This is a genomic window from Dethiosulfovibrio peptidovorans (assembly GCA_002748665.1).
Classification (GTDB): Bacteria; Synergistota; Synergistia; order Synergistales; family Dethiosulfovibrionaceae; genus Dethiosulfovibrio; species Dethiosulfovibrio peptidovorans_A.
In genome coordinates, this window is the sequence record PDTB01000028.1 from 1 (window position 1) to 53,008 (window position 53,008).

The following is a 53,008-nucleotide window of genomic DNA, read 5'->3' on the forward strand; positions in this document are numbered from 1 at the left end:
ACCCGGACCAACCCATGCCATAACCGGGGAGAAATCATTCACGCCTTGTCTCTTCAAAAAATTCGCCGCTGAGGCCACCACGTTCAAGGTAGTCCCCGCAAATCCCGAATGAAGAGAGAGACGCCAAGGACAAGGGCTGTCACAGGAGAGAAAAACAGGGTAGCAATCTGCAAACTGAAGGGTCGATATCACGCCCTCCCGTTGAAGAAAGACACCGTCACCTTCGATGTCCCCCTCCGCGATGGTCTCCTCATCGAGGATCCGATCCCCATGAACCTGTTTCAGAGAGAGGGTCGGCCCCAAAGACCTCAGCATGGAGATAACCTGGTCCTGAGGGCAGGGATCGTCAAAACGGAGGGTGAGGGCAGCTAGAGGTACAGCCCCGTCCATGAACTCCAGGATCGGTATCCCTCGCCACAGGCCCTTACGAAAGAACGGAGGCACTATTCCTGCATATGGGCCAATATCCAGCCCACCAGGTACAGGCTGCCGCAACAGAGCACGACGTCGCCCCGACGAAGAGCCAACTCCAGGGCACAATCGGGATGGGAGACGGCTATCGGGGGACCGGTCCACGGCAGAGACGCCGCTATCCAGTAAAGGACCTCGGCGGAGGCGCATCGGTCATTACCCGGAACCTGAGTACAGATCAACCGACAGGCGATGGATCGAGAGAGGATCTCCAGGGTCTTTCGGTAATCCTTATCGGCCATGGAGGCGTACACCACGACCAAACGTTCACGCCCGAATAAACGCGGCAGATTCTCAGCCAGAGCCTCCATGCCATGTGGATTATGAGCACCATCCACCAGAATTGGCGGTCGTTGACTCACAACCTGGAGCCTTCCGGGCCATTGGGTCGCCTTAAAACCGTGGAGTATAGCCTCCTCCTCCAAAAGGGGGAACCGATCCTTCAGAGTCAAACACGCCTCGTATGCCAGGGCGGCGTTTCGCCCCTGGTGAGCTCCAATGAGCCCCAGTGAAACAGGTGTATCACGATCTCCCCGACGAAGGACACAGCTCGTACCGGAGAGCCCCACGGTGAGATTCTCTACGGACACGTCCTGATCGACCACGATCCCCTGCGCTCCACGAGCACGGCATACGTCAACGAACAGGCGGGAGAGTGGACCGCCTCCGTCCCCAGCGTAGACAGCAGCTGTCTTGTCTCTGACCACAGCGAACTTTTCTCCTGCAACAGCTTCGAGACTGTCTCCCAAAAACTCACAGTGATCCATAGCTATAGGGGACACCACGGATACAATCACATTGGACAAGACGTTGGTGGCGTCCAATCGCCCCCCCATCCCAGCCTCAACGACGGCGACATCCACCTCTGACTCAGCTATGAGGAGGATAGCCGCAGTCGTGAGAACCTCGAAGTACGTCGGTCGATCCAGGGAGAGAACATGATCACGCTGGAGCCGCTCCTCCACACGCTTCAGGGCCTGCATCCAACAGTTTGGAGGCAGGGGAGCACCGTCCACCAGGAGCCGTTCGCCAAAGCTGACCAGGTGAGGGCTGGAGTACAGAGCCGTCCGATATCCGGCCTCCCTGAGAGCCGAGGTCATCATAGCGGATGTGGATCCCTTGCCGTTCGTTCCCACCACGTGGATCGATGAGAAACGACCTTCGGGATGATCCAGAAGGTCGAGAAGCCGGGAGACCCTTTCGAGTCCAGGATTGATCACCGGACTCGAAAGATCGTTCAAGAGAGCCTCGACAGCCTCGTACGGCCCGGCGAACGACGAGACGGTCATTCTGACAGACTCGCCACGTTGTCCTCAATCCGCCGAATGCGTCTCTCAAAATCGTCGATCCGCTGACGTTCCTTCTCCACCACGTCGGCAGGAGCTCGTTCCACGAAGTTGGGGTTAGAGAGCTTCCCACGGCTCTTCTCCAGGTCTCTCCGTACCTGGTCTCGCTCCTGAGTCAGTCGCTGAATTTCGCTGTCCACGTCCAAAAGATCTCCTACAGGCAACGAGACTATGCCAAAGTCCAGAACGGTACTGAGAGCCTTGGGAGCCCCTTCCGATGTGGGATGGATAGAGATGGACTCCACCTTGGTCAGAAGGGAGATGAGGTCACTGTTGTCCCTGATCAAAGCCGCTGCATCTGGACGATCAGTCCGAACCACGATGGACTGAACCGATTTCTGGGGCGGAAGCCCTGCCTCTGCCCGAAGGTTTCTGACCGTCCGAATCAGTTCCCGGAGGATGTCCATATCGCCACATCTTCGAACGGATTGATCGTCGACCTCAAGGAGAACCCAGGACTCCCTCTCCATGGGAATATGACCAAAAGCAAAAGCCTGCCACAACTCCTCGGTGACGAAAGGCACGAAGGGATGAAGCATCGTCAGAACGCCACGGAAGACCTCAAGAAGCACCCACAGGGTAGCCTCCTTTCGCGTCTCTCCCTGGTTTCCCCACAGGGCTGGCTTGGACATCTCCACGTACCAGTCACACAGGTCTCCCCATATAAAATCGTACAGAAGCCTGGCAGCATCGCCGATCAGGTATGCATCCAGATTGTCGGTTACCTGGACGTTCACTTGGGCGAGTCGATCCATGATCCAACGATCATGGAGCCGAAGATGATCCGGTTCGGGGCGATTCGGCTCGTCGTCTCCCAGGTTCATAAGAGCAAAACGGCTGGCGTTCCATATCTTGTTCAGGAAATGCCGGTAATTCTCTATCTTGGCCGGACTCAGGAGGATGTCCCGACCAGGCATCGTGAGCGCAGCTACGGTAAACCGGAGGGAATCGGCGCCAAACTGATCAATCATGGTCAGGGGGTCGATCACGTTCCCCTTGGATTTGGACATTTTCTGACCACGCTCGTCCCGAACAAGGGCATGGATGTACACGTCCTCAAAGGGGATCTCGTCCATAAACTCAAGCCCCATCATGATCATCCTGGAAACCCAAAAGAAAATGATATCGAAGCCAGTCACCATAAGGGACGTGGGGTAGAAATATTGAAGATCCTGGGTATCATCGGGCCACCCCAGGGTAGAAAAAGGCCACAGAGCACTGCTGAACCACGTGTCCAACACGTCCTCGTCCTGGGTCAGAGCCGATGAGCCACAGGAGACGCAGCGATCAGGGTCGGTCTCGGAGACCGTCAAATGACCGCAGTCTCCACACGTCCAGGCCGGGATGCGGTGTCCCCACCAGAGCTGTCGGGAGATACACCAGTCACGGATGTTCTCCATCCATTGGTAGTATGTCTTGGTCCAGTGTTCTGGAAGCCACCGTATGAGCCCTTCCTGCACGGCGGTCACGCCTCGATCGGCCAGAGGTTTAGCCTTGACGAACCACTGTTCTGAGAGGTAGGGTTCGACCACTGTATTGCACCGGTAGCAATGCCCCACCTGGTGGGGAAGGTCCTCCACAGAGCTCAGAAGTCCCTGGGCCTCCAGATCCCCCACAGCCCGTTCCCGAGCCAGGGCTACCGGGAGCCCCTTGTACTCACCGGCATTCTCGTTCATAATCCCATGGTCGTCGATGACCTGAAGCTGCTCCAGACCGTGACGCTGTCCGACCAGAAAGTCGTTGGGATCGTGAGCTGGGGTGATCTTGACAAAACCCGTTCCGAACTCGGGATCTACCATATTGTCCTCAATAATCGGGATGGCCCTACCACCAGTGAGCGGAGCGACCACTTTTTTGCCTATAAGGTGCCGGTGTTTTTCGTCCCTCGGATGCACTGCCACAGCCACGTCACCCAGGATGGTCTCGGGACGAGTGGTGGCAACTACGATGTGACCGGGCTCGTCGATAATTTTGTAGATCACGTGATAGAGTTTTCCTGGCTCTTCCGAGTGCTCCACCTCCAGGTCGGATAGTGCCGTCTGACACCGGGGACACCAGTTGATGATGTACTTTCCCCGATAGATCAATCCCTTCTCGTAGAGTCGAACGAATACGGCACGAACGGCCTTGGAGAGGCCCTCGTCCATGGTAAAACGAAGTCGTCGCCAGTCACAGGAATTGCCCAGTTTTTTCTGCTGGGTAATGATCCTGTTGCCATATTCCTCTTTCCACGCCCAGACCCGCTCAATAAACTCATCCCGGGGCATATCGTGTCTGGAACGGCCTTCCCTGGCCAGTTCCCGCTCCACCACGTTCTGGGTAGCGATGCCGGCATGGTCCGTTCCGGGGAGCCAGAGTACGTTAAACCCCCTCATCCGCTTGTACCGACAGATAATGTCCTGAAAAGTGTTGTTGAAAGCGTGCCCCATGTGGAGGGACCCTGTTACGTTTGGCGGCGGAATAACGATTGAAAATACCTTTTTCGAGGGGTCTACATCGGCCTCGAACAGTTTTTCGTCCAGCCACCATTGGTACCATTTATCCTCTATGGGTTTAGGATCGTAGTTTTTGGAAAGGTCAGTGCGACGCTGGTTCATTATCGTTCCCCCTCGTTCTCTCCGTATTGGCGCCATTCGATCAGATACTCCCCGATAAACCGTTTCAGCTCATTCAAGCCCATTCCGTCCTCAGCAGAGGTGACGGGCGGAACGTCCACAGAACGTACCCCCTCCCGGATATACCGAAAGAGCTCACCCTTACGCTTACTGCGGGAGACCTTATCTCCCTTTGTAAAAACGGTCAGGATGGGCAGCCCCAATCCGTCGACCCATTCCTGAAGCTCCCGGTCGTTCTTCAAAAGCCCGTGGCGAAAATCAACCAGATGAACCACCAATGCCAAGGAGCGCCTGGTGGTCATGTATCTCTCTATGAGCCGTCGCCACTGATCCTGCTCTTTCTTGCTTCGAGCCGCATAGCCATACCCCGGAAGGTCGACCAGGATGAAGGGATCTCCCGCTCCGTTCACCTCGAAAAAGTTGATACTCCTGGTTTTTCCGGGTTTTGAGCTGATATGAGCGATTTTCTGGTCGATAAGACGATTGAGAAGGCTGGATTTCCCGACATTGGACCGCCCAGCCAGTGCGATCTCTGGATACTGTTCCCCGATAAATTGGCCGGACTCAAAGGCCGTCCGAACCAGACTGGCCCGCCATCGCATCAATCAGCCTCCAGAGCGTGGCGGAAGACCTCCTTCGCAGAGGAGACGAATATGAAGGAGAGTCCCTCCCGAACCCAACCTTCCAGTTCCTCCACATCGGGACGATTTCCCTCAGGCATGATAAGGGAAGTGATCTTGTTCCTCTTGGCGGCCAGGACCTTCTCTCGGACTCCCCCGATTGGGAGAACCTGACCTAAAAGAGATATCTCACCGGTCATGGCCACGTTAGGCCTGTACCGACGACCAGCCAGGACAGACAATATAACCACAGCCATGGTGATCCCCGCAGAGGGACCGTCCTTGGGGATGGCTCCCTCTGGCACGTGAAGATGGACATCAAATTGCCCCCAGTTCAAGCTACCGAGTCCCAGCTGAGAGCTGTGTCCCTTGAGATACCCCATAGCCGTCTGGGCCGATTCCTGCATGATGGTCCCTAAGTTTCCGGTTAAGGTGACTTGTCCCTTTCCTTCACAGGAGATGGCCTCAATGACGAGCACTTCCCCCCCAGCCTGGGTCCAGGCCAGTCCAAGAGCGATTCCTCGTCTGGGAGACTTGGAAAGCCGAAGGTCGTATCTCTTGGGAGCCCCGAGGAAGTCCTTGATGTTTTTGGACGAGACAATCACCTTTCCCCGAGGCGTGTCATCACTCTCAGCCTCCACGATCGCCATGGCTGCCTTGCGGCAGATGGCCGACATCTTTCGTTCCAGGTTCCGAACCCCGGCTTCTCTGGTATACTCCGACACGATCTTTCGATAGACTCCGTCGGAGATGGAGAGATCTTTACGGGTCAGACCGTTTTCTCGAAGGAGCTTGGGCAAGAGGTGTTTCTTGGCGATATGAAGTTTCTCCTCCATAACGTACCCCGATAGCTCGATGACCTCCATCCGATCCAGAAGAGCTCGGGGGATGGTATGAGTCACGTTGGCCGTGGTGATAAACAGAACCTGGCTCAGGTCGAAGGGGACCTCCAGATAATGGTCGGTAAATCGATCGTTCTGTTCGGGATCCAGGACCTCCAGCAGAGCCGAGGCCGGATCACCTCGAAAATCGTTGCCTAACTTGTCAACTTCGTCCATGAGAAGGACCGGATTTTTAGTGCCTGCCTGTTTTATCTTCTGGATAATCCGTCCGGGCATGGACCCGATGTAGGTTCGACGATGCCCCCGAATCTCGGCCTCGTCCCGGACACCGCCGAGGGACATACTCACAAAGGTCCGCCCCATGGCGTCGGCAATGGATCTCCCCAGAGAGGTTTTACCGACCCCGGGAGGCCCCACAAGACAGAGGATCCCCCCCCGTGCGCGGTCCCCTGCCAGCTTTCGGACAGCGATGAACTCCAGAAGGCGTTTTTTAATTTTTTCCAGACCGTAGTGGTTCGAGTCCAACACCGATCGGACTGTTGAAAGCTCCAGCACGTCGTCGGTAAGCGTATGCCAGGGCATGCCCAAAATCCAGTCCACATAGCTTCGGACCACCGTAGCCTCAGCAGAGAGAGACGGCATCTTACCCAGACGATGCAGCTCCTCCCGAGTTTTGTTCTCGACATCCTCGGGCAATTTGGCCTCCACAATTCGCTGTTCATAGTTATCGACCTCGGAGTCCGAGTCATCCTGACCAAGTTCGGACCGAATGACCTTGAGCTGTTCCCTGAGGTAGTATTGTTTTTGCCCGTGTTCCAGTTCCTGCTGAACCCGACTGTGGATATCGTGCTCCAATTTGAGAAGCTCGTTTTCCTCCAAAAGGATCTTGATGAGCATCTCCATCCGGGTCTCCATGCGATAACACTCTAAAAGATTCTGCCGTTTCTCGACATCCACCGTCAAATGGGAGGCGACCAGATCCGACCACTTGTCCAGGTCTCGTACCGAATTGACCGACAGAAGAATCTCTGGAGGAAGCTTTGGGTGAAGAGTCACGTAGTCCTCGAAGGCCAGCAGAACACTCCGTTTAAGGGCCTCGATCTTCTCGTCCTTTCGCCATCGGCCGGACTCCACCGGGATAAGGTCAGCGGACAGGACGTCTCGCTCTTTTACATAGGTTCGGGCTCTCATACGAGCCAGCCCCTCAATGAGAACCTTCGTAGAGCCATCAGGAATCCGAACCATCTGAAGGATGTTGCAGAGAGTTCCCATGGAATACAGGTCGCTCTCGCCAGGATCGTCCACGGCCAGGTCGATCTGAGTCGCCACGAAGATTTTTCGATCCTCTAAAATGGAGAGCTCAATGGCCTTCAGGGAGCGGGGACGACCGATGAACAAAGGTGCAATGGACCCTGGGAACATGACCATATCCCGAACAGGGAGAACATAAGCCATGGATCAGGCAACCTCCTCATCGGTCCTGAGAACGAATCGGGGCGACTCGGTTCCCTCGACAAAGCCTGGTTCGATGACGATCTTGGCGATGTCCTTTTCACGGGAGGGAAGCTCATACATGAGGTCGAGCATCCGTCCTTCCAGAATAGTTCTGAGAGCCCGGGCTCCGGTTTTTTTTGCGGCAGCCTTCTCCGCAACAAGCCTGAGGGCCTCCTCGGAAAACTCCAACTCCACGCCCTCCAGCTCAATAAGGCGCATATACTGACGAACCAAGGCATTTCTGGGCTCAGTGAGGATACGGACCAAGGCATCGACATCCAGACTCTCCATGGGCACGAGGACGGGAAGGCGACCGATAATCTCAGGGATAAACCCGTATGAAACCAGGTCATCGGGCTCAGACTGAGAGAGGATCTCATATTTCGTCTCCGCTGACTGGCGACACACGTCTCCGCCAAAACCAATAGCTTTTTCGTTTACCCTTCTGGCAACGACATCCTCCAAACCATCGAAAGCACCGGCACAGATGAAAAGGATGTTGGTCGTATCGATCTGAATGAAGTCCTGATACGGATGTTTTCGGCCCCCCTTGGGCGGCACGTTGGCCAAGGTCCCCTCTAAAATCTTGAGCAGGGCCTGCTGGACTCCTTCCCCTGAGACGTCTCTGGTGATGGATGTGGATTCGGACTTGCGAGTGATCTTGTCGATCTCGTCGATGTAGATGATGCCCCGCTCGGCCGCAGCCACGTCGTAGTCGGCAGCCTGAAGCAAGCGAACCAGGATATTCTCCACGTCCTCTCCAACGTATCCCGCCTCGGTCAGAGCCGTAGCGTCGGCCATGGCGAAAGGAACCTTAAGCCTCCTGGCCAGGGTCTGGGCGATCAAGGTCTTGCCCGAACCCGTAGGCCCGATGAGCAAAAGATTGCTCTTTTGTATATCCACGTCGCTATCCTGGGATTGGTTGTTCTGAACCCTTCGGTAGTGATTGTAGACGGCGACAGCTACCGCCCGTTTAGCGTACTCCTGGGAGATAACATATCGATCAAGATAGGCCTTGATATCCTTGGGTTTAGGAATCTCGGCAAAATCCAAAGGACTTGCTTTCACATCGGCCTGCTGATCGTCGGTTTCCTGTTCCTCGTTGAGGATCAGGGAACACAGATTGACACACTCGTTACAGATATAGACACCGGGACCGGCGATGAGTTTCACCGCCTCTTCCTGAGATTTTCCACAAAACGAACACCGCAGGTTTGTATCCTTACCTTGGCCTCCGTCGTCAAAGGTCTTCATACTCCTTCCCTCCTCAAGACTGGTACAGGGGGACACCCCGTTTGTCCCACAATACGCAAATAAGGGATACCCATAATGTTGGGCTCCCTTATTTCAAAAAAGCCACCTCTCCAGCTACGATGACTAGCGTTTGTCGATAACCTTATCCACTAGACCGTAAGACATAGCCTGTTCACCCGACATGTAGTAATCACGCTCCGTATCAGCACAGACTTTGTCATACTCCTGCCCACTGTGGTTGGCCAAAATCCGGTTCAGAGTCTCCTTGGTATGGAGGATCTCCTGAACCTGGATAGCCATATCCGATGCTTTTCCTCTGGTGCCGCCCCATGGTTGGTGGATCATAATCCTGCTGTTCGGCAGCGATATACGTTTCCCCCTGGTTCCAGCGGTCAGCAGGATCGCCGCCATGCTCGCAGCGATTCCCACCACGATGGTGGAGATATCACATTTGACATACTGCATGGTGTCGTATATGGCGAGCCCAGCCGTGGTGGAGCCCCCTGGGGAATTGATGTAAAAGTAGATATCCTTTTCAGGATTTTCGCTCTCCAAAAAGAGCATCTGAGCGATCACCGAGTTGGCCAGGCCATCTCCAATTTCGTCACCGATAAAAACTATCCTGTCCTTCAACAGGCGCGAATAGATGTCGTATGAACGCTCACCGCGTCCGGTCTGTTCTATAACGTAGGGAACATACATAGGTATACGATCCTCCCCATAGGGCTCGATTCGCCGATTTTATTCTTTGGGATCTCCCTCCGGGAGTTCCTTTTCCTCTATGGTCACCTTTTCCATCATAGCGCCTATGGTTTTACGGGTTTTGACGGAATGAACGATCTCGCTGAGTTTTTCTCTATCCTTTGTAAAGGCGTTTCGGACCATCTCCGACTGAACTCCGTACATCCCCGCAAGTCGCTGGAACTCCTCCTCCATATCGTCCTTGGAAAGCTCGACACCGAGCTCTGTGCCATAGGCATCAAGAACCACGAATTCCTTCACGTCCCGTTCAGCCTGAGCGACGATCTGTTTCTCCTCGGGGCGGTCGCCTTCCTGTTCGTCCAGCCGTTTGTTGATATTCTCGATCTGGCGCTTCACCATGGAATGAGGGAGGTCCACCTCGGAATTTTGGACGGCCTTGAAGACCATCTCATGCTCAGCGCTCTGCCGAGATTCGGCCTCCATATGCTCTCGAAGCTGCTGGCCGATTCTCTCCCGAAATGCGGAAAGATCCATCTCCCGCCCCTCGTCGCCAAAGACAACCCCAAAAAATTCGCTGTCCAGCTCTGGAAGCACAAGTTCATTAACCTGTGAGACCGTAAAATGATACCGGGCAGTTCGACCTGCCAGTTTCGTATCGTGATAATTCTCGTCGATCTGGACGTCAGCGTCTCGTTCATCCGATGGAGAAACCCCCACGAGTGCCTCACGGATCTCAGGACGAAGCGTCTTTTCGTTTAATTCAAAGCGATGCTCCTCCGCATCGTGAGAGACGAGAACCTCACCCTCATCGTCCAAAACAGTCGTAGCATACTGGGCGATAACCAGATCCCCCAGCTCGCTCGGCCGATCGACAGAGGTCGGCACAGCGTGTTTCTTACGAAGGTTCTCAACGGCCTCGTTCACGTGGACCTCGGTCACTGCGAGCTTCGGTTGTGTCACCGTTATGTCCGCAAGCTCCGCAAGGGTGACCTCAGGCTCGACCTCGAAGACCACCGTGATCTCGGCATCCTTGCCCTCCTCCATAACATCGACCTTAACGTCAGGATCTTCAATGAGTTTAAGGTCATAGTCGGTCGTCAGGCTCTCCAAGATATTCGGAAGCAACGCCTCCAGGGCCTCCGCCAGGATGGCATCCTTTCCGAATCTGAGATCTAAAACCTTTCGAGGTGCCTTCCCTCGGCGAAAGCCGGGGATCGAGGCGTTTCGAGAAAGTTTTTGGTATGTCTTGGTAATTTCCTTAGCGAAATCATCCACCTCGACGACTGCCTTGATGGTGATGATGTTCTTTTCCTGCGATAGCATCTCCGATCTCACGAGAGGCAACCCCTTTCACGACATTCCTAATTCTTTAAAATAGACCACGGTAGTATATCACAAACGAGGATCAATCACTCACAGATCTCCACGAAACGTCGAAGATCCCGGTCGAATTGGTACACAGTTGTGTCATACAGGTGAAAAAGCGAGTCAAATCACCTCGTCCAGGGGGGTAAAGGTATCCTGCATCATTCTATCACCTCGACAGGGCTGAAGTCTGAGGATACACAGACGCAGCACCTGAGAACGTCACGGACGCACTTCGAAACAAGCTTATCACACAACAAAAGAGGGGAAACACTAAGAAGGGAAATAGAAAGAGATGGTGCGAGAGAGGGGATTTGAACCCCTACGCACGAATGCACTGGATCCTAAATCCAGCGTGTCTACCAGTTCCACCACTCTCGCATCGTTCACGACAAAAAGAATGGTGGACCGCACAGGAATCGAACCTGTAACCCCCTGATTAAGAGTCAGGTGCTCTGCCAGTTGAGCTAGCGGTCCACATCCAAAACGATTGGGATGGCGTCATATACATGGTGGATCGCACAGGAATCGAACCTGTAACCCCCTGATTAAGAGTCAGGTGCTCTGCCAGTTGAGCTAGCGATCCACAATAAAAAATGGGGTGAGTGAGGGGATTCGAACCCCCGACCTCTGGAACCACAATCCAGCGTTCTAACCAACTGAACTACACTCACCGTCATATCTGTTTGGCGCGCCGGGCAGGACTCGAACCCGCGGCCCACGGCTTAGAAGGCCGTTGCTCTATCCAGCTGAGCTACCGGCGCAAGAAAAATGGAGCGGAAAACGGGACTCGAACCCGCAACCCCCAGCTTGGAAGGCTAGTGCTCTACCAATTGAGCTATTTCCGCTTATCCACGGGTTTGACATGGTCGGGGCGAAAGGATTCGAACCTTCGACCCCCTGCTCCCAAAGCAGGTGCGCTAACCAGACTGCGCCACGCCCCGATCGAAAGTCGAAATGGTGGAGCTGGGGGGACTCGAACCCCCGACCTATTCCTTGCGAAGGAATCGCGCTCCCTCTGCGCCACAGCCCCCAGTCCTTCAGGACGGCGTCAATTGTACTGACACGTCTTACTCTTGTCAAGCCAAATATCGCTGCTTATGGCAAAACACCGTTCTTATACTGGCTCCAATAGGTGCGACTATTTCGTAGCGAACGGACGACTTCTCCCCCTTATCCTGAAAGCAGAAAGTCGCTTTTCGAGAACGGACTTTTGGGCGAGACAGGACTCTGATGGAACGAGCTGAGGCTGGGAGACTCGGATGTGGGTTTTTTAGAGGTGCCCTATTACCGAAACGACACGATGGTGACTCCGTATCCCCCTTCGCCGTTCTCACCCAGACGAAACGAGGAAACGTACTGAAGGCAGGAACAGAGTTTGTGGACCTTACGCCGAAGGATCCCCTCACCCCGGCCGTGGATAACCGTGACCTCCCCATACCCCGCACGGACAGCCCTGTCCAGATAGTCCGCCACCAGGGGCATCGCCTCGTCCACGGTCATTCCGCGAACCATGATGGAACTCGGCACCCCTACAGGACGTGCCACAGCTATGGACGGACCGCTCACCTCCTGTCGAGGCCTCTTATCGCTGAGGGTCAGCTTGTTCAGTGGAACCTCCACACGAAGACCTCCAACGAGGACCTGAGCCTTTTTCTCCTCCAGGGCGAGGATTTCACCGGCTGACGAAGCACCGGAGACCTGAACCACGTCGCCGACCTGGAAACCTCTGGGACGATCGTCCCTCACCTCCTGAGCCTCCATGGTCGCCTGGCGAACCCGAGACCGCTCCTTGGTTCGGGCGATCTTTTTCTTGTGCTGATCCAATGCTCGATGAGCGGCAGACTGAGCGGCCGTTTCCAGTCCCCGGAGCATCTCCTTGGCCTGGCGTTCGGCCTGTTCCAAAATTCGCTCGGCCTCTTGATCTGCCTTCATCATGGTCCGTCTCTTGATCTTCTCCAAACGTCGTCGCTGCTCCTTCAGGGACACTTTAAGACGCTCTATCTCGACCCGTTCGGCTCGTAGCGCCGTCTCCTGGGCCTCCAGGGCAGCGTTTTTTCTCTGCAGTTCGCCGATCATGGCCTCCACGGATGCCTCGCCGCTTTGAAGGGCCTTTTGGGCCTCCAGCGCGACTTCCTTCTGTATACCCAACCGTTGAGCGATTGCCAGAGCGTTGCTCTGCCCCGGAACACCCATCACCAGACGGTACGTGGGAAGGAGTTTCTCGACGTCGAAGTCCATGCTGGCCGTCTCGACCCCCTGGGTCGTCGTGGCGAATTTTTTGATGGGGTTATGGTGCGTCGTGGCGAGGACCAGAGGCCCCCGACGAAGCAAGACCTTCAGAAGAGCCACACCCAAAGCAGCTCCTTCCTGGGGATCGGTTCCGGCTCCCAGTTCGTCCAGGAGGATCAGAGAGCGGTCATCGCAGCTATTCAGGATCTGGATAACGTTTGTCAGGTGAGCGCTGAAGGTCGATAAGCTCTGTTCTATGCTTTGTTCGTCGCCGATGTCGGCGTACAGCCCTGAGATATCCCCAAGCTGAGAGCCCTCGATTCCCGGCACGGGAAAACCACACCACGCCAAAACAACAGCTACCCCCACCGTCTTGAGAGCGACCGTCTTGCCTCCCGTGTTCGGACCGGTAACCACCAGAACCCGAAACGACCCACCACAGTGTACGTCGATGGGGACCACCGATGAACCCAAAAGGGGATGACGCAGGCCGAAAAAACGGAACGAAGATCCAGACGTCATCTCCGGGAAAATCCACCGTTCCCGGTCCATAAGCTCCGAGACGGAATAGCACATATCCACGGTTCCCACGACTTCCTGAGCGTCGAGGACAGCACCTTTTCTGGAGACAAAACGGGCCGTGAGCTCCCGAAAGATCCGCCGTTCCTCATCCCGTTCGTCCTGGCGAAGGGCAACGACCTTATTGTTCAGGGGAATGATGGCGTTGGGCTCCATATAGACGGAGTTCCCCGACGATGAGCGATCTACAAGAATGCCTGGAAATCGCCCCACGAACTCCTGTCGGACGAGGACCACCGATCGACCGTTTCGAATCGAGAGGACACGTTCCTGGAGCATGTGAACCGCACCGCTGTGTAACAGAGAGTTGACCTCCCGTCGAACCCGTCGGCGAACGTCGTTCAGTTTTTCCCTGATCTCCCGCAGCTTAGGGGACGCGCCGTCATAGAGGACGCCATTCTCATCCAATACCGACAGGGCCTCCAGATCGTCGGAGAAATCCCGCACCTTTCGGCTGAGGGGCAGGAGAAAAGGGAAGTCATCTTGAACCGATTCGACGGCCTCACGAATCCGCCCTCCCAGGCTCAGTACAGTTCGAAAACGCAGGAGCTCCTCTCCGGAGAGGAGCCCCGTCTCCTGAGCATCGTCCAGAAGACCGTTCAGCGGGGCAACGTCCGACATCCAGGGCAACGAACCGTATATAGAAAGATAGCGGCGGTATTCCTCAAAAAGAGCCTGCCGCCGAAGCACCTGCTCTCGATCAGAACAGGGGCTTTGGCGGCGGAGTACGACATCTCCCAGGCTGCTTCTGACACCCGAGGCCAGAAAACGGTTCAGAATGGTCTCAATCTCCAGGAGAGACAAGACCGATTTCGATATTCTCATGGCTTACTACGCCCTTTGAGCATCATCGCTCCTGCTCTGGACATTCTCCTCAACTTCTGAGGGGAGAAGTCCGCTTCGAACGGCGTATGGAGCGACATAGGGCCATACCAGGCGAGCCAACTCCATGGAGCGGCTATCCTTCAAAATTTCCCGAGGAAGCAGAGGTCCAGCCATGGAGATCAGGACGAAAGCCACCAGCAAAAGAGCCGTCGATTTAACGATTCCAGCAAAGATCCCCAAAAGTCGATCCAGAAAAGTCAGGGACGTCAAGCTCAAAAAGGCCCGACAGAGCTTGGTCAACAGCGCTCCGATCAGGATGGTCACCACGAAGGCGACGACCATCGCGATGCCCTTGGCGACGGTGAGAGAGAGACTCTCAAAAGCGTTCACGATCATGAGCCCTCCCGGGGTCGCCAAACGAAAGGCCAGGATCACCCCTCCCACGGTAGCAGCAAGGGAAACGACCTCCCCCACAAGCCCTCGAAGAAGACCACGAACAGCGAAGACGGCCGTGACGAACAAAAAGACCAGATCGACAGCCCAGGCCAGGCTCACTCTTTTTCCTCCTCGCCGTACTCTTCTATCAACGACTCCAGCCTCTGACAGTGGCCATCAAACGAAAAAACCAGGTTCAAACACGCCAGGAGAAGCCTCCTGTCAGGAGATGCTTTGGGGTCGGTCTCGGCCAAAGCCCCCTCGACGATAGAGTGTATTCGCTCCCAGGTCGCCAGATCCAAATCGGTCCCGACGTCGTACCGATGGGGCCCGACGACCACAGTTCCATGATTTTTTTCTTGGGCCAATCGGACCACCACCTTCCCTACGATCTATTCTCTGAGGGGGTCTGAGGCATAAGGTTCTTGAGCTTCCCGTACATACTCGAGAGCTGCCCCTCCAGTTGATTTTTTTCCTTTTGAAGGCCCATCTTCTCCCTCTCAAGCTGCTCGATTCGCCTCTGGTATTCCTTCTCCTGACGGATTCGATCCACCTCTTTCTCTCTGAGCTGAGCCTTGGTCTGTTCGAGCTCGCCTGCCAGTCGATCCCGGGAATCCTTCAGTCCTTTCATCCGCTCTCCAAGTCCGTCGATCAGTTGGTCCATGTGCTCTAGATTCACTTCGATCCCTCCAGCTTTGCGGACATGCCCGCAGTGTATCTCCGCCACTCAGCGGAGAGTGTACCCCATCCCCTCCAGTCGGGAACGGACCTGACCGTGAATTTGGTCCACCTCCACGTCCTGCAGGGTTCTGTCGTTTCGACGATAGGTCAGGGAAAAGGCCACGCTTCGCTGTCCCTCGGGGACCCCATCTCCTCGGTAGATATCGAAGAGATACACCGACGCCAGCAGATCTCCAGCGACCGATCGAATGTGCTCGATCACCAAGGTCACCGGTGTGGACTCGTCAATCAGCAGAGAGACATCCCGAAAGACACCGGGATAGGCCGATCCCTGGATGAAACTCCGCTCTGGCTGAGGAACCAACGGCGCCAGATCAAACTCGAAACAATAAATCGGGCCATCCAGCCCCATCTTCTCTTGAATCTCCGGCTTGAGTCTGACGAGAAATCCCACGACAGCCCCATCATACACGATGTGGGCCGTTTGCCCAAGATGGCCGAAGGGCTCTTCTCCCTGGACGAACTCCAGAGAAATACCCCGCCCGAGGGCCAGGGATTGGATATCCGATTTAACGGAGAGCAGATCGTCCAGGAAGGCCTCCCCATAAGGGTTTCGACGGTCCTTCCCCACGAAAACCAAACCAGCGACCCGATCCCGTTCGACGAGTTTTTCCTGCACGACGGGGAAAATACGTCCGATCTCGAACAGCCGGACAGCCCCTCGCCATCCAGAACGGACGGTCCGTTCAAGGGCCTCCATAAGCCCGGGAAGCATGGTCGAACGCATAACGGAGTTCTGGGCACTCAAGGGGTTGGTCAGAGACAGAAAATCCCCTCTGGGATCGTCCGTCAACCGAAGGAGCTCCGCGTATCGGGGAGAGTGAAAACTGTAGGAGACGACCTCCGTGTATCCCCGAGCTATGGCATGCACCCGAAGCTCTCGAACTGCGGACGTCACGGGATCCAGGCCACCAGAACCATGTGTACAGCCGGGGATCTTGGGGGTGATGTGGTCGTATCCCCGGATTCGGGCTACCTCCTCAATCAGATCTTCCTCAATAGCCATATCCGGCCTGAAAGACGGGATGACAAAACGACGGACGACTCCATCGTCATCCAGGGGGACCAGCCCCAGGCTAACCAAAAGCGACGTCGCCTTGTCCATGTCGGCCCAACCCACGATCCGACGAAGTTTTTTCTCCGTCAATGTCGCCGTGACCGGCCGAGGAAGACCTCGGGTCGCCACGACGGCCCCAACCTCAGGAACACCACATCCCCAGCTTCGCAGGCACTCCACAGCGTAGGACAACGCCTCCTCGGGAAGGGAGGGATCCACTCCTCGGGCGAATCGATAGGACGCCTCGCTCGCAAGCCCCAGGTGTCGGGAGGTTCCCCCCACTCGGGGTGCGTCAAAGGACGCACTCTCCAGGAGAACCGTCGTGGTTCCATCGTGGATCTCCGAGTTCAGCCCCCCCATAACGCCGGCCAAGGCCACGATCTCATCGCCGCTACAGATAACCAGATCAGAGGACTGAAGTGTCCGTTCCTTGTGGTCCAGGGTGAGGAAAAGCTCCCCCTCCCGGGCGGCTCGAACCGAGATGGAGCTCCCGGGAAGACGATCCATATCGAAGCCATGGAGAGGTTGCCCCAAAGCCAACATGGTCAGGTTAGTCGCGTCCACCACGTTGTTCACCGGCCGAACACCGCACAAAGCCAGACGGATACGGACCGACAGAGGGGAGGGCGCGACAACGACATCCCGAACCATACCCATAGTGTAGAGGAGGCACCCATCGTCCTCCAGGGTAACGCCCCCGAAAGGACGGCTCCATGAGGGGGCACCGTCAAGTTGAACACGGGGCTTTTCCCGAACAATAGTCTCGGGAAACAGGGCGGCCACCTCTCGAACGACGCCTCTCATGCTCAGCATGTCCCCCCGGTTCGGCGTTATGGAGAGCTCCAGAAGAAGATCGTCCAACCCTAAAGCTCTCACCACATCCTGACCAGGCGAGAGATCGTCAGGAAGGATCAGAATTCCCTCCTCGATGGCTGCATCAGGAACGCCCAGTTCACGGGCCGAGAGCATCATGCCAGGACTGGCGATTCCGTCAAAATCTCGAACAGAAAGGACCATACCATCCGCAAGAACCGAGCCCGGCGGTCCATAAGGGACCAGATCGCCGACGGTCACGTTTGTCGCAGCTGTGACACATTGAACCGCCCCATCTTGCCCCGTATTCAGGGTAACAACTTGAAGGGTTCCTTTGGTGGCATGGGGTTCTAAATGCGTCACCCGAGCAACCACAACTCCAGCCAATTTGCCACAAGGCCGATGGATTCTCTCAATCTCGTTCCCGGTCACGGTCAGCCTCTCGGCCACGGTATCTGGCGCTAGAGGCAAGTCCACCAGTTCGTTCAGCCAATTCCAAGAGACGAGCATCACAGAGCCCTCCCAGAGAGAAGATACGACAGATCGCCCTCAAACAGAGGACGAAGATCCCGAATATCGTATTTAAGCATCGCAATTCTATCCAGTCCCATCCCCCAGGCAAAGCCACTATAACGCTCAGGATCGACACCGCCGAATCGAAGCACATTAGGGTGGACCATCCCCATGCCGCCGATCTCCAGCCACCCACTTCCCCGGCACACCCGACAGTCTGGGATCTTGCCGGAACAGGCGATACAGCGAATGTCCACCTCCATGGACGGCTCGGTGAAGGGGAAATAACTGGATCGATATCGGGCTTCGACCGACCGGTCAAATACAGCCGAAAGCATCGCCTCCAAGCATCCCTTCAGGTGGGCGATGGAGATATCCTCCTCCACCAGAAGCCCCTCTATCTGGTGAAACATGGGAGAGTGGGTGGGGTCGCTATCCCGCCGATATACCTTACCCGGACAGGCAACCCGAAGAGGTGCCCCCATGGACAGCATCGATCGAATCTGAACCGGTGACGTATGAGTCCGCAAAAGCCGTCCGTCGTCAAAGTAGAAAGTGTCCTGCATGTCCCTGGCCGGATGGTGAGCAGGGATGTTCAGTGCCTCGAAATTATGAAAATCGTCCTCCACCTCAGGGCCCAGAGCGACGGTGAATCCCAATCCGGCGAGGACCTCCACCACGTCGTACATCACCTGCATAACGGGGTGGACTCCGCCAACGGGCCGTCCCCGTCCAGGCTGGGTGACATCGACAAAATCCTGCATCTCCTGACGCTGACGATCAGCCTTTTCGGCCTGAGCCGTACGTTGCGTCAACGCATCCTCCAACTCGTTTTTGAGGCTGTTGATGAACTGACCGGCCTGAGGACGCTCCTCTTGAGAAAGGCTTCCCAGAGATTTGAGCAAAGCGGTAACCCGCCCCTTTTTCCCTAAATAACAAACCCGAATGTTCTTCAGGTCATGAACGTTCTCGACATGCTCCAATTCAGCCAGAAAGGCTCTCCGTATCTCTGCTATCTCGTTTGATAACTGACTCACCTAAACCTCCCCTTCCGACGGTCTGTCCTGAACTCTTTCCACCCAAGACTCCAGCCTTTTCCGATCCCCTACCAAAAGCAGTCGATCACCGTTTTGGATCGTCTCTGCAGGATTGGGAAGGATTTTACCGCCTCCTCGGTCCAAAAGGAGGACCATAGCACCGTATTTTTCTTGAAAATTCACATCGACCAGCGACTTACCCATCATCTCGGGCAAGGGAGCCAGCTCACCAACGATGTACTCGTTCCCCGGAATCTGGGAAAAATTCGTCAACCAGGGATGAATGAACTGATCAGCCAGGCGAGCTCCCATGTCCCTCTCGGGAAAGATCACCCGATGAGCACCCACCCGAGCCAGCACTCTGGCATGAAGGGCCGTCTGGGCTCGGGCGACGACCTGCCCGATGTTGAGCCCTTTCAGAAGGGCCGTCGTCAGGATACTGGCCTCGATATTCTCGCCGATGGCCACAACCGCCACGTTGGCCTCCTTCGCCCCGACCTTGATCAAAGCGTCCTCGTCAGTGGCGTCAAGCTCGGCAGCGTAGTCCACCAGATCGGCAACCCCTGCCACCCTATCGTGAAGCTCATCCACCGCAACCACCCTCTGTCCCAAAGCCACTAAGCGCTCGCACAGAGAAAAACCGAAACGGCCCAACCCGACCACGAAGTAGGTTCGAACCTCTTGAGACACGGATATCACCCTTTCTATCCGATGGATACAGGCGCCTCGGCATAGGTCACCGTATGGGACGTTTCCTTATGCAAAACGCTGAACATGAAGGTGAGAATACCGACCCGCCCCCAAAACATCAACAGGATCAATTCGCATTTTCCGATCCAGGAGAGCTCCGAGGTTATGCCCATCGACAGGCCGACGGTCCCCAGGGCCGAGACAACCTCGAAGACCAGGCTCCTAAAGGACAGGGACTCACTCAGGCTGATGAGCAATATCCCTGCCACCAGAGTGATCATGTACAGAATCGCCAGCATCATAGCCTGCAAAACGGTGCTCTGAGCCACAGTTCGACGCCAGAGGACCAGCTGAGACTCTCCCCTGGTGTTGAAAAACGCCGAGGACATGAGCAAACCAAAGGTGGTCGTCTTCATACCGCCCCCCGTCGAGCCCGGCGAAGCCCCAATGACCATGAGCAGCATAATGACAAAGACTCCCACGGAGGAGAGATCTCCCATGGAGATCGTGTTGAAACCCGCGGTTCTGGGGGTCACCGAACAAAACAGGGCGTTCCAGAGCTTCAGGGCAGGCGAGAACCCCGCAAGCCCGCGAGTCCACTCGGTAAGGGCCAGTATAGCTGTCCCAGACAGAATCAAGGCCACGGTAAGGACCAGCACCAACCTCGTATGGACCGATAACCGCCGCCGATACCGGAAACGGCTCCATAGCTCCCAGAGGACCACGAACCCTACTCCTCCAAGGACGATGAGGACCATCACCACGCCGGAGACGAACCATCCCGACGTGAATCGGGCCAGACTGTCGGAAAACGGCGAAAAACCAGCGTTGCAGAAGGCACTCACGCTATGAAAGAGAGCATACCAGAGGGACGTCCCTACATCGAATCTCTGGTGAAATCCGAAGAAAAGAGGGATCATACAGACTCCCTCGATCAGGAGCGTCATCTTGACGATCCTGGCCACCAGACGAACGGCACCGGAGGGGCCTCTCAAGCCTATGCTCCCGGCGAACAAAAGTCGTTCCCGAATGCCGATATGACGCCGGAACAGGAGAAGGGCGAATGTAGCTGCGGTCATCACTCCCAGCCCCCCCAACTGAATGAGCGCTAACAATATCCATTGGGACGGAACACTCAGCCCCGTGCCGGTGTCCACCACCGTCAACCCCGTAACACACACCGCCGAGGTAGAGGTAAACAGAGCATCCAAAACAGACAGAGGCTGCCCTCCCCAACGATTACAGCCCCATAGCAGAAGGGCTCCTATCACAATTAATGATAGGAACCCTCCGACGATAACCCGTTCAACCCGTATGGCGCTGTAGGTTTTCACTATACCTGGAGAGCCTCTTTGGCTTTCACGGCCAGAGCCTCGAAGGCAGGCATATCGTTCACGGCCAGATCAGCCAACATCTTTCGGTTAATCTGGATATCAGCTTTTTTCAAGCCGTTGATAAGGGAGCTGTAGTTCAGCTCGTGCATCCGAGCGGCGGCGTTGATTCTGGTGATCCAGAGCCTTCGGAAATCACGTTTTTTGAGCTTTCGATCAGCGTACATACTGGTCAGAGAGTGAAGGTACGCCTCCCTGGCCCGGCGGTAGACGTTCTTCTTTCGCCCGAAGTAGCCCTTGGTGATGGAAAAAAGTTTTTTTCTCTTTCTATCGCTTGAACTTGCTGCTTTGACACGCATGACACGTCACCTCTCGATACAAATCTGCCCAATCAGGCGTAGGGCATGAGCTTCTTCATGGTCTCCGTCAGGGTATCGTTCAGGATACCGTTTTGACGAAGCCGCCGAAGCCGTCGGGAGTTTTTGGTCTTCAAGAGATGAGAGCGACCACATTTTTTGTAGGACACTTTACCTCCGGCAGAGAAGGAAAAACGCTTCTTGGCGCCGGAATGGGTTTTCATCTTAGGCATGGGGATACCCTCCTTACAACATATCAATCCCCGCAGGGGTCAATTCTGACAAATTATTCCTCTCCAGACGCCCGTTTGGCGCCCGCTTCTTTCTGCTGAGGGGTGGGCGTCAGCATCATCCGCATATACCGCCCCTCCATTCGGGGATAGCCCTCCACCTTGCCCAGGTCTTCGCAGTCCTTGGAAACCCTGTCCAAGACCTCTTTTCCTCGGTCAAGAAAGGCCATCTCCCGCCCTCGAAAGAAGATCGACACCTTAACTCGATGACCGTTCTCCAGGAAACTCCTGATGGCCTTGGTTTTGAAATTGTAGTCGTGTTCGTCGATCTTGGGACGCATCTTCATCTCTTTGAGGGTCTGTGTCTTCTGCTTCTTTCGGGCGTCCTTCTCCCGCTTCTGCTGCTGGTACCGGAACTTCCCGTAATCCAGAATGCGACACACCGGCGGCTTAGCATCGGGGGCCACCTCGACCAGATCCAGATCCTTGGAGATCGCGATTTCCTGGGCCTCGTCTATGGACAACACCCCTACCTTGCTCCCCTGATCGTCGATGACCAGAACCTCCTTAGCGGAGATCTCTTCGTTGACCCTCGGCTCGTCAGAAAGTTTCTTAGCTATAACGGTTCACCTCCATAAAAAATACACGTTAAAGAAGGGGCCACAGGGCCCCCTCAATACAGACGATAGATAGACAAAACTACCTGTTCGCCGAAAAAACCAGATAACTGCTTCTGCGTCATCAGGTGAGGAGGGAACCCCTTCTTCTTCCGTAATGTATATAACGAGGGTATGATACCATCTACTCCACCGTTAGGCAAGTGGTGTCGAAAGAGGATTAAGCTGGCCCTCCAGGTGGGTGATCAGATCCTCCACCATCATGGACCCCAGATCCCCCTCAGAACGATCACGAACAGCTACCGTGCCTGAATCCCGCTCCTTGTCGCCGACGACGAGCATAAAGGGAACCTTCTCCATCTGAGCATCACGGATCTTCCTGCCAAGCTTCTCATCTCGAAGATCGAGCTCGACCCGATAATCCAGGGCCTCAAGTTTTCTCATGAGCTCAAGAGCATACTCCCTGTGATCCTCACTCACGGCCAGGATCTTCAACTGAACCGGCGCGATCCAGAAGGGGAAGGCACCAGCGTAGTGCTCGATAAGGATGCCGAGGAAGCGCTCCAGGCTGCCCAGAATTGTTCGATGAAGCATGGCGGGGCGATGTTCTTTGCCGTCGGATCCAATGTAGGTGATATCGAATTTCTCGGGCATCTGAAAATCGAGCTGTATCGTGCCGCACTGCCACGTCCGCCCGATACAGTCCTCCAGGTGGAAGTCTATCTTGGGACCGTAGAACGCCCCATCACCGGGATTGAGGACATATTCAGTGCCCCGGGCCTCCAGAACCTCCTGAAGGGACTTCTCCGCCAAATCCCACAGCTCGTCCGATCCCATCGAGTTCTCCGGCCTTGTAGACAGCTCCACATGGTATTTAAAACCAAAGATATTCGAGTAGGTATAGTCCACCATGTCCATGATCAGAGATACCTCATCGGCAATCTGATCGGGCATACAGTAGTGATGGGCGTCATCCTGGGTAAAGCAACGCACTCTCATGAGCCCGTGCAGCACGCCGGACTTCTCGTGACGGTGTACCACCCCCAACTCCGCCATTCGCATGGGGAGGTCTCGATAGCTGTGGAGGTCCGCGTTGTAGACCAGGATACCGCCGGGACAGTTCATGGGTTTGATGGCATACGGCTGCTCGTCAATCTCGGTAAAATACATATTGTCCTGGTAATGGTCCCAATGGCCTGACTGCATCCACAGATCTCGGTTGAGGATGAGAGGCGTCCTGATCTCATCATAGCCGTTTCGGCGATGATGCTTGCGCCAAAAGTCCACCAGGGTGTTGATAACGACCATGCCTTTGGGGTGAAAGAAAGGGAAACCGGGCCCTTCCCTGTGAAGGGAGAAAAGACCAAGTTCACGACCGAGCTTGCGATGATCCCTCTTTCGGGCTTCCTCCATACGACGAATATATTCGTCCAACTCCTCCTTAGACGGAAAGGCCGTGCCGTAAATTCGGGTCAACATGATGTTGTTCTCATCGCCACGCCAATAGGCACCGGCTACGGAGAGAAGCTTGAAATTCTTCAGAAACCGGGTGTTTGGAACGTGAGGGCCTCGACAGAGATCTACGTATTCCTCCTGCCAGTAGACGTTGACCGAGCTGTCCTCGACCGCCTCCAGGATCTCCACCTTGTACGGATTCTTCCTCTCCCTGAAGAGATCGACAGCCTCCTCGATGGGGAGCCGCACCCTCGTCAGGGGAACGGCTTTTTTCACGATACGATGCATCTCCTTCTCTAAAGCCGGAAAATCAGCCTCGGAGATGGGCTCCTTAAACTCGATATCGTAGTAGAAGCCGTCCTTGATCACCGGCCCGATAGCCACGACGGCACCGGGAAAGAGCCTCGTTACCGCCTGGGCCAGCAGATGGGCTGTCGAGTGGCGCAGAATTTCCAGTCCTTCCTCGGAGTTTGAGATAACAGGCTCAACCGTAGCGTCACACTTTATCGGTACATTCAGGTCTAAAAGCTCCCCGTTGACCTTGGCTGCCAAGGCTCCCTTATCCTGTTTAAACTTTTTCAGAATATCGCCAGCCAACATGGGGTCTGCTTCCAAGACCTGACCATCAACATCGGAAAAACGAATCACGTCCATCCCCTGCCTTTCTTCCGAGCGGAGCCCCTCGCTCCGCCGCTCTCGACGACCCCTACGATGGGTCGTCGTCCTCCTGCCCTTCCCGACGGTTGTGAACAGCTGCGCCCCCGGTACTACCGAATCCACCGAGACCTCGTACGGTGGTATCCAGCTCGTCCACCTCCTCCCAAAATCCTCGAACGACGGGTGCCAGAACCATCTGGGCAATTCGATCTCCCCGATCGATGGCAAAAGGGCGGTCGCCCAGGTTCATCAAAATCACCCGTATCTCGCCTCGATAATCCGAGTCGATGGTTCCGGGACCGTTGGGAATGATGATCTTGCGCTTCAAAGCCAGACCGCTCCGCGCGCGGATCTGCGCCTCGTATCCCTGAGGGACAGCGATCCGAAGCCCAGTTCCAATGGAGATACACTGACCTGGGCAGATGACGGTGTCCTCGGCAGCGTACAGATCCATACCCACAGCACCGACGGTCTGATAGCCGGGAAGGGGAAGCCCGTAAGCTTCCCCTTCCCGAACGACGGGAATACGTATATTCATGGCCTCAAAAACTATCTGCGACGATCGCCCCGGGGACCGCCACGACGGCGGTCATCGCCGCCTGGGCGTCGCCTCGGTCCGTCGTGTCCTCCCGATGGAGCCGGAGGAAGTTCGGAGATCGCCTTGTCCCTCTCGGCCTCAAACGGCAGATAGGCCTCCAGACCGGCCTCCTTCACCTTGGTCTCGTCAGCCAACAGCTTCTTTCTGGTGAGGTTGATCCTCCCCATATCGTCGATCTCCCGAACCATCACCAATACCTGGTCGCCGGGCTTGAACACGTCCTCGACCTTGCCCACCCTGTGGGTACTGATCTCACTGACGTGGAGCAACCCTTCCTTACCAGGAAGGACCTCGATGAAGGCCCCAAAGGCCATAAGCCGAGTCACCTTGCCGCAGAAAGCCTCACCGGCCTGAATCTCACGAACGATATCATCGATCATCTTGACGGCGGCGTTCACCTCGTCCTGAGTCACTCCGGCCACTAAAACCTGTCCATCGTCGTCGATATTGACCTTGGCACCGGTCTCCTGCGTGATTCCCCGGATGACCTTACCACCGGGTCCGATAACGTCCCGGATTTTATCCACATCGATCATCATCGTGAACATACGAGGAGCGTTGGGCGAAAGCTCCCTCGGACCCTGGATCGCCTGCTCCATAACATCCAGGATGGACATACGGGCATCCCTGGCCTGGGCGAGAGCCTGTTCCAGGATGGCCCTGGTGATCCCCCCGGCCTTATTATCCATCTGAAGTGCCGTAACTCCGTCCCGGGTACCTGCCACCTTGAAATCCATATCCCCGTAATGATCCTCGAGACCCTGGATATCGGTCAGGACGACCACCTCGTCCCCTTCCTTTATCAGCCCCATCGCGATTCCGGCCACGTGCTTCTTCAGCGGAACACCAGCACTCATCATGGCAAGACTTCCGCCACAGACCGAGGCCTGGGAGCTGGAACCGTTGGATTCCAGGATATCCGAGACCACCCGGATCACGTAGGGAAACTGCTCCTCGTCGGGGATCACCGGGGTAAGCGCCCGCTCCGCAAGAGCTCCATGACCGATCTCACGGCGGCCCGGCCCACGCATAGGCCGAACCTCTCCGACGGAGAACGGAGGGAAATTATAGTGGAGTATAAAACGCTTGTTGGGCTCGTTGTGTTTCAGGCCGTCGATAAGCTGATCGTCCTCGCCCAACATACCCAGCGTCGCCGTAGCCAAAGATTGCGTCTCGCCACGGGTGAAGACGGCTGAGCCATGGACCCGGGGCAGCAGATCGACCTCGCAGTTCAGGGCCCGAAGCTCGTCGGTCCGCCGACCGTCAGCTCGGCGACGCTCCGAAACGGTGATCCGGCGCATCATACACTTGACCCAGGATTCCACAGCCTTGGAGATATACGAACCCTTATCAGGATAGGACTCGGCAAAATACTCCCTCGCCCGATCCTCAAGAACCCGAATAGCCGTGCCACGCTTCTTCTTATCGTGAATCATCACGGCCTCGGCGATATCGTCCTTCAACTCGCTCTCCACCCAGCGATCTATCTCAGGGATCTCCACGGGGTGTACGATCTCGGCCTTGGGACGACCGATCTCCTCCCTCATTCGGAGCTGAAGCGCAACGATCTTTTTGATCTCACCGTGAGCCAGCTCCAGAGCGTCCACCAATAAATCCTCCGAGACCTCCTGGGCTCCCGCCTCGACCATCGTAATACCGTCGGCATGACCAGATACCAAGAGCTCCAGAGTGCTGGATTCCATCTGTTCCTCAGTGGGATTCACAACCAGAGCACCGTCCACATAGCCGATCCGAACAGCCCCCACAGGACCACCCCAGGGAATATCCGATATCGTCAGGGCAGCCGAGGCGGCGTTGATTGCCAGGACATTCGGCGAGTTCTGCTGATCCACCGACAGGACCGTCGCCACGACGTGGACATCGTGACGCATCCAGTCCTGAAACAAAGACCGAATCGACCGGTCAATCACCCGGGCACTCAGGATCGCCGTCTGAGAGGGACGCCCCTCCCTCTTTATAAAGCCACCGGGAATCTTCCCGGCAGAATAAAATCGTTCCTCAAAATCGACGAGAAGCGGAAAGAAATCCAGCCCCTCGCGAGGTTTCTCTGTCATACACGCCGTGGTCAGGACCACGGTCTCTCCCTGAGAGGCCCAGATAGCCCCCGAAGCCTGTTTGGCGACCTTCCCTGTCTCAAAAACCAGGTCCTGTTCACCGATGCGAATCTGATACGTCTTGTGCATATGTCGTTTTCCTCCTTATGTTCCGACCCTTTTCAATACCGTTAAGCATACCACAGATAAGGACAAAAAAGAGCGGAGACGGACAAAATCCGTCTCCGCTCAATCGGCAACTTAGTGCCTCAGACCAAGACGCTCGATGAGCGTCTTGTATCGATTGAAATTCTTGTTCTTCAGATACCGAAGCAACTTCCTGCGACGACCAACCATAGTAAGAAGACCTTTTTTGGAGTGATGGTCGTGTTTGTGAATCTTCAGATGTTCGGTTAGATCCCGAATTCTCTTCGTGAGAATCGCAATTTGAACCTCTGGAGATCCTGTGTCCGTAGAATGAAAATGAAAATCGTTGATAATGTCACTCTTCTGTTCCCTGGAAAGCATTATACACACCTCTGCAGTGGCCTTTAGGCCAAATTCCCGAGTCCACGTGAGCCCATACCGGGCAGACCTAGATTCGGGTCTGGGTCATTGTATCATTATCTTTTTCAGGTGGCAAGAAAAGGATATTGATAAAAAACCAGTAAAACAACCGATATTCACACTAGACAATTCTCTGTCTTTATGTTTTAATACACCTATAGTGACCGTTAGGTCGATGAAACGAAACATATTTTCAGGGGTGGTAAAAATGAGAATACTTATAGTTGGAGACAAAGAAACTGCGGCCGAGGGACAGAATCAGAATCTCTTCAGCGATCTCTCCAAAGAGTTCACCGTCGTTCGAATCAGCGACCCTGACGAGGGACTCGAGATGCTGAAATCGAATAAATACGACTGTGTCGTCATCGAAAGAAACGACGCAGATGACCAGTGCGGAATGGATCTGGTGGACTTCAACAAAGAGAGCGGTATGGGGCTGCCTATCCTGGTGCTGGCGAACGATAAATCGGTGGACGACCTGGTGGTCATGTTCGAGCGAGGCGTAGACGACTACGTCGGAGCGCCTTGCGACGGCCGGGAGATTATTGCCCGTGTTCACTCCCTCATCCGAAGGAGTGCCCAGTGTCACCGCCCGCTCCTTACCTGTGGACGCCTTATCCTCGATCCTGTAGCCCGTGAGTGTCGGGTGGACAACGTCTCGGTTCCTCTCCGCCGTCGGGAGTTCGACATCCTTGAACTGCTGATGCGCCACGACAACCAGGTCTTCAGCCGCGAGAGGATCATCACGGAAGTCTGGCAAAAAGAATACGACGGCACGAGCAACGTGGTGGACGTCCACATCAAATACCTTCGGGATAAGCTGAGAGAGCACAAGATGGACTCCATCGTCGTCACCGTGCGAGGGGTGGGCTACAAGGTTCAGTGCAGCGAGTTCAATTAATTAACCACTGTCGATAAAAAAGGTCGAGCTGGATCATGACGATCTGGCTCGACCTTTTTTATACGGCATCTCTGAAAACTCAGCTTCCCGGCGAGGTCATTTCAACGGAGCCCATTCGAGGTGCTCTTGTTGGTACAGGCGTATGAACCTGAGCGTCTCTCTACCGATCTCCCAGCGAGAGGGACAAAAAGCTGGTTCGTCCGTCCCTGCTGACGAGGAGGACCGCCGCCGACTTGCTGCGTTTCATGGCTCGAGCCAGATCAGACGGTGAATGCAGTGACTTTCCGTTAGCCTCGAGAATCACGTCTCCCTCTTTCAATCCGGCCATCGCCGCTACCGATCTCTCGTCAACTCCCGTGATCACGACGCCATCATCGGTGGAGAGGCGATATTTCTCCCGAAGCTGCGACGAATTTTTAGCCACCTTGACACCTAGACGATCGACCTGGCCCGAATCCGAATCGCCGAAGGCAGTCGTATCGTCCACATCGGTCAGAGTGGCGGACAGGGTTTTGGGATGTCCCTTTCGGATAACCTCCAGCTTCACCGTGTCGCCAGCCATGTGCTGACGGACTTTCATGACGAAATCTTTGTGATCCTTCACCGGCGAATCGTTCAGGGAGATGACCACGTCGCCTCTCTGGACCCCTGCCTTCGACGCCGGGGAATCGGGCATGACGTCGCTGACGACAGCTCCGTCGGTTCCCTTCAGCTTGTAAGCCTCGGCAAAATCCTTCGTAACGGGCTGGATGTACACCCCGAGCCACCCTCTGCGGACCTTGCCGTATTTCACGATGTCGGCCATGACCTGTTTTGCCATGTTGACGGGAATGGCGAAGCCTATCCCCTGGGCATAGGGAATGATGGCCGTGTTGATGCCGATAACCTTGCCGTCGAGATTCAACAACGGACCGCCGCTGTTGCCCGGGTTGATCGCCGCGTCCGTCTGAAGGAACCCGTCAAAGTTGAAATTCTTGGCATGAATACTGCGGTTTTTAGCCGAAACCACGCCGACTGTGACCGTGTGTTCCAGTCCCAGGGGATTACCGATAGCGACGGCCCACTCGCCCACTTTCGTGGTGTCAGAATCGCCCAGCTCCAAGGTTGGCAGCTCAGACGCGTCAATCTGAAGGACGGCCAGATCAAAGGTGGGATCCTTACCCACGACCTTGGCCTCGAACTCCCGTCCATCCGACAGGGTCACCGTGATCTTGTCGGCATCGGCCACGACATGGCAGTTGGTGAGAACTTTGCCGTCAGTGCTGACGATAAATCCCGATCCCTTCCCCCGCATGGGAACCATCCGGGAAAACTCCTTAAACTGTTTCCCGAAAAACTCCCGAAAAAACGGATCGTCCCCAAACGGCGACATACTCCGTCGAACCATGGCCTCCGTGTCGATATTGACCACAGCAGGAGAGGACTGCTCCGCTATAGCCGCCACCGGATTACCCGTATAGACATCCTGAGCCCAGGCCAGAGACGTGGCAGCAAGAGAAAAAGCCAAAAGCAGCGATACTCCCAAACCTTGTCTTATTTTCATTCTCATAATAAAACACCTCCGAATGTATTCTGCATCACACTGTACACCAGAGATAATCCGGTGACATCGTCATTTTTACCGAAGCCCATACCTGAGGAATCACCGAACAGCCTACAGGAAACCTCTAAAAACTCAGAAACTCGCCTCAGATCGTTTCGACGGAGCCCATTCATCTACATAAGGCGACGGTATGGAACAGGCAGGTCAAAAAATACGTTTGGGCGAGACAGGAATCTGCTGGAACGACCTGAGGCTGGGAGACCCGGATGTGGGTCTGCAGAGGTGTCCCACAAAAAAAGCGAGATCCCCGATCGGGGACCTCGCCGTGAACGCGGCGAGAACTTACGCCTTCTCCTTGTAGGCCTTCAGGATAGACAAAACTGAGTCGATGTCGGCTGCGGTATGGTCTCCGGCGATCTGAAAACGGATCTCCTCGTCACCCTTGGGAACCACCGGATAGTTCAACCCCGTAGCGAGCACGCCGTTCTCCAGCAGGTAAGTCACCAACCGGGACGTCTCGTCGGTATTCCGAACCATGAGAGGCACCACAGGATGCTCCCCCTCAATAACCTCGTACCCCAGGTTTTTTAGCCCCGTCTCGAAACGAGCCGTCATAGCCCGAAGGTGATCCAGGATAGAGCGGCCCTCCGCGCTGTCCAGAATCTCCAAGGCCCTCGCCGTGGCGCAGGCCTCGCCGGCAGATATAGGATTGGAGTAGATATACATGGGAGCGTGCTCCCGAAGATACGTTACAATTGTTTTTTCACCGACAACGTACCCTCCATTCACGCAGTACGCCTTGCCCAAAGTGCCGATAAGCACGTCAGCCCGGCCCCCCGTGTACTCCTCGGTTCCCCGGCCCGTCGCCCCGAAGGCTCCTACACCGTGGGAATCGTCCACCACCAGAACAATATTCTCAGGGAAACGACTGTCGTGCTTGCGAACGAGGGCCTCGATCTCCTTCAGGGGAGCATGGTCTCCCCTCATGCTGAAAATACCGTCGGTGACCACGATAAGGCGTTTGGCTCCCACCGCCTCTTCAATTCGCTTTTCCAACTCGGCCACGTCGTTGTGAGCATAGACGGATTTAGAGAGAGGCCGCGAGAGACGAATGGCGTTGATGATACAGTTATGATTCAGTTCGTCGCTGACCACCGCGGTTTCCCTGGAGATCAGGGAATACAGCACACCATTGACGGTGACGTACGCCGAGTTGAAAATCATAGCCTCGTCCCGTCCGTGGAAAGCCGCCAGTTTTTTCTCCAGATTACGATGAGGCTCGAACGTCCCGCTGATAAACCGAACAGCTCCGGGCCCCACACCATAGCGTTCGGTAGCGTCCTCCTCAGCCTTCCGAAGATCGTCCCTCAGGACCAGCCCCAAGTAGGAATTGGCGTTCATTCGGATAAACGGTTTGTCTCCATATCCCTTCACGAAATACCGAGGACCACGATCACCCTGGGCCTTCTCGACCCTCTGGATGATGAGCTCCCTGCCCTTTGCCCGCCCCGAGTCCCGAAGGGACTGAAGCTCAGCGGCAAGTGTTGCAGTCAGTCTGTCGTGCATATCCATCTCTCCTTTCGTCACACATTCATCCTTCCCCCACGGGCTTCCCGAAGGACTACCAACGAGTGAAGGAGCCAGAAGAGACCGGCAAAAGCCACGCAAAACCCCAAGCCCTGACCGACCTTCAAGCCGGCGATCCGATCTCCATCTCGCAGGATATCCACGAGAAAGCGCTCCGTACCGTACAAAATCATCAGCACGGGCCATAAAAGGGGAACTCCCACGGACCGATCTCCCTGACCAATCCACCGTTCCAGCCCCCAGAGAAACAGGGCGATACAAAAAGCTCCCACGGCGTAGTAAACCTGAGTGGGATGAACAGCGCCGTAAAGCCGAGGGAAATGAACCCCCCAAGGACGTGTCGTGGACACCCCATAGCAACAGCCGTTTAAAAAGCATCCCCATCGGCCGATGGCGATACAAGCCATCATTGGGATACTTGCGGCATCGGCCACTCGCCACACCTCAACGCCGTGGCGCCGACAAAGCCATATACCGGCCAGACCGCACGATAAAGCCGCTGGGAGGGAGGACATACCCCCCTCCCAGAAACGAAGAAGCCTGGACGGATCGGCGATGTAGGCCGTCCAGTTATCAAAATAACCGCCGATACGAGCCCCTAAAAGCATGGCGACGAAACTCCAGACCAACACCGAATGCAGTCGGACCGAGTCCACAGAGTACCATCTCTCAGCCCGTCGTCTGGTCCAAAACAGAGCCACCCACAGGCCCGCCGTCCACAGCAGGTAATAACTTTGGACGGGCAGGGGACCGATGTGAAAGAGGATCGGGCGCATCAGCGCTTTCGAGCTCCTCGCTTCTTCCGTCCCTGCTGGGTCAATCTGATAGCCACCTTACGGTCGGGGTCCACGCCCACCGAGTGGGTCTCGACATCCGTTCGATCCTTCAAGGCGATATGGATAATTCGGCGTTCCCAGCTCGTCATAGAATTGAGGTACACCGTTCGACCGGTACTCAACGCCTCCCGAGCTGAGGACTCGGCCAGACGCTCAAGGGCAGCCTCCCGCCGCTCCCGATACCCGTCGCTGTCCAGACGCCCTCGGGGAACCCCGCAAGCGTGACGAACGATCAGGTTCGACAGATACTCCAGGGACTTCATCGTGTCACCGTGTTTCCCTATAATGATACCGGCATCAGCACCGGAAAGGTTGATCCGGCCATCCTCGCTGAGATTCACCGTAATCTGGAGCCCCATGAGTTTCACTATATCCTGGACAACCGACTCTTTCGTCAAATGAGCGACGGAATCACCGTCTCCGTCGGTCTCTTCTTCGTCGTCATAAGACACTTGGGGATCTTCATCCACGGGTGACGGGGGGGCCTGCTCTTCATCTTTTTGCCGAACCTCCACCCGAAGCTTCCGTCCAAACAGGCCAAAAAAGGCCTTCTCCTCGTCCAGAACCTTGACAATAAGATCATCGGGAGAGACGCTCCACCTGCGAGCTGCCTGTTCCCTGGCCTCGTTTTCCGTTTTGACCTCTAATACCATCCGATAGTCGGCCACCATGTATTCCTCCTTTCGAGAGGTTACTCCCCCTGTTTATCCTTCGCCGGTTTTTCCTTGAACAGAGCCGGCTTCCCCTCCTGGGCGGTCTTGTGGAGAACCCACCACTGCTGGCCCACCCCGATAAAGGACGACGCTCCCCAATACAACATGACCCCTCCAGGGAGACTCAAGCAGATAAAACCCATGAACAGAGGCATAAACCAACTCATCATCGCCATCTGAGGATTACTGGCAGACGTCATTCTCTGCTGATACCACGTAACGAAGATAATCAGAAGAAGCAAGGCCAGATTGGGCGCATACGCCCCAACCGAGGTCAGACCGACCGGGTTGGCCGAGATCCCCTTAAGCACCGCTAAAAAACCGATCTGACCTCCCTCGGGAGCCACCAATCCAAGAGCCTGTCCCATGGTGGAGAGGACCGACCCTTCCAGGGTGACGCCCAAAAAGGTGGCACCGCCGAAATCGGAATTCATCAAAACCCGGAAAAGAAGAATCAGGATAGGAAGCTGAACCAAAAGAGGAAGACACCCGGCAGCGGGGTTGACCTTGTTTTCCTTATACAGAGCCATCGTCTCCCGGCTCAGTCCTTCCTTGTCGTTCTTGTACTTCTCCTGAAGCATCTTGATCCGTGGCTGAAGCTTCTGCATTTTCTGCATGCTCACCAGCTGTTTGTGGTTCAGAGGATGGAGGGCCAACCGAACCAACAGAGTGAGGACGATGACGGCCAGCCCCCAGGAACCGACAAAATTATGTATGGTTGAAAGAAGACCATACATGGCATTACTCGCAGCTTCCCACAAAACGCTCACTCTCCTCGTAGTTTCAATGTATCCTCCTGCTCAGGGACCGGATCGTACCCGCCAGGATGCCAAGGCCCGCATCGCAACAGACGGAGAACAGTCAGCCAGGTACCCCGAAGAGCTCCAAAGCGACCAATAGCCTCGAGAGCATACTGAGAACAGGTCGGATGAAAGCGACAGTTTTTCCCCAAAAAAGGGGATATCAAACGTTGATATCCCCGTATACACAACAAAAGACCACGGGCTGTACGGGTTACCATTGAGGACCAGGCCAGTCGGCAGTCAGAAGCCCTGCGTGATCCATGAGAGAGGCGAGATCAAGATAAATCCTTCGGGCATCGCTCTCCAGCCCCTTTCGAGACAACCCCAGAACCAGCCAATATCCACAACAAGTCCAAGGAGCCAGCCGACGGGCCGCCTCCCTAAGCACTCTGCGCCCTCGGCTTCGGATGCAGGCATTCCCCTGTTTTTTACCGGCAACCACGCCGAAACGAGTTGTCTCGCCGGAAACCTCCAGAAACAACAACCGCACCAGCCCGCCTGAACACCGACGACCGATGCGGAACACAGTGTCAAATTCCCATCCCCGTCTCAGACGAAGCGAGGCCGGGTACGTGAGCTCCAAAACCCCGGTATTACACAGCCAGACGCCTACGCCCTTTGGCGCGGCGACGGGCCAGGATCCGACGCCCACTGGGAGAGCTGGACCGGGCCAGGAACCCCATTTTTCTCTTTCTGGGCCTGTTATGAGGCTGAAAAGTCTGTTTCATTCAACTGCACCTCCTGCCATCTGAAGGGGATCATAGAATTGACGTCAAAACAAATAAACAACCCAGACAATATATCACACTCTATCAAACGAGGCAACTACTCGGGAGTCTGGGGACATCTCGCTCTCATCTCGCCCCACAGCCCCCAAGCGATACCGACGACGATCACACCGCCGCCGAGCATCTCCCAAAACGTCGGAATCTGTCCCAAAAGCAATGTTGATAGTGCCAGAGTGGCGAGTAGCTCAACCGTGGCGACGCCGCTTCCCAGCGACGCGGATATATCCCGAAGAGCCATAAAATACAGACCGTATCCCATCAAGGTGCCGACGACCCCAACGGCCAGGGCTCCGCTCCACTGTGCGGCGGAAAACGCCATCAGTCGTTCCAGACTTCCCGAGAATAGGGCCATGACCGTCAGAGACAGAAGGGCAAAGGCATGAAAATACAGAAAAAAAGTACCCTGAGTCATGGCCGTCCCCCTACTGGAAAGACGGCCAAACAGGGAATACAACGCCATACCTACGGCACCAGCCAAAGCCAACAGAACTCCCAGAGGAGAAACCATTCCCCAGCCCCCCTTGACGGAGGAACCTACAGCAGTAGCGGCCCCCACGACGATGAGGCAGGACGCCCCGATCTGAACGTGGGTTGGCCGCTCCGCAAGGACGATACCCGATGTCAGAGTGGTCCACAAGGGATACGTGTACAGAAGAATCACGGCCATGGGCACCGAAAGATACGAGAGAGAGAGAAAGTAGCCCACGTAGTTGAACAGAACCGAAGCCGTACCAGCTCCCCACAAAAACAGGCAGCGAGCTACCGGAAACCGCAAAGACTCCCGATCCCTCAGAAAAAGCAGAACACTCCACCCCACGACCAGAACCGAAAGCCGCACGATGGTCACGGCGATCATGTCGGCCGACGTCTCGGCCAGAACCTTACCTATAAGGCTGAGGCTGGACCAACAACATCCAGCACACAGAGCCAGAAAAACCCCTCGAAACGTCGCCGCCATATCGACAGTACCGCCGCATCGGTGACGCACTATGTCAGCTGATCCTCCAGCTCCTGGTGGATGACCACCTCGGCCAGGGGATCGAGGATCACCGGCTCGGGCTCGGACGCCGAAGTTCCACCGTCCAGAATGGGGATATCGAGATCGCTGTTTACATCCAGCACGTCCTCGACCACCAGGACGTCGTCGCCCTCTAACGTTCCGTTTTCTCCTGCGAACGTCGCAGTCTCGGCCTCAGCCTGCGGAGTTGCTGCACTTTCGGTTTCACCGCCAAGGTCCGGCAGCTCCACGGAGTCTGAAAGCAGAGACTCCTCAGCACCCTCGACATCGACATCACCTGAGCCTGAGCCTGAGCCTGAGCCTTCACTGGCTTCGGCCTCCAAAGGTTCAGCCTCAAGACCTGAGACTACCTCCTCAAATTCGCCCTCAGCCTCCTGGGGTTCGCCCAGATCAGTACCTATCTCCTGGGCTCCCTTTCCCTGATCCTCAACCTCCGAATCGAACCCCGCCAACAGCGGCTCCTGTCCATCACCTTCAAACGAACCGGGTGCTATGGGTGCAGCTCCCGGTGCCCCAGGTGCTCCGGGTGGGATGGGCGGAGGATTGCCGCCGTCGTCCGGGAACTCCGGCGCCGTCTCCCCGCCGTTGACGAGGATGTGTACGTTCTCGGCTGTTACCGGTGCAGAGACGTCTCCGTTAGCTTCCTCGGTCGTGTACGCCTCAATCGTCACGTTCTTGTCGACGTTGTACTGGGTGTTGAACGACAGCGACCCAAGATCCTCGTTCTCGACCCCCGCTATCGTGTACGTATCTGATTCCTGGTCGTAGGTCACGGTACCGCTGCTGCCAGTGTTAAACGTGATGTCTCCCTCGACCAGTTGCAACCCCGTTATTTTGACCGTCGCGACCTCCGAACCGTCGGTATCCAACATCGTCGGGTTGAGGTTCAGCGACGTATCCTGGTTCGCCAGTCCCACACTGCTGTTGGGCTCTATGGTTACGCCATCGGCAACGGGGACGATGGTGAGGTCGAACGTACTTTCGTCAAGCGTTGGGCACTGCCCAGCCTCGCCGCTGAATACCGTGAGCTTGATGTTGCCTGTCGTCCCGCTGACGTTCTCGGGCGCCTTGACCGCTATGTATTCAGGTAACTTGCCCTCGTCGTCCAGCGGGAGCTCCCACTTTCCGTCGCCTATGTTGTTGGCCATCGGACTGCTTGCGTCCGGCCCGGCGAAGACTATGTAGCCCTCCGGTATACCCTGCAAGGTAGCCGAGACCGCTGACTCCGAACCGTCCTTGTCCAGGAGTCCCGTACCGCCGATCTGGAGGACAATATTCTCATCCTCGTTGCCGGTAGCGGCAGCCACGGCGACGTCGTACCCGCTGTTTAGAGGCGTCACCTCAAAGGTCTGTTCGCTTGCGGCGGAGACCATGTTATCGTTCCCCGGTGCGTTCTCCTCGTGGGACTCCACGTAGGAGCGGACCTTGAAGCTACCCGATGCGTGGGCCTCGGGAGTGTAGGTGAGGTTCAACTGGGCGTTGCCGCCCGTGGCGGATGTATCGATGCCGTTTATTACATAATACTCTCCATTCGGTATGCCCGCTATACCATTGACGCTCTCGGTCGTTAGAGTCTCGCCATTATGAGTCAACGTACCGCCAGTACCCATACCGGGTTCGTCAATTTGAACGTACACCTTGCCGTCCACGACGACAGCGTGCGAGTCATCGGCGTCGTTGCTCAGGTCGATGGTGATGGGTACGCTACCCCCTTCGTTCACGACCTCAGCGCTTGTGAGGTCCATGTCGTAGACGTCCGTGGCTGGCGTGAACTCCGACGGAGCCACGCCGCCTACTGCGGCGAACTGCTGTTCTCCCGCGTCGGTGTACGACGTGATAGCGGCGTCGAAGTGGAACTGCCCGTCGTGGTTGTTGGCATTCCAGTCGTCGGGAGGTGTGATGGAGATGTGTTCCAGCATGTTGTCGAGGTCGGTCTGGTTGCCGATACCTGACGCCGTCCAGATCGTCTCCCCGCCACTCGTAGTTTTCGTCATTCCCTCGACCACACACCCCTCGGGTAAACCGCTCAGGGTGATGGAGAACTTCGGATTGGGATCGACATTCGGGTCGCTGGTGTCTAAGGAGAAGTTTACCATGTCGGACAGAGCGACCTGTGCGTCCTCGGTCATATCGAAATCCTTGCCCGAGGCGGACACCATGGCGGGGACCGTGGTCCCTCCGCCTCCCGCCATAGCCTGAATCTCAAGCGTGAAGGTGTCCGCCGACTCCGCGACCAATTCGTCCGGGCCGTCTTTTGAGTACGCGGTGACGGTGATCTCGTGAGAGCTGTCCTCATCAAAGATGCCCTTGGAGTTGTCTATGGTGAATGAGAGATTCTGAGTCAACGTCTGTGTGTTGAACGCGCCATCTGCCTCGGAGACCGGCACCATCCACCGGCTGGTGAAATCGCCCGCGCCACCTCCGGGGTTGTGCCCCATGTACGAACCGCCATCGATGGACACGCCCGCCGGTACGCCGTCGACGATGAAATACTGGAGCTGCTCGCTCCCGTCGGTATCGGGTCCGGGAGTGGACGCATTAGCATCGGCCTGCTGGGAGACATCCACGCCAAGGGAGAAGGTGTCCTCACCGGTAACCGTGACGGTTTTGGTGAGCGCGTCAAAGCTCGCCGCTCCGCCCGTCGACGAGAAACTACCGGTGTCGATAGCCGTGTCGGTCTCGTCCGTTATGGGAGCCAGGGACAACGTGTACTGGGTCGTGTTTTCAATGCTTCCATCAGCCACCCCGTCTTTCCCGGGGTCAGTGACGGTGTATTTGACCTCAAAGGTAAACTGCCCATCGGGGTCTCCGTTCCCGGTCGTCGCGTTTGGCGCGCCCTTGATGAATATATTGTCTATGTCGGACTGGTTCACCTCGTAGTAGCCACCGACAGCGGTGAGCGGATTTGCGGCGCCGTCTCCGATGTTCAGGACCAACCCCTTGCCGTCAATGTCGGTCTGGCTGATCAGCACCTTGCTCACTACTTCATCGGTATCACCATTTTTATGTATCGTGCCAAAGTCCATCTTCACCCAGGTATCCTCGTCACCCGATACGCTCGTGTGCATCTCGGCCTCGGGACTGGGTGTGACGGTGAACGATACCGGAGTGGGGGCGTTCCCCGACGCGTCGGGGTTGGCGTCTCCATCACTCTCCGTGGTGACGACTTTCGCGTTGAAGTCCACTTTCCCGTTGAAATTCTGGGGTACGACGACCTTCGCACTGCCGTCCGCAAGGGAGTCAGCCGACACCATCCACTGCCTGTTGGTACCGGTACCACCGACGAAGCTCCCGCCCTGGACCATGAAGCCGTCCTCAAGGCCGGATATGATGAGGGTGGCGGATTCGGAGCCGTCCTGATCCGAGAGGGTAATGGAGGTGATGACCCGGTTCAGCGACATACCACCGCCGCCTTGATCCATCAGAGCCTCCGCCTCCTCGTGGGAAGAGTCGACTACCAACGCGGCGTCGTCAGCCACGCCCTGAACCTGCACGAACAGGTCCCTGGGGACCGCAGTGTCAAAATCGCTCTCCTGGGTGATCTCTCCGCCCTCGGTAGTAGCCTTATCGACCACCTGGGATTTTATGCTTAACTCAAAATCATCGTTACTCTGGGACGGCGGTTGAACATAAAGATTTCCCGGCTCGTAGTTGTCAATCTGGACATACCCTCCCGGACTTGCCCCTACAGGAACAGGTCCATTGCCATCTCCGTAATCGTAAAGAATTTGCGCTCCACCAGGAATATTTCCGATCCTGATGTTGAAGGTTTCATCGGGGTCCGTGGTCTGAGGCCTCACGTCGAGCGGTATAACCTCGTCCTCCAGTCCTCTGGCCTGAGAGACCCCAAGCGTTACCGGGTTGGGCACGGGGTTGACGATGAGGTTGGTCAGCTGACTTACGGGCTCGGAGATCTTCTCGACCACCACGCTAGGGTCGTCCTCGTCCACGTCCCTGGACAGAGCCTTCACGTCAATCTCAAACTGTCCTGCTGCACCCGGCGGAGCCGTGAACTTAAGGGAGTCCAGAGCGGTAACGGGCACCTTGACGTCTGTCTCCCCACCCTGGTACGTCGCACTTCCACCGTTCCAGGAGAACACCGATCCAATAGCGATATCGTAATTACCAGTTCCTCCGTTGTACATCTTTGGAACAAACAGCGCGTACACGGTCTCGTCCGTATCCTGATTTGACCATCCTTCAGTCAGGTTCACACCATCGGAGTTCAGGTGAAATACTGTATCCTCATACGCCGGGGTGCTGTACACCTTATTCCCGACCATTGAGAGGTCGCCTGAACCGTCCCCGTCGCTATCCTCACCTATAAACTCGGCGACCGGGGTAACGGCTATGTTCACCGTGACCTCGGTGGGAGCAGCGTTCGTCCCCTGTCCGTCGTTCGTCACCGTGACGGGATTACCGCCTATGTTCACGGTATCCCGGGTGACCACGGAGACGGGGAAGCTCACGTCGTGACTTGAATGAGCGGGCGGGAGAGCGATGTAGTTTTTGTAGGCGCCCGTGTCTATGTCGAGCTCACCACCAGACGGAGGTGTCACGTCGTTACCGGCAGGGTCAAAAATTCGCCAGCCCCCGGGTATGTCGCTTCCCTTGAGAGTTATACTGACGAGCGTCTCTTCGCCGCCGTTGTTTGCGTTAGGGCTTGTATCCGTGACATCCAGACCATCGAGGAACTTAAGACCCGATGTGATACCCTCAGCGGCAAGGTTCGTCTGTGTTGCCGTATCGGTGAACTCTCTCCCCTGGTCCTCGGTAGCCTCGGCGTTGACGACGGTCGTGACGTCACCGGCAACGGGGTTGACCGTGAAGTTTAAGAATACCGGGTCGGTCTCCTCGGTCGTGGTGACGGTGCTGTCCCCGTCGGTGTCCTGTGCGTGCAGCACGACCTCGACGCCTTTTATCTCACCACTGAAGTTCGGCTCCGCCTTGATCTTTATGTCGGGGAAGCCCGCCTCGTCCGTGCTCAGGTTGTTGCCCGGTGCGTTATAAGGAGCCGTAAAGGTCACTCCAGCCTTGTACTCCGTGCCGTTGATTATAAGAGCCGGGTCTCCTGCCGCCTCGGAACCCGGAACCTTCACGGTAATCCAGCGGCGCTCGCTGCCGTCGGTGTCCCCGTCTCCCGCACTTCCACTGCCGTCTCCATACGTGGCTTTCAGGGTGCTGGAGAGATCGAACTCAGAGTCCTCGGAGACCGCGAACGTCACCGCATCCCCCTCGTTCTGAGCGTCCTCATACGTCGAGCCATCCTCAGTGATCTCAAGCTTCACTGCGTCTGTAACGGCCGTCACATCGACGTCTATGGTCTGGTTCGTCGTTGCCCCTGGCACCGGTGTACCACCAGCGTCGTACAGACCATGTTCGTTCACCTTCATAACGTTTCCGTTATCGTCCACCTCGTATGACGTGACCGAGACTCCCATCGAGAAATTCTCGTGGCTGTCGGTCGGAGGCGCTACGACAAGAGCTTCGTACTCAGCCACCGTCATGGTGGCGTCTCCCGTCGCACCGGTGACGTGTGGACGATCGGATATGACGATACTGTAGTCGGTCCCGCCGCTCCCGCCTGTTACCAGGATATTCCCGCTCCCATCCTTCAGGGTGACGCCTTCCGGGATAGTCAGGGTAATGGCTCCGATCCTCTCGGGATTATCCGTGTGAGCGTCCGTACTCTGGTCTGTTGTGTCGTTCACCACGGGGGCGTTAAGCCCAAGTACACGGTCCGTATCCTCTGGTGTTTCAACTTCAGCTACCGTCACATTTGGCGCGTCCGCCACGGGCTTCACCGACAAGGTCAAAGTAGAGCTCCCAAGCTCGTTGGGTCCACTCGTGGCGGTGTAGGTCACCTCAGGCACGGGGCCGCTGTAGTTGCCAGTGGGCGTAAAGATATACGACCCATCGGCCTTGAAGAGCAGCGTTCCTATAGTGTTCCCGTCGCTGTTCGTGACGGAGACGGGGGTCGAGTCGTGCGGGGTAAACTCCCCGCCCATACCGTCGATGGTGTACTTCGTTACCGCGAGTTCCTCTCCGGCGTCGGGGTCGGGAGTCGCCGCATCGAAGACATTGCCCGTCTGGGCGATATCCTCAAAGTCAGATGTGACGATGGCCTCAGCCAGGACACCCTGGTCGTTGGTGCCGTGAATGGTGATGGTGATGGTGTGGATGTCGTTGTCGACCTCGTTCCCGTTGCTTACAGTGTCGCCCTGTCCGCTGCTGTCCGTCGCCTTTACCGTATAGGTTATGACGAGGTCTTCACCGGCAGGCACGAAGTCAAAGGGAACGGTGCTGCCTCCGGTGGTCGTGTTGAACTCCCACTCGATGGCGTGGGCTCCCTCGGTGCTTGAGCCGTCTATCACCTGAGAGGAGGCAAAGGTGAGCATGGACTGAAGCATGTCGTTGAACTGTCCTTCCGTGAGTCCTCCAGGATAACCTTCCCCGTCCAGGATGGCGGAGGCGTTAGTCGATACGTTTTCTATGTTTATGCTCACGGTGTCGGATATGTCGGCATCGGAGACCGAAAGAGTGCCGCTCAGGGATATCTCGTCTGAGGTCTCGTCATGCGCCGCCGAATCGGTGTCCCCCGTACTAACCGTGATCTCCGGCTGGTCGTTTCGTCCAGAGACGTCGATGGTCAGAGTCGTGCTTCTGGCTATACCGTCGTCGTCCGTCACCGTGTAGGTGAAAATCTCTTGAGGGACCTCGCCCTTCGCAATGTTCTGCACAGCGTCCGAGGCGTTGTTCAGCGTGTAGGAATAGCTTCCGTCGGCGCCTATGGACAGTGTTCCGTAGGTGCCGTTTACGACCGTGCCGCTCCCGCTGTTCGTCCCACCGGGCACGTTCTGAGCAGTCGAGGGTACGGTACCAAGGGCGATGCCACTTACCGCAAGTGTCGCCCCGGCATCCACGTCAGTGTCGGCACTTGAAGCATCTGAGCCCGTAATGACGTTGCCGGTGGTACTCAGCTTGACGTCCTCTGTCACAGCATCGGTGTCGGGACGGACCACTGGAGCGTCGTCCCTCCCCGCTACCCTCACGGTTATGGTCTCGGTCGCTATGGCGCCCTTGTCGTCCGTGATGGTGGCAGTGAAGGTCTCGGTTCTGGTCTCGCCGGTCCTTAAACCCTGCACCGCAGAGCTATCGTTGTCCAGCGTGTAGGTCCACTGCCCAGTGTCGGGGTCGATTGTTATGTCCCCATACGTCCCCGACGTGGTATCCAGCGACCACGTGGACCCGTGGTTAGCAGCGCTTGTATCCACGTCCACGTCGCTGGAGGTCAGGGTACCGGTCGCGACCTGCGTACCGTCTTCACGCACGTTTCCTTCCCTCGCGTCCACTCCCGAGGTCACCTGCGGGGCGTCGTTGGTACCGTGAACCGTGATCGTGACCTCCTGCGTGTCCGTAGCTCCGGCACTGTCTGTCACGACCGCCGTGAAGGTCTCGGTCCTGGTCTCGCCCTCCTTTAAAGCCTGGGTAGCGGAATTTTCATTGTTCAGAATGTACTCCCAGGCACCGGTGCCCGGGTCTATGGTTATGGCACCGTAGGTCCCGGCGGTCGAGCCCTGAATGGACCACGTCTGGGTATCCCCGTTGTCCGGGTCCGTGGCATTAAGGTTACCGGAGACGCTCGCTGTTCCCGGAACGACCGTGACGCCGTCGTCCAGATGCCCAGCCTCGATGACGGTACCGGTGTCGTTACCTACGTCTATGGTCGGCGCGTCGTTGGCAGCAGCGACCGTAATGGTGCTGATAGCCACGTTGCTCGCTGAGTTACTGTCCTCCACCTGGACCTCGATGATCCGGTCCACGTCGGTGTTGGGATTGTCGCTGTCGGTCTCAAACGTGATGGCCTTGATGGCCTCCTGGAAGTCCCCAACGGGCAACGTACCTCCACCGGAAACTGTTATGGTGATGGTGTTGCCCGATACCGACACGTCGAAGCCAGCTGGGATCCCGGATGTATCTAACAGATCGCCGACCTGTGGGTTGGTCAGGGTGATGGTGGCTTTTTCTATCCCACCGCCGCCGTTAGTGTTTATCCCCATATCGACGTCGGCGATGGAAACGGGTGAACCGTCCTCAGTGTAGGAGGCCGCCCACGCGGTATCGGGGTCAGAGGCCGAGGCGGGGGAGTTCAAATCCAGCAACGGAGCGTTGATGTCCGGCACCGATATCTTGAGTATCGCGGTATCCTCAGCACCGTGTTCGTCCTGTATGGTGTAGTTGATGTTTGGCACCGTACCGTGGTAGTTATGAGCTGCGGTAAAAGTATATGAACCATCTGGGCTTATCGACAGGGTGCCGATGGTGTCTGCTCCTTCTTTTACGTCGAGTGTCCCGCCGGGGAAAAACGTTCCGCCCATCCCGTCCACCGTGAACCTCGTGACGGTCAGGTCCTCATGAGCACCGTCGATATCCGAGTCGTTGTTCAACACGTTGCCCTCAGCTGTGCCTGATGTCGTCACGATGGAGTCAGCGAGTGCCTCCGGTGCCTCGTTCGCGCCATGGATGGTGACCGTTACGTCTTTTGAAGACGTACCACCGTGTCCGTCGTCGACCGTCACCGTATACACCTGGGTCAGGGTCTCGCCCTCTTTAAGGTGGTTCAACTCAGCGTCGTTCACGGTAAATTGCCATTCGACCTCGTTGGTGATCTGGTTGACCACAGGTACGAAGTTACCGAGGTAGCCGCTTGCTGCGGGCACGGTTGTTATCGTATGAGCGTCGGAGAGGTCGGCGTCAGTGAACTCCAGGGTACCGGAGCTCGCATGAGCGCCAGTCCCCTCAAGAGGGTCGTCCCAAGCAAACTCGGTCACAATACCCGTGTCCCCACCAGGGAGGATGGTGACGCCGTCGTTGGTCCCGGTCACCGTTATGGTCAGGGTCGTGTGAGACGTGCCTCCCTGACCGTCGGAGATGGTATAGGTGAAAACGTCGGTGTCGGACTCACCTGCCGCCAGTTTCTCGGCGGCGTCGTTCGGCGTGTACGTATAGGTTCCGTCGGGGTTCACCGTCACGGTACCATAGGTGCCGATAACGGTTCCGATACCTCCCGTGTTGTCCACCCCCGTGTCTCCCGCTTCAATCCCCACGACCGTCAGACCGTCCCCTTCGGGGTCGGTGTCGTTGGGGATCAGGGTACCGGTTACAGGCGGCCCGTCCTCTCCGACGGCATTCGTATCGGGATTAGCCTGGGGTGGCTGGTTCTCACCCGTGATGTTGATCGTGAGGGTCGTGTGTTTTATCTCTCCGCTCTCGTCCGTGACCGTGTAGGTGAAGACGTCGTTCAGAGTACCATCAGAAGGGAGAGAGCTAACGTCGGGGTTGGCGTTGTCCAGAACATAGGTGTACGACCCGTCCGCGTTTATGGTGACGGTGCCGTAGTCACCGGTGATCTGCGTTCCCACACCGGTATCAGCATTAGCGCCTGTCGCCCCCGCCGCCACGCCGATCACGTCGATGGTGTTACCGGCCTCAGCGGGGGTGTCGTTGCCCGTCACGTTGCCGAGTATGACGGAGGTGTTCGGGTCTCCGTCATCAGCGCCTTCGTCCGGTGCTCCGGGACTCACGTGGTCGGTATCTGGAGCGACGCCGATGGTCGGTGCTGGGGGCGGAGGCGTCGGGTCGCTACCGCCGCTGGAGCCCCCACCGAAGTACCCGCCGCCTCCGGGTTTCGAATCAGGAGCAGGAGTGTCGTCTCCCGTGTCGGTATCTATGTCTGGAGTCGGAGGTTCGGGCGGGTTCACAGGCTCCGGTCTGTCGTATGAGGGAGTATCGGGCTCGTAGTCCGGCAGCCGGTTCTCCGGCGGCCAGGGTTCGGGGCTGCGCATATCCACGTCTGGGCGACGTGGTTCGTCCACCCTCAGAGCGTCGTGGTACGGAGGATTCACCGTGTAGTCGTACCCGATTCTGGGGTTGACGGTGTGGCGTCCCGTGAGCTGAAGCAGCGTGTTCTCGTCCCGGCCGATATTGTCGGGGTCCGAGAGGTTCAGGGCATAGAGCGAGTTCATTTTGGGGAGCTTGACGAACCCGTGTCCCCGTATGGACGGCCCGTCCTGCGGAAACTCAGGATTGCCTTCCGCAAGCTGCTGCTCGGCCAAGATCAGGTCGTTCAGCTCTTCGGGGGTCTCGGAGGCCACAAGGACGACCTGATTGGCCTCGATCCACTGTGCCTGACCTTGGGTGTCTTCCACCAAGACACGCCCCGATCTGGTGATGATGAGTTCTCCCTCGTCCAGAACGTCTCCGATCTTGAGTTGCCGGACGGAGCCATCTACCGCACGAACGATAACTTCGCCTTGGATGTCTACGATTCTCAGAGTAATTGTCGCCATGATGATAAAATCCTCCTCGTTATTTCTTCGTGCCGTTTAAGGCCGATGATTATCTCTCTCGCAATGCACCCGCTCTGGCACGAAGCAGGGGTTTGAGAAGATAGGCCAAGACTGTCTTTTTCCCCGTTACGATGTCAACCTGGGCGACCATACCAGGTAATATGGGCAGGTCATCCCCGAATTCTGTCTTGTCGGTCACGATACGCACCTGATAGAAGGTTCCGCCTCGCTGGTCTGAGACGGTATCGGGCGTTATGGAGGCGACACGACCGTCCAATCCACCGTATATTGCGTATTCATAAGCTGTAAACTTGACCGTGGCCGCCTGTCCCTTTTGGACGAACGCTCGATCCTTAGGGGCCAGATGGGCTTCGACCACCAGAGCGTCGTCCTCCGGCACAATCTCGGCGACAACACCGCCGGGCATGATGACGGCACCGGTGGTGTTGACGGTGAGGCGCTTGACGATGCCCTGAATAGGCGACCGGATGGCAGAGTGAATCAGTCGGTCTGCCAGGGCCTGGTTGCCCCGACTCAGGCTTTCCATCTCGCCCATGGTCGCTGTCAGTTCGTTTCGCCATTGGTTGCGAAATCTGAGTTCTGTCTCCCGAATCTGGCTTTTGCTTTCCTCCATGGCCTCCCTGGCCCGGCTCGCCTGAGCTCCCGCCTGAGCTCGCTCCCCCCGAGAGCGTGCGAGATCACGCTCCAGGCGCATGACGTCCACTTTGGGAACAGCTCCGGATTTGAGCAGAGGTTTGGTGAGTTCCAGTTCCTGCTTTGCCAGGTCGAAAGCCCTGCTCATCTGAGCGTAACGAGCACGGGCCTCGCTCAGTTCGTGACGTCGCTGGTCGGCCTGATCCTGGATGACCTGTATTTTGGACGCCAACTCCTCAAGGCTGGCCCAATAGAGCCGACGTTCCTGGTCTACGATGTCCGGGATGGCCCGGATGAGCTCATCAGAAGGTGTAAAAGGCTCCCCCCGGCTCAAGGCCCGCAATCTGGCAGCCTTGGCGGTGAGGGTCTGCATTTTTGCCTCCTGCTGACCAAGGGCCGAGCCAGATCGGGTGGGGTCCACCTGAACCAGAATCTGTCCTTTGGCTACCCGGTCCGATTCCCGAACCAACACGGCCTCCACCATGCCGCCGTCCACCGATTGGACCACCTGAGTCCCCCCCGAGGGGATGACCTTCCCCGTGCCCCGAACGACCTCGTCCAGAGGAGAGACTCCGGCCCATAAAAACAGGGCCGCAAAGGTTCCCGTAATGGTGTAGATGATGGCTCTGGATTTTTTGGGAGACTGTCCCTCCATGGCGAGTCGGGCGTCTGTCTCCCAGCCTCGATCAACCGCCGATACCGATGACCCCGGCAGTAGGGGATCAACGATGGCTCGGCTTCCTTTTTCTATATGATCTATGGCGGTTCCGATGCTTCGGAATCCGTCTTCTTTGCCAGGATGAAACATCTCAGCCGCTCCTTTTAACGGCACCGGAGCGCAGATTCTGGAGGACCGTCTCCTTGGGACCATCGGCAACGATCTGCCCCCGGTCCATGACGAGTATCCGATCCACCAGCTCCAGAAGAGCCATTTTATGGGTGATGAGGATGATCGTCTTGTCCCGGGCGTATTCAGCCAGGTTTTTTCTGATCTGCGCTTCGCTTCGGTTATCCATGGAGGCCGTGGGCTCGTCGAGCAAAAGCACTGGAGGATCGCCAAGGACGGCCCTCGAGAGCGCTACACACTGCCTTTGACCGCTGGAAAGCCGGGTACCACGTTCCCCAACGGGCATGTTCAGCCCCTGGGGATGTTGTCTGGCAAAAGCCTCCACCCCAGCGATCCGAGCGGCTTTCAGAAGGGCTTCATCCCCCACGGGAGGATGGCCGAAGAGGATGTTGTCTCTCAGACTGCCGAAGAAGAGTGGCGGCTCCTGAAGGACGGTGCCCAGGGATCTTCTGAGCTCCGCCGGGTCGATCTGGCGGATGTCCACACCGTCCAGGAGTACCGCACCTTCCTGGGGACGGTAGAGTCCCAGGACAAGTCGGGCTATGGTCGTTTTTCCCGAACCCAGCGGCCCCAAGAGGGCCACTTTTTCTCCGGGCTCGATCCGAAAGGACACGTCCCTGAGTGTGGCCGATTCCTCACCGGGATAGGAGAAGGTCACGCCGTCAAAAGTTATCTCGCCCTTGAAGGGCACGCGGGAGACGAAGGTTCCCTGACGCTCGGTCTCCTTGGCCATGATGCCGTCGAGAGCGGCCAGAGAGCGGGAGGCCGAGGAGTATTGAATAAGCAGTGACGCCAGACGGCCCACCGGAGCCATGCCCCGGGAGGTCAGCATGTAGGCGGCTATAAGGGCCCCCATGCTCAGAGACTGACGAAGCACCAGGCTCACGCCCACCACCATGGTGACGACCGACACTATCTGCTGAACCCACTGAAAGCCGCTGACGACGGACGATGAAAGGCGTTTGGTTCTGACGCCCGCCCGTTCTAAAAAGTCAACAGCCCGCTCCCATCGCCCCTGAATCAGGCTTTCAGCTCCGGCAGCCTTGACGGCCTCCATGGAAAGAAGGCTTTCAACGAGCGTGGCGTTTTTCATGGCAGAGGCCCGTTGCGTGGTCTCGGCCAGGTCTCTCATTCGTCCCTGAACGATCACGGCGTGAAGGACGGTCAGAAGACAGCCCACCGCCATTGGGACCGCAAGAGGCCAGGCGATGAGGGCGACCATCGCGAAGAAAAACAGGGCAAAAGGCAGATCGACAAAGGAAAAGATCGTGGCTGAGGAGATAAAGCTGCGCACCGCCTCGAACCCCTGAACGCTATTGGCAAAGGACCCCACAGAGGGGGGACGCTCCTCGGACCGAAGGTCCAGGATGTGTTCCATAAGCCGCCGGGAGAGGACGACGTTTGTTCGAGCCGCCGCACCATCCACGAGGACGGAGCGGGCCAATCGAAGCCCCCAGTCGGCCGTGAGCATGACGCCCACCCCAATTGCCAGAACTGTCATGGATTCCATGGCCCTGTTCGGGATGATCCTGTTATAGACGTTCATCGTGAACAGAGGCATCGCCAGGGCAAAGAGGTTGCTGATCATCGATGCCAAAAGGACGTCACGATACAGCCCCTTGCCGGCTGAGATGGCACTCCAGAACCAATGTCCCTCCCGAGGAGCCAGGGTTACAGGTGCTCGTTCGTCAAACTGAAAGATAGGCCGAAAATAGAGACAATAGCCTGCATACTCCTCCCGAAGATCGTCCAGAGAGAGACACGTGACCGAGTCTATCTCCGGGGTCACCACTCCGACGCTCCCCTCCTGGAGATCCAAAGAAACGAGAACACAGGCTCTCTCGTCGGACAGGACCAGAACCGCCGGAAAAAGCAGAGGATTAAGCTTCTCCAGCGGGGCCCTGACAACCCGCCCGGCCAGGCCGACACGTTCGGCCGCACGCAGAGCACCCAAGGGGTTCAGGGCACCGTTCTCCAACGGAATCCCCGAGAGCAAAGCATCCCGAGATACGGTCTGTCCATGATACCGGGCCAGATAGACCAGACAAGAGGCCAGGTCGCCCCCATGCCCGTCAAACGTCATTACCTAGCTCTCCCCATGGCCCTCCCCACTGGATCTGGCCTTCAGGCCCAGCTCTTCAGGTGTTGGAACATCATCTCGCTGCACCGACAGCGCCCGGAGGAGGAGCCCCTGTTCCGAAAGAAACTGGGCTTTCGCGAGGTTCAGGTTTGTTACGGCGTTCGAGTAGGAACGCTGCGCCTGGAAGGCCTCGTTTTCGGCATCCAAGAGATCCAGAAGGCTTCTACGCCCCACCTCAAACTGGATAGCATAGGCCTTGCGCATGGCTTCGGCGGATTTTTTATGTTGTTCCAGCAAGGGGAGCTTCTTTTGAAGAGAGATAACGTCGTTGTAAGCGATACTCGCCGCCTGCCGAACGTCCCATCGGGCTTTTTTCAGATGGGCTTTAGCCTCCTCGTGAAGCTGGTCAAACCGGCGAATTTCCTCCCGATCACGACCACCGTCGTAGATGTTGTAGCTCAGGACAAGCTCCGCCATTGCTTTATCACGACGACCCCGGGTTCCGTCCACGTCGTCCTCCAGGCTTCCACTGGCCCGAAAGTCCAGTCGGGGCGAGAGGGCACCTTTTTTCGCCTTCAGGGCGTAGAGGGTGGACAACTCATGTTCACAGGCAGCAAAGACCTTTGGGCTGGTCTCAAGAGCACGATCTCCTGCATCCTCAAGTTTAAACGACATATCTAAGTTCAATTCAGTGTGTTTGAGAAACTCTCCGGGCATTTTCCCCACGATACGAAGATACTGGCTTCTGGCATCGTGAAGGTTGCTGAGTTCCGTGGCAAGATTGACCCGGGCCAGGGCGAGACGCCCTTTGGCCGTCTCAAGGTCAACGGCACTGCCAACACCGGCCGTCTCTCTGCGGATTACCCTGTCCATGAGGGCGTGATGCCGCTCCAGGTTTTCCCTCGCCAGTTCGACCATGGAGGTGTAACGGAGAACATCCTCATGCCCTCTGATAGCGCCGAGAGCGACGACCTCCATGACGTCTAACAACTCGAAGTACCGCATCTTCATCGTGTGGTCCATCCTGCGAACTTCGTTTTTCGTCACTCCGCCGTCGTAGATCATCTGGCTCAGAGACAAAAATACGCCGCTTCTGTTGTAGCTATGCATCTGACGACCGGCATATCCCGGACCATCCAGGTTGTCGCGACCAACACCAGCTCTCAGAGCCAGTTTGGGACGGTAGCCAGCCTTGGCTGCCTCACGCCCGTAGGTAGCTGCGTGAAATACGTGCCAGCGTGCCTGTACTTCCGGGTTAGCCTGAAGGGCCATCTCCACCGTCTGATCCAGCGGAATGTTTTGCACCGCCCACAAAGGCGAGACTCCCAAAACAAGGATGGCACCCCACAGAGACAGCACACGACTTGAATTTTTTTTCATTACTCCACACACCTTCTTAATAATATAAACACACTACTTTTCTATGGTATTATTTTTGACCAATTCTGGACAGATGTCAAGACCAACCCCCTTCCAGATGGCTCGTCAACTTCCCAAGAACTACAGGACGGCAAAGCCATAGGTTAAAGCGGAGACTACCATGACCAGGGGCGGCACTCGACCGCTCGCCTGGGCAACGAAGAAGGCCCCAAAGAGTCCCACGGTATGACACCATGCCGAGATCTTCGTCTGGGTAGAGAGAGATGCCATCGTCACGGCCGATTCACGCATGAAGGTCCACCAGACCGTCAGAAAAACAGCCGTCAACAAGGGGAGGATAAAGCGGGTGGTAGCTCCCAGCGCCGGAGATTTTTTGATGCTGTCCAGACAGGCAAAGGCAACAACAGCGTTCGTCGTGGCAGGAAGGGTCATGGCCACAACCATGACAAGAGCCCCAATAAGCGCCCACAACGTACCCGTCGAGGGGGCCGTTTCGAACAGGGGGCCTATCGCACCGCCGAGTTCTGGAGCTTGCCCACTCAACGCTCGAACCATGTCCCAACCCGATACGGCGGCGATCTTGGTGACCATCGGGGAGGGCAGAGCCCCCACCAGAGCCACATACTGCATAAACCGCTCTCTGGCGTAGAGAACGATGGATGATGACGGCCCAGCCAAAAGATCCATCGCCAGCGGGATAAAGGCCGGACCACCACCAAAGGTCACCAGCCCTACGGACACCATACCCACGATGAGGAAAAGAAAAGTTCCAGATCGAAGGACAGGCGAGAGAGAACACAGAGGAATTCCCAGCAGCAAGACAAGCATCCAGAGGCGCCCCATGTCCCTCAAAACCGGTCGAAGCACCGAGTTTCCCTGGGGCTGGTGGTCCCATCCCGACCGCACCGCCAATCCACCAGCGACGAGAACGGCCGTAAGGCTGGCCCATCCGGCCCAGCTCGTCCCGAATCCTAAGAAATAAGCCCAGGCACTGTGAGTAGCTAAAAAAAAGGCCACCACCGTCCAGGCAAACACCCGGGAGGAGCGACGCCACGGGGCCGCCCCCACCGCAACCGAGACGAGCATGGCCAGGATCAAAGAGCCGTTGTTCACACCCAAGAGAAGAAGCCCAAGAGAGAGAGAGAACACGAGGATTGTGTGAGAAGGCCTCATGATCTCCCGACAGCGGAGAGTCATACGGATGGCAAGTGAAGCGACCATCGCCGCCACAAGAGGAAAGGCAGCCACGGTGGCCCGACGAAGGAGGAGCAAACGATCAGCCTGAGAGCCTGCCGACTGAAAGACCCAGGAGGTAACGACCACCATGACGGCCGCCATGGGCAGAATCATCGCCGTCAGGGCAAGGAGAACCCCGATGACCCCAGCCACCCGATAGCCTATAACGGCCGCCATCTGAGGGGCCATAGGGCCTGGAAGGGAATTGGACAGGGCTAAGATATCGCCAAAGGCCTCTGCGTTCAACCATCCTCGGCGCTCCACGGCCTCCCTGTAGATGACAGGGGCCATCGCAGAACCGCCGCCAAAGCCCAGAAGGCCTGTCTTGAGAAAGACCCACGTCAGCCCCCTCAAGTCACCGTTAGAATACCGTGCCACCCTCTCACCCACTACTCTTTTCTCTATCCTGTCGCTCTCACCACCAACTCACAGCACGTCGGCCCAGATACGACAAAAAACGCCGTCACTGCTACGACACCACCGGCGTCATGAACGAGGTTTGTTCTTCTACCCGGAACTGCCCAACAATCGCGTTGAGCCGTTCGGCACCGGACGAGAGGTTCTGAGCCTCTTGCGCTACCTGCTCCGAAGCAAGTGCCGTATCGTCGCTGCCTCTCTTCACTCCCTCCAGTATCTCCGCCGTCTCAAGTGTCCCCTTAGTGACCTGATCTATGCCAGAGGCCATCTCCTCACTCGACGCCGCCTGCTCTTCCGCAAGGGCCGCTATGTTATGCATGGTGCTCTCCACATGGGAGATTTGCTTTAAGGTCGCCCCAA

39 protein-coding genes and 8 tRNA genes are annotated in these 53,008 nt (G+C 56.6%); 1 reads left to right on the forward strand and 46 read right to left on the reverse strand.

Annotation, left to right across the window (positions count from 1 at the left end; genetic code table 11):
* The 31 genes from CSA35_08260 to CSA35_08410 form a co-directional block, all read right to left on the reverse strand.
* Window positions 1–444: hypothetical protein (locus CSA35_08260; protein PIE53969.1), on the reverse strand; the 444-nt coding region annotated here is incomplete at its 3' end.
* Window positions 444–1,760, reverse strand: a complete 1,317-nt coding sequence (locus CSA35_08265; protein PIE53970.1) for a tetrahydrofolylpolyglutamate synthase/dihydrofolate synthase — start codon at window positions 1,758–1,760, stop codon at window positions 444–446. The genes CSA35_08260 and CSA35_08265, both read right to left, overlap by 1 nt.
* Window positions 1,757–4,414, reverse strand: coding sequence for a valine--tRNA ligase (locus CSA35_08270; protein ID PIE53971.1), 2,658 nt, complete (start codon window positions 4,412–4,414; stop codon window positions 1,757–1,759). Before CSA35_08270 ends, CSA35_08265 begins: the two co-directional genes overlap by 4 nt.
* Window positions 4,414–5,034: a ribosome biogenesis GTP-binding protein YsxC gene (locus CSA35_08275; GenBank protein ID PIE53972.1), complete on the reverse strand. Its 621-nt coding sequence runs from the start codon at window positions 5,032–5,034 to the stop codon at window positions 4,414–4,416. Before CSA35_08275 ends, CSA35_08270 begins: the two co-directional genes overlap by 1 nt.
* Window positions 5,034–7,349, reverse strand: a complete 2,316-nt coding sequence (gene lon / locus CSA35_08280) for an endopeptidase La (protein ID PIE53973.1) — start codon at window positions 7,347–7,349, stop codon at window positions 5,034–5,036. Before lon ends, CSA35_08275 begins: the two co-directional genes overlap by 1 nt.
* Before the next feature lie 3 nt (window positions 7,350–7,352).
* Entirely contained in the window at window positions 7,353–8,642 is a 1,290-nt protein-coding gene (locus CSA35_08285; protein PIE53974.1) for an ATP-dependent Clp protease ATP-binding subunit ClpX, read from the reverse strand.
* A 123-nt stretch (window positions 8,643–8,765) separates the two neighbouring features.
* The gene (locus CSA35_08290; protein PIE53975.1) at window positions 8,766–9,344 is read right to left on the reverse strand and encodes an ATP-dependent Clp protease proteolytic subunit; all 579 of its coding nucleotides are present in this window, start codon (window positions 9,342–9,344) and stop codon (window positions 8,766–8,768) included.
* A gap of 39 nt (window positions 9,345–9,383) precedes the next feature.
* Window positions 9,384–10,679 carry a trigger factor gene (tig, locus tag CSA35_08295; protein ID PIE53976.1) on the reverse strand — a complete coding sequence of 432 codons (1,296 nt, stop codon included), beginning with the start codon at window positions 10,677–10,679 and terminating at the stop codon, window positions 9,384–9,386.
* A gap of 326 nt (window positions 10,680–11,005) precedes the next feature.
* Window positions 11,006–11,090, reverse strand: a tRNA-Leu gene (locus tag CSA35_08300).
* Window positions 11,091–11,110: 20 nt separating this feature from the next.
* Window positions 11,111–11,186: transfer RNA gene (locus tag CSA35_08305), tRNA-Lys, on the reverse strand.
* A gap of 33 nt (window positions 11,187–11,219) precedes the next feature.
* Window positions 11,220–11,295: transfer RNA gene (locus CSA35_08310), tRNA-Lys, on the reverse strand.
* 11 nt (window positions 11,296–11,306) lie between these two features.
* Window positions 11,307–11,383, reverse strand: a tRNA-His gene (locus CSA35_08315).
* Window positions 11,384–11,396: 13 nt separating this feature from the next.
* Window positions 11,397–11,473 (reverse strand) — tRNA-Arg (locus CSA35_08320).
* A gap of 8 nt (window positions 11,474–11,481) precedes the next feature.
* Window positions 11,482–11,557 (reverse strand) — tRNA-Gly (locus CSA35_08325).
* Window positions 11,558–11,575: 18 nt separating this feature from the next.
* Window positions 11,576–11,653 (reverse strand) — tRNA-Pro (locus tag CSA35_08330).
* 14 nt (window positions 11,654–11,667) lie between these two features.
* Window positions 11,668–11,742: transfer RNA gene (locus CSA35_08335), tRNA-Ala, on the reverse strand.
* A gap of 254 nt (window positions 11,743–11,996) precedes the next feature.
* The gene (locus CSA35_08340) at window positions 11,997–14,345 is read right to left on the reverse strand and encodes an endonuclease MutS2 (GenBank protein ID PIE53977.1); all 2,349 of its coding nucleotides are present in this window, start codon (window positions 14,343–14,345) and stop codon (window positions 11,997–11,999) included.
* 6 nt (window positions 14,346–14,351) lie between these two features.
* Window positions 14,352–14,951 (reverse strand): hypothetical protein, encoded by a 600-nt coding sequence (locus CSA35_08345; protein PIE53978.1) that lies wholly within the window; start codon window positions 14,949–14,951, stop codon window positions 14,352–14,354.
* Complete coding sequence (locus CSA35_08350; GenBank protein PIE53979.1) at window positions 14,897–15,148, reverse strand: hypothetical protein; 252 nt, start codon at window positions 15,146–15,148, stop codon at window positions 14,897–14,899. The genes CSA35_08345 and CSA35_08350 overlap by 55 nt, the downstream gene beginning before the upstream one ends.
* Window positions 15,149–15,165: 17 nt before the next feature.
* Window positions 15,166–15,459 carry a hypothetical protein gene (locus CSA35_08355; protein PIE53980.1) on the reverse strand — a complete coding sequence of 98 codons (294 nt, stop codon included), beginning with the start codon at window positions 15,457–15,459 and terminating at the stop codon, window positions 15,166–15,168.
* Window positions 15,460–15,507: 48 nt separating this feature from the next.
* Entirely contained in the window at window positions 15,508–17,904 is a 2,397-nt protein-coding gene (locus tag CSA35_08360; GenBank protein ID PIE53981.1) for a phenylalanine--tRNA ligase subunit beta, read from the reverse strand.
* Entirely contained in the window at window positions 17,901–18,941 is a 1,041-nt protein-coding gene (locus CSA35_08365; protein ID PIE53982.1) for a phenylalanine--tRNA ligase subunit alpha, read from the reverse strand. The genes CSA35_08360 and CSA35_08365 overlap by 4 nt, the downstream gene beginning before the upstream one ends.
* Window positions 18,942–19,631, reverse strand: coding sequence for a potassium transporter KtrA (locus CSA35_08370; protein PIE53983.1), 690 nt, complete (start codon window positions 19,629–19,631; stop codon window positions 18,942–18,944). It abuts the gene before it with no gap.
* Window positions 19,632–19,645: 14 nt separating this feature from the next.
* A complete protein-coding gene (locus tag CSA35_08375; protein ID PIE53984.1) occupies window positions 19,646–20,965 on the reverse strand; it encodes a potassium transporter Trk in 1,320 nt (439 codons plus the stop codon).
* Window positions 20,965–21,321 carry a 50S ribosomal protein L20 gene (locus CSA35_08380; protein ID PIE53985.1) on the reverse strand — a complete coding sequence of 119 codons (357 nt, stop codon included), beginning with the start codon at window positions 21,319–21,321 and terminating at the stop codon, window positions 20,965–20,967. Before CSA35_08380 ends, CSA35_08375 begins: the two co-directional genes overlap by 1 nt.
* A gap of 32 nt (window positions 21,322–21,353) precedes the next feature.
* Window positions 21,354–21,551, reverse strand: coding sequence for a 50S ribosomal protein L35 (locus CSA35_08385; GenBank protein PIE53986.1), 198 nt, complete (start codon window positions 21,549–21,551; stop codon window positions 21,354–21,356).
* Window positions 21,552–21,604: 53 nt separating this feature from the next.
* Window positions 21,605–22,168 (reverse strand): translation initiation factor IF-3, encoded by a 564-nt coding sequence (locus tag CSA35_08390; protein ID PIE53987.1) that lies wholly within the window; start codon window positions 22,166–22,168, stop codon window positions 21,605–21,607.
* A gap of 192 nt (window positions 22,169–22,360) precedes the next feature.
* Window positions 22,361–24,220 carry a threonine--tRNA ligase gene (locus tag CSA35_08395; GenBank protein PIE54004.1) on the reverse strand — a complete coding sequence of 620 codons (1,860 nt, stop codon included), beginning with the start codon at window positions 24,218–24,220 and terminating at the stop codon, window positions 22,361–22,363.
* A gap of 106 nt (window positions 24,221–24,326) precedes the next feature.
* Complete coding sequence (locus CSA35_08400; protein PIE53988.1) at window positions 24,327–24,815, reverse strand: dUTP diphosphatase; 489 nt, start codon at window positions 24,813–24,815, stop codon at window positions 24,327–24,329.
* Between the two features lie 11 nt (window positions 24,816–24,826).
* The gene (locus CSA35_08405) at window positions 24,827–27,079 is read right to left on the reverse strand and encodes a polyribonucleotide nucleotidyltransferase (protein ID PIE53989.1); all 2,253 of its coding nucleotides are present in this window, start codon (window positions 27,077–27,079) and stop codon (window positions 24,827–24,829) included.
* 111 nt (window positions 27,080–27,190) lie between these two features.
* Entirely contained in the window at window positions 27,191–27,457 is a 267-nt protein-coding gene (locus tag CSA35_08410; GenBank protein ID PIE53990.1) for a 30S ribosomal protein S15, read from the reverse strand.
* Between the two features lie 247 nt (window positions 27,458–27,704).
* Between CSA35_08410 and CSA35_08415 the strand changes: the two genes are divergently transcribed.
* Complete coding sequence (locus CSA35_08415) at window positions 27,705–28,397, forward strand: DNA-binding response regulator (protein PIE53991.1); 693 nt, start codon at window positions 27,705–27,707, stop codon at window positions 28,395–28,397.
* A 160-nt stretch (window positions 28,398–28,557) separates the two neighbouring features.
* Here the strand turns inward: CSA35_08415 and CSA35_08420 are convergent, their stop codons facing one another.
* The 15 genes from CSA35_08420 to CSA35_08490 form a co-directional block, all read right to left on the reverse strand.
* Window positions 28,558–29,946 (reverse strand): protease, encoded by a 1,389-nt coding sequence (locus CSA35_08420; GenBank protein ID PIE53992.1) that lies wholly within the window; start codon window positions 29,944–29,946, stop codon window positions 28,558–28,560.
* Between the two features lie 336 nt (window positions 29,947–30,282).
* A complete protein-coding gene (locus tag CSA35_08425; protein ID PIE54005.1) occupies window positions 30,283–31,512 on the reverse strand; it encodes a 7-keto-8-aminopelargonate synthetase in 1,230 nt (409 codons plus the stop codon).
* A gap of 11 nt (window positions 31,513–31,523) precedes the next feature.
* Window positions 31,524–32,303, reverse strand: a complete 780-nt coding sequence (locus CSA35_08430; GenBank protein PIE53993.1) for a hypothetical protein — start codon at window positions 32,301–32,303, stop codon at window positions 31,524–31,526.
* The gene (locus tag CSA35_08435; GenBank protein ID PIE53994.1) at window positions 32,303–33,034 is read right to left on the reverse strand and encodes a hypothetical protein; all 732 of its coding nucleotides are present in this window, start codon (window positions 33,032–33,034) and stop codon (window positions 32,303–32,305) included. The genes CSA35_08430 and CSA35_08435 overlap by 1 nt, the downstream gene beginning before the upstream one ends.
* A 20-nt stretch (window positions 33,035–33,054) precedes the next feature.
* Complete coding sequence (locus CSA35_08440) at window positions 33,055–33,837, reverse strand: preprotein translocase YidC (GenBank protein ID PIE54006.1); 783 nt, start codon at window positions 33,835–33,837, stop codon at window positions 33,055–33,057.
* Window positions 33,838–33,842: 5 nt separating this feature from the next.
* On the reverse strand, window positions 33,843–34,097 hold the full coding sequence (locus CSA35_08445; GenBank protein PIE53995.1) for a membrane protein insertion efficiency factor YidD: 255 nt from the start codon (window positions 34,095–34,097) through the stop codon (window positions 33,843–33,845).
* Entirely contained in the window at window positions 34,091–34,480 is a 390-nt protein-coding gene (locus tag CSA35_08450; protein PIE54007.1) for a ribonuclease P protein component, read from the reverse strand. The genes CSA35_08445 and CSA35_08450 overlap by 7 nt, the downstream gene beginning before the upstream one ends.
* Complete coding sequence (locus CSA35_08455) at window positions 34,473–34,607, reverse strand: 50S ribosomal protein L34 (GenBank protein PIE53996.1); 135 nt, start codon at window positions 34,605–34,607, stop codon at window positions 34,473–34,475. The genes CSA35_08450 and CSA35_08455 overlap by 8 nt, the downstream gene beginning before the upstream one ends.
* 97 nt (window positions 34,608–34,704) lie before the next feature.
* Window positions 34,705–35,655, reverse strand: a complete 951-nt coding sequence (locus CSA35_08460; GenBank protein PIE53997.1) for a hypothetical protein — start codon at window positions 35,653–35,655, stop codon at window positions 34,705–34,707.
* Complete coding sequence (locus CSA35_08465) at window positions 35,655–46,034, reverse strand: hypothetical protein (protein ID PIE53998.1); 10,380 nt, start codon at window positions 46,032–46,034, stop codon at window positions 35,655–35,657. The genes CSA35_08460 and CSA35_08465 overlap by 1 nt, the downstream gene beginning before the upstream one ends.
* 49 nt (window positions 46,035–46,083) lie before the next feature.
* A complete protein-coding gene (locus CSA35_08470; GenBank protein ID PIE53999.1) occupies window positions 46,084–47,559 on the reverse strand; it encodes a secretion protein HylD in 1,476 nt (491 codons plus the stop codon).
* Complete coding sequence (locus CSA35_08475) at window positions 47,498–49,618, reverse strand: type I secretion system permease/ATPase (protein PIE54000.1); 2,121 nt, start codon at window positions 49,616–49,618, stop codon at window positions 47,498–47,500. Before CSA35_08475 ends, CSA35_08470 begins: the two co-directional genes overlap by 62 nt.
* A 3-nt stretch (window positions 49,619–49,621) precedes the next feature.
* The gene (locus tag CSA35_08480; protein ID PIE54001.1) at window positions 49,622–50,995 is read right to left on the reverse strand and encodes a channel protein TolC; all 1,374 of its coding nucleotides are present in this window, start codon (window positions 50,993–50,995) and stop codon (window positions 49,622–49,624) included.
* Window positions 50,996–51,115: 120 nt separating this feature from the next.
* Entirely contained in the window at window positions 51,116–52,621 is a 1,506-nt protein-coding gene (locus CSA35_08485) for a hypothetical protein (GenBank protein ID PIE54002.1), read from the reverse strand.
* A gap of 79 nt (window positions 52,622–52,700) precedes the next feature.
* Window positions 52,701–52,967: a hypothetical protein gene (locus CSA35_08490; protein ID PIE54003.1), complete on the reverse strand. Its 267-nt coding sequence runs from the start codon at window positions 52,965–52,967 to the stop codon at window positions 52,701–52,703.
* Window positions 52,968–53,008: the final 41 nt, after the last annotated feature.

Bases quoted from the DNA above. Each gene is read 5' to 3' on its own strand.
- CSA35_08265 (PIE53970.1), bottom strand. From the start codon at position 1,760: ATGACCGTCTCGTCGTTCGCCGGGCCGTACGAGGCTGTCGAGGCTCTC.
- CSA35_08270 (PIE53971.1), bottom strand. From the start codon at position 4,414: ATGAACCAGCGTCGCACTGACCTTTCCAAAAACTACGATCCTAAACCC.
- CSA35_08275 (PIE53972.1), bottom strand. From the start codon at position 5,034: ATGCGATGGCGGGCCAGTCTGGTTCGGACGGCCTTTGAGTCCGGCCAA.
- lon (PIE53973.1), bottom strand. From the start codon at position 7,349: ATGGCTTATGTTCTCCCTGTTCGGGATATGGTCATGTTCCCAGGGTCC.
- CSA35_08285 (PIE53974.1), bottom strand. From the start codon at position 8,642: ATGAAGACCTTTGACGACGGAGGCCAAGGTAAGGATACAAACCTGCGG.
- CSA35_08290 (PIE53975.1), bottom strand. From the start codon at position 9,344: ATGTATGTTCCCTACGTTATAGAACAGACCGGACGCGGTGAGCGTTCA.
- CSA35_08340 (PIE53977.1), bottom strand. From the start codon at position 14,345: ATGAGAATATCGAAATCGGTCTTGTCTCTCCTGGAGATTGAGACCATT.
- CSA35_08380 (PIE53985.1), bottom strand. From the start codon at position 21,321: ATGCGTGTCAAAGCAGCAAGTTCAAGCGATAGAAAGAGAAAAAAACTT.
- CSA35_08385 (PIE53986.1), bottom strand. From the start codon at position 21,551: ATGCCTAAGATGAAAACCCATTCCGGCGCCAAGAAGCGTTTTTCCTTC.
- CSA35_08395 (PIE54004.1), bottom strand. From the start codon at position 24,220: ATGTTGGCTGGCGATATTCTGAAAAAGTTTAAACAGGATAAGGGAGCC.
- CSA35_08400 (PIE53988.1), bottom strand. From the start codon at position 24,815: ATGAATATACGTATTCCCGTCGTTCGGGAAGGGGAAGCTTACGGGCTT.
- CSA35_08405 (PIE53989.1), bottom strand. From the start codon at position 27,079: ATGCACAAGACGTATCAGATTCGCATCGGTGAACAGGACCTGGTTTTT.
- CSA35_08410 (PIE53990.1), bottom strand. From the start codon at position 27,457: ATGCTTTCCAGGGAACAGAAGAGTGACATTATCAACGATTTTCATTTT.
- CSA35_08415 (PIE53991.1), top strand. From the start codon at position 27,705: ATGAGAATACTTATAGTTGGAGACAAAGAAACTGCGGCCGAGGGACAG.
- CSA35_08420 (PIE53992.1), bottom strand. From the start codon at position 29,946: ATGAGAATGAAAATAAGACAAGGTTTGGGAGTATCGCTGCTTTTGGCT.
- CSA35_08425 (PIE54005.1), bottom strand. From the start codon at position 31,512: ATGGATATGCACGACAGACTGACTGCAACACTTGCCGCTGAGCTTCAG.
- CSA35_08430 (PIE53993.1), bottom strand. From the start codon at position 32,303: ATGCGCCCGATCCTCTTTCACATCGGTCCCCTGCCCGTCCAAAGTTAT.
- CSA35_08435 (PIE53994.1), bottom strand. From the start codon at position 33,034: ATGGTGGCCGACTATCGGATGGTATTAGAGGTCAAAACGGAAAACGAG.
- CSA35_08445 (PIE53995.1), bottom strand. From the start codon at position 34,097: ATGGTAACCCGTACAGCCCGTGGTCTTTTGTTGTGTATACGGGGATAT.
- CSA35_08455 (PIE53996.1), bottom strand. From the start codon at position 34,607: ATGAAACAGACTTTTCAGCCTCATAACAGGCCCAGAAAGAGAAAAATG.
- CSA35_08465 (PIE53998.1), bottom strand. From the start codon at position 46,034: ATGGCGACAATTACTCTGAGAATCGTAGACATCCAAGGCGAAGTTATC.
- CSA35_08470 (PIE53999.1), bottom strand. From the start codon at position 47,559: ATGGTCCCAAGGAGACGGTCCTCCAGAATCTGCGCTCCGGTGCCGTTA.
- CSA35_08475 (PIE54000.1), bottom strand. From the start codon at position 49,618: ATGACGTTTGACGGGCATGGGGGCGACCTGGCCTCTTGTCTGGTCTAT.
- CSA35_08480 (PIE54001.1), bottom strand. From the start codon at position 50,995: ATGAAAAAAAATTCAAGTCGTGTGCTGTCTCTGTGGGGTGCCATCCTT.
- CSA35_08490 (PIE54003.1), bottom strand. From the start codon at position 52,967: ATGCATAACATAGCGGCCCTTGCGGAAGAGCAGGCGGCGTCGAGTGAG.